At 63.7% G+C, this 50581-nt stretch carries 47 protein-coding genes and 4 pseudogenes; 26 read left to right on the top strand and 25 right to left on the bottom strand.

Annotated elements, in window-relative coordinates:
- Positions 1 to 260 precede the first annotated feature (260 nt).
- From WMN78_RS07060 to WMN78_RS07050, 3 genes are all read left to right on the top strand, one after another.
- Positions 261 to 1424 carry a glycosyltransferase gene (locus WMN78_RS07060; RefSeq protein WP_340532854.1) on the top strand — a complete coding sequence of 388 codons (1164 nt, stop codon included), beginning with the start codon at positions 261 to 263 and terminating at the stop codon, positions 1422 to 1424.
- A 78-nt stretch (positions 1425 to 1502) separates the two neighbouring features.
- Positions 1503 to 1769 carry a type II toxin-antitoxin system prevent-host-death family antitoxin gene (locus tag WMN78_RS07055; protein ID WP_340532853.1) on the top strand — a complete coding sequence of 89 codons (267 nt, stop codon included), beginning with the start codon at positions 1503 to 1505 and terminating at the stop codon, positions 1767 to 1769.
- Complete coding sequence (locus WMN78_RS07050) at positions 1766 to 2164, top strand: type II toxin-antitoxin system VapC family toxin (protein WP_340532852.1); 399 nt, start codon at positions 1766 to 1768, stop codon at positions 2162 to 2164. The genes WMN78_RS07055 and WMN78_RS07050 overlap by 4 nt, the downstream gene beginning before the upstream one ends.
- A 79-nt stretch (positions 2165 to 2243) precedes the next feature.
- On the opposite strand, the gene WMN78_RS07045 is transcribed toward WMN78_RS07050, so the two are convergent.
- The 4 genes from WMN78_RS07045 to WMN78_RS07030 form a co-directional block, all read right to left on the bottom strand.
- On the bottom strand, positions 2244 to 2999 hold the full coding sequence (locus WMN78_RS07045; protein ID WP_340532851.1) for a ZIP family zinc transporter: 756 nt from the start codon (positions 2997 to 2999) through the stop codon (positions 2244 to 2246).
- 388 nt (positions 3000 to 3387) lie between these two features.
- Positions 3388 to 4146, bottom strand: coding sequence for a hypothetical protein (locus tag WMN78_RS07040; RefSeq protein ID WP_340532850.1), 759 nt, complete (start codon positions 4144 to 4146; stop codon positions 3388 to 3390).
- A 2-nt stretch (positions 4147 to 4148) separates the two neighbouring features.
- Positions 4149 to 4412, bottom strand: coding sequence for a hypothetical protein (locus WMN78_RS07035; protein ID WP_340532849.1), 264 nt, complete (start codon positions 4410 to 4412; stop codon positions 4149 to 4151).
- A gap of 205 nt (positions 4413 to 4617) precedes the next feature.
- Entirely contained in the window at positions 4618 to 5112 is a 495-nt protein-coding gene (locus WMN78_RS07030; protein ID WP_340532848.1) for a hypothetical protein, read from the bottom strand.
- Positions 5113 to 5341: 229 nt separating this feature from the next.
- Between WMN78_RS07030 and WMN78_RS07025 the strand changes: the two genes are divergently transcribed.
- On the top strand, positions 5342 to 6022 hold the full coding sequence (locus tag WMN78_RS07025; protein ID WP_340532847.1) for a haloacid dehalogenase type II: 681 nt from the start codon (positions 5342 to 5344) through the stop codon (positions 6020 to 6022).
- A 26-nt stretch (positions 6023 to 6048) separates the two neighbouring features.
- Here WMN78_RS07025 and WMN78_RS07020 read toward each other — a convergent pair whose 3' ends face one another.
- Entirely contained in the window at positions 6049 to 6216 is a 168-nt protein-coding gene (locus WMN78_RS07020; protein ID WP_425341129.1) for a helix-turn-helix domain-containing protein, read from the bottom strand.
- Positions 6217 to 6359: 143 nt separating this feature from the next.
- Here WMN78_RS07020 and WMN78_RS07015 point away from each other — a divergent pair, with 143 nt between their 5' ends.
- Positions 6360 to 7388: a Gfo/Idh/MocA family oxidoreductase gene (locus tag WMN78_RS07015; RefSeq protein WP_340532846.1), complete on the top strand. Its 1029-nt coding sequence runs from the start codon at positions 6360 to 6362 to the stop codon at positions 7386 to 7388.
- Positions 7389 to 7486: 98 nt separating this feature from the next.
- Here WMN78_RS07015 and WMN78_RS07010 read toward each other — a convergent pair whose 3' ends face one another.
- Together WMN78_RS07010 and WMN78_RS07005 are read right to left on the bottom strand one after the other, a co-directional pair.
- Positions 7487 to 9118, bottom strand: a complete 1632-nt coding sequence (locus WMN78_RS07010; RefSeq protein ID WP_340532845.1) for an alkaline phosphatase D family protein — start codon at positions 9116 to 9118, stop codon at positions 7487 to 7489.
- Positions 9119 to 9199: 81 nt separating this feature from the next.
- Positions 9200 to 10291, bottom strand: coding sequence for a hypothetical protein (locus tag WMN78_RS07005; RefSeq protein WP_340532844.1), 1092 nt, complete (start codon positions 10289 to 10291; stop codon positions 9200 to 9202).
- A gap of 131 nt (positions 10292 to 10422) precedes the next feature.
- Here WMN78_RS07005 and WMN78_RS07000 point away from each other — a divergent pair, with 131 nt between their 5' ends.
- The 4 genes from WMN78_RS07000 to WMN78_RS06985 all read left to right on the top strand — a co-directional run bounded on the left by WMN78_RS07000 (position 10423) and on the right by WMN78_RS06985 (position 14275).
- Entirely contained in the window at positions 10423 to 10725 is a 303-nt protein-coding gene (locus tag WMN78_RS07000) for a DUF1905 domain-containing protein (RefSeq protein ID WP_340532843.1), read from the top strand.
- Positions 10726 to 10865: 140 nt separating this feature from the next.
- The gene (locus tag WMN78_RS06995) at positions 10866 to 11213 is read left to right on the top strand and encodes a hypothetical protein (RefSeq protein WP_340532842.1); all 348 of its coding nucleotides are present in this window, start codon (positions 10866 to 10868) and stop codon (positions 11211 to 11213) included.
- A 382-nt stretch (positions 11214 to 11595) separates the two neighbouring features.
- Positions 11596 to 13398 carry an SARP family transcriptional regulator gene (locus tag WMN78_RS06990; protein ID WP_340532841.1) on the top strand — a complete coding sequence of 601 codons (1803 nt, stop codon included), beginning with the start codon at positions 11596 to 11598 and terminating at the stop codon, positions 13396 to 13398.
- A 391-nt stretch (positions 13399 to 13789) separates the two neighbouring features.
- A complete protein-coding gene (locus WMN78_RS06985) occupies positions 13790 to 14275 on the top strand; it encodes a hypothetical protein (protein WP_340532840.1) in 486 nt (161 codons plus the stop codon).
- Positions 14276 to 14359: 84 nt separating this feature from the next.
- Here the strand turns inward: WMN78_RS06985 and WMN78_RS06980 are convergent, their stop codons facing one another.
- The 3 genes from WMN78_RS06980 to WMN78_RS06970 form a co-directional block, all read right to left on the bottom strand.
- The gene (locus WMN78_RS06980) at positions 14360 to 14563 is read right to left on the bottom strand and encodes a cold-shock protein (RefSeq protein ID WP_003806113.1); all 204 of its coding nucleotides are present in this window, start codon (positions 14561 to 14563) and stop codon (positions 14360 to 14362) included.
- Positions 14564 to 14749: 186 nt separating this feature from the next.
- Positions 14750 to 15952, bottom strand: coding sequence for an FHA domain-containing protein (locus WMN78_RS06975; protein WP_340532836.1), 1203 nt, complete (start codon positions 15950 to 15952; stop codon positions 14750 to 14752).
- A gap of 226 nt (positions 15953 to 16178) precedes the next feature.
- Complete coding sequence (locus WMN78_RS06970; RefSeq protein WP_340532835.1) at positions 16179 to 17420, bottom strand: S8 family serine peptidase; 1242 nt, start codon at positions 17418 to 17420, stop codon at positions 16179 to 16181.
- A 292-nt stretch (positions 17421 to 17712) separates the two neighbouring features.
- Here WMN78_RS06970 and WMN78_RS06965 point away from each other — a divergent pair, with 292 nt between their 5' ends.
- A complete protein-coding gene (locus WMN78_RS06965) occupies positions 17713 to 18450 on the top strand; it encodes a polysaccharide deacetylase family protein (RefSeq protein WP_340532834.1) in 738 nt (245 codons plus the stop codon).
- Between the two features lie 17 nt (positions 18451 to 18467).
- Here the strand turns inward: WMN78_RS06965 and WMN78_RS06960 are convergent, their stop codons facing one another.
- Entirely contained in the window at positions 18468 to 19703 is a 1236-nt protein-coding gene (locus WMN78_RS06960; protein ID WP_425341128.1) for a S8 family serine peptidase, read from the bottom strand.
- Positions 19704 to 20066: 363 nt separating this feature from the next.
- On the opposite strand from WMN78_RS06960, the gene WMN78_RS06955 reads away from it, so the two are divergent.
- Positions 20067 to 20471, top strand: coding sequence for a hypothetical protein (locus tag WMN78_RS06955; RefSeq protein WP_340532831.1), 405 nt, complete (start codon positions 20067 to 20069; stop codon positions 20469 to 20471).
- A 68-nt stretch (positions 20472 to 20539) separates the two neighbouring features.
- Here the strand turns inward: WMN78_RS06955 and WMN78_RS06950 are convergent, their stop codons facing one another.
- Both WMN78_RS06950 and WMN78_RS06945 read right to left on the bottom strand, forming a co-directional pair.
- On the bottom strand, positions 20540 to 21388 hold the full coding sequence (locus tag WMN78_RS06950; protein ID WP_340532830.1) for an esterase/lipase family protein: 849 nt from the start codon (positions 21386 to 21388) through the stop codon (positions 20540 to 20542).
- A 326-nt stretch (positions 21389 to 21714) separates the two neighbouring features.
- Positions 21715 to 23115: an alpha/beta fold hydrolase gene (locus tag WMN78_RS06945; RefSeq protein WP_340532829.1), complete on the bottom strand. Its 1401-nt coding sequence runs from the start codon at positions 23113 to 23115 to the stop codon at positions 21715 to 21717.
- Between the two features lie 206 nt (positions 23116 to 23321).
- Here WMN78_RS06945 and WMN78_RS06940 point away from each other — a divergent pair, with 206 nt between their 5' ends.
- From WMN78_RS06940 to WMN78_RS06925, 4 genes and pseudogenes are all read left to right on the top strand, one after another.
- Entirely contained in the window at positions 23322 to 23672 is a 351-nt protein-coding gene (locus WMN78_RS06940) for a metalloregulator ArsR/SmtB family transcription factor (RefSeq protein ID WP_340532828.1), read from the top strand.
- Positions 23669 to 24133 (top strand): annotated as a pseudogene (locus tag WMN78_RS06935) (SRPBCC family protein); the annotation flags it as partial. The gene WMN78_RS06940 and the pseudogene WMN78_RS06935, both read left to right, overlap by 4 nt.
- 48 nt (positions 24134 to 24181) lie before the next feature.
- Entirely contained in the window at positions 24182 to 24583 is a 402-nt protein-coding gene (locus WMN78_RS06930) for a VOC family protein (protein WP_317780791.1), read from the top strand.
- On the top strand, positions 24580 to 25059 hold the full coding sequence (locus WMN78_RS06925; RefSeq protein ID WP_340532827.1) for a DUF664 domain-containing protein: 480 nt from the start codon (positions 24580 to 24582) through the stop codon (positions 25057 to 25059). The genes WMN78_RS06930 and WMN78_RS06925 overlap by 4 nt, the downstream gene beginning before the upstream one ends.
- 100 nt (positions 25060 to 25159) lie before the next feature.
- Here WMN78_RS06925 and WMN78_RS06920 read toward each other — a convergent pair.
- A pseudogene (locus WMN78_RS06920) lies at positions 25160 to 25351 on the bottom strand (ATP-binding protein); the annotation flags it as partial.
- Positions 25352 to 25775: 424 nt separating this feature from the next.
- Between WMN78_RS06920 and WMN78_RS06915 the strand changes: the two are divergent.
- The 3 genes from WMN78_RS06915 (at position 25776) to WMN78_RS06905 (ending at position 27554) form a co-directional block, all read left to right on the top strand.
- On the top strand, positions 25776 to 26339 hold the full coding sequence (locus tag WMN78_RS06915) for a dihydrofolate reductase family protein (protein WP_340532866.1): 564 nt from the start codon (positions 25776 to 25778) through the stop codon (positions 26337 to 26339).
- A 116-nt stretch (positions 26340 to 26455) separates the two neighbouring features.
- Positions 26456 to 26815 carry a hypothetical protein gene (locus WMN78_RS06910; protein WP_340532826.1) on the top strand — a complete coding sequence of 120 codons (360 nt, stop codon included), beginning with the start codon at positions 26456 to 26458 and terminating at the stop codon, positions 26813 to 26815.
- A gap of 481 nt (positions 26816 to 27296) precedes the next feature.
- The gene (locus WMN78_RS06905; RefSeq protein WP_340532825.1) at positions 27297 to 27554 is read left to right on the top strand and encodes a hypothetical protein; all 258 of its coding nucleotides are present in this window, start codon (positions 27297 to 27299) and stop codon (positions 27552 to 27554) included.
- Here WMN78_RS06905 and WMN78_RS06900 read toward each other — a convergent pair.
- From WMN78_RS06900 to WMN78_RS06855, 10 genes are all read right to left on the bottom strand, one after another.
- Positions 27551 to 28225 carry an SDR family oxidoreductase gene (locus WMN78_RS06900; RefSeq protein ID WP_340532824.1) on the bottom strand — a complete coding sequence of 225 codons (675 nt, stop codon included), beginning with the start codon at positions 28223 to 28225 and terminating at the stop codon, positions 27551 to 27553. The genes WMN78_RS06905 and WMN78_RS06900 overlap by 4 nt on opposite strands.
- Complete coding sequence (locus tag WMN78_RS06895; protein WP_340532823.1) at positions 28222 to 29466, bottom strand: sialidase family protein; 1245 nt, start codon at positions 29464 to 29466, stop codon at positions 28222 to 28224. The genes WMN78_RS06900 and WMN78_RS06895 overlap by 4 nt, the downstream gene beginning before the upstream one ends.
- A gap of 4 nt (positions 29467 to 29470) precedes the next feature.
- Entirely contained in the window at positions 29471 to 30262 is a 792-nt protein-coding gene (locus WMN78_RS06890; protein ID WP_340532821.1) for an HpcH/HpaI aldolase family protein, read from the bottom strand.
- Between the two features lie 67 nt (positions 30263 to 30329).
- Positions 30330 to 31319, bottom strand: coding sequence for an aldo/keto reductase (locus WMN78_RS06885; RefSeq protein WP_340532820.1), 990 nt, complete (start codon positions 31317 to 31319; stop codon positions 30330 to 30332).
- Between the two features lie 56 nt (positions 31320 to 31375).
- Complete coding sequence (locus WMN78_RS06880; RefSeq protein ID WP_340532819.1) at positions 31376 to 32209, bottom strand: ATP-binding cassette domain-containing protein; 834 nt, start codon at positions 32207 to 32209, stop codon at positions 31376 to 31378.
- Positions 32206 to 33135 carry an ABC transporter ATP-binding protein gene (locus WMN78_RS06875; RefSeq protein ID WP_340532817.1) on the bottom strand — a complete coding sequence of 310 codons (930 nt, stop codon included), beginning with the start codon at positions 33133 to 33135 and terminating at the stop codon, positions 32206 to 32208. The genes WMN78_RS06880 and WMN78_RS06875 overlap by 4 nt, the downstream gene beginning before the upstream one ends.
- Position 33136: 1 nt before the next feature.
- Positions 33137 to 34084 carry an ABC transporter permease gene (locus tag WMN78_RS06870; protein WP_340532816.1) on the bottom strand — a complete coding sequence of 316 codons (948 nt, stop codon included), beginning with the start codon at positions 34082 to 34084 and terminating at the stop codon, positions 33137 to 33139.
- Positions 34081 to 35016: an ABC transporter permease gene (locus WMN78_RS06865; RefSeq protein WP_340532815.1), complete on the bottom strand. Its 936-nt coding sequence runs from the start codon at positions 35014 to 35016 to the stop codon at positions 34081 to 34083. Before WMN78_RS06865 ends, WMN78_RS06870 begins: the two co-directional genes overlap by 4 nt.
- Before the next feature lie 3 nt (positions 35017 to 35019).
- On the bottom strand, positions 35020 to 35682 hold the full coding sequence (locus WMN78_RS06860; RefSeq protein WP_340532864.1) for an ABC transporter substrate-binding protein: 663 nt from the start codon (positions 35680 to 35682) through the stop codon (positions 35020 to 35022).
- Positions 35661 to 36461, bottom strand: coding sequence for an ABC transporter substrate-binding protein (locus WMN78_RS06855; RefSeq protein WP_340532861.1), 801 nt, complete (start codon positions 36459 to 36461; stop codon positions 35661 to 35663). The genes WMN78_RS06860 and WMN78_RS06855 overlap by 22 nt, the downstream gene beginning before the upstream one ends.
- 119 nt (positions 36462 to 36580) lie before the next feature.
- Here WMN78_RS06855 and pdxA point away from each other — a divergent pair, with 119 nt between their 5' ends.
- Together pdxA and WMN78_RS06845 are read left to right on the top strand one after the other, a co-directional pair.
- Entirely contained in the window at positions 36581 to 38962 is a 2382-nt protein-coding gene (gene pdxA / locus WMN78_RS06850; RefSeq protein ID WP_340532814.1) for a 4-hydroxythreonine-4-phosphate dehydrogenase PdxA, read from the top strand.
- Positions 38963 to 39026: 64 nt separating this feature from the next.
- Positions 39027 to 39803, top strand: a complete 777-nt coding sequence (locus WMN78_RS06845) for a DeoR/GlpR family DNA-binding transcription regulator (protein ID WP_340532813.1) — start codon at positions 39027 to 39029, stop codon at positions 39801 to 39803.
- A gap of 350 nt (positions 39804 to 40153) precedes the next feature.
- Here the strand turns inward: WMN78_RS06845 and WMN78_RS06840 are convergent, their stop codons facing one another.
- On the bottom strand, positions 40154 to 41920 hold the full coding sequence (locus WMN78_RS06840; RefSeq protein WP_340532812.1) for a DUF262 domain-containing HNH endonuclease family protein: 1767 nt from the start codon (positions 41918 to 41920) through the stop codon (positions 40154 to 40156).
- A gap of 968 nt (positions 41921 to 42888) precedes the next feature.
- Between WMN78_RS06840 and WMN78_RS06835 the strand changes: the two genes are divergently transcribed.
- From WMN78_RS06835 to WMN78_RS06815, 6 genes and pseudogenes are all read left to right on the top strand, one after another.
- A complete protein-coding gene (locus WMN78_RS06835; protein WP_340532811.1) occupies positions 42889 to 44325 on the top strand; it encodes a DNA cytosine methyltransferase in 1437 nt (478 codons plus the stop codon).
- 215 nt (positions 44326 to 44540) lie between these two features.
- Positions 44541 to 45902, top strand: a complete 1362-nt coding sequence (locus WMN78_RS06830; RefSeq protein WP_340532810.1) for a hypothetical protein — start codon at positions 44541 to 44543, stop codon at positions 45900 to 45902.
- A gap of 357 nt (positions 45903 to 46259) precedes the next feature.
- Positions 46260 to 46883 (top strand): annotated as a pseudogene (locus WMN78_RS21120) (hypothetical protein); the annotation flags it as partial.
- A gap of 18 nt (positions 46884 to 46901) precedes the next feature.
- Positions 46902 to 47588, top strand: coding sequence for a nuclease domain-containing protein (locus WMN78_RS06825; RefSeq protein WP_340532809.1), 687 nt, complete (start codon positions 46902 to 46904; stop codon positions 47586 to 47588).
- 1271 nt (positions 47589 to 48859) lie between these two features.
- Positions 48860 to 49294, top strand: a complete 435-nt coding sequence (locus tag WMN78_RS06820) for a helicase associated domain-containing protein (RefSeq protein WP_340532808.1) — start codon at positions 48860 to 48862, stop codon at positions 49292 to 49294.
- A 106-nt stretch (positions 49295 to 49400) separates the two neighbouring features.
- Positions 49401 to 50320, top strand: a pseudogene (locus tag WMN78_RS06815) (IS3 family transposase).
- Positions 50321 to 50581 lie beyond the last annotated feature (261 nt).

Raw genomic sequence — 50581 nt, 5'->3', positions numbered from 1 at the left:
CCCCGCCAACTCAGGGAAATCCGGCCGTTGCACGCTCTCCGAGGGGCCAACCAGGCTAAACAGGGCTTCTATGAAGTGGGTCACGCCCCGCCACTCAGCGGAAAACCCTCTGGCCGAGGCCTTCCAGGTGCCACTACTGTTCGGCTCTGTCCCGGCCCGGCCCGGGCGACTAACATCCAGCAGTACCGGTGCGATCACTGCCGGTATTGCTGCTGCCGGACAGTGCAGGACGGCAGCAGGTAAAGCTTGAGGAGGACCCAATGTCGAATTTCCTCTTCGCCACGCTCGACGCGGGCGGCAACCTTCCCCCGGCCCTCGGCATCGGCCGCGAGCTGTTGCGGCGGGGGCACCGGGTCCGTTTCCTCGGGCACGCCCAGCAAGCGAAGGCAGTAGAGGCTTCCGGCGCGGAATTCATCCCCTACCGCCACGCGGCCCCGCTGGAACCGGCAGTGGCCGCACCGGCACACCGACAGTTCGCGGCCATGCTGAACGTGTTCAGCGACGCCGGCATCGGCCGCGACCTCGTGGAGGAGGCACGGCGCGAGGTGCCGGACGTCGCCGTCGTCGATTGCCTGCTCCTGGGCGCGATCGATGCCGCCGCGAAGGCGGGGCTGCCGCAGGTGGTGCTGGTTCACAGTTTCTTCGCCTTCTTCGACGGCCCGTTTCGGCGTGGGCCCATGGGCGCCGTGCTTTCACTCAAGGGACTGCCGCCCCGCCGCGTGGTAGGGCGGGCGGAACGGGTATTGGTCTGCTCGGACCGGCTGCTGGATCCGGCCGGCTCGCGGGACGGCGGCGCTTCCGGGCTGAATCATCGGGGCAGGGTGGTGTGGTCCGGGGCCGTGGTGGATGACGTCGGCTCTGAAGCCGGGCCGCCATCGGCCAACGGGAGTCCGCCACGGGTACTCGCCAGCCTCAGCACCACTGCGTTTCCCGGGCAGCAAGAGGTGTTGCAGAGGATCCTGGACGCTGCGTCCGGACTGTCCGTGGAACTGGTCATGACCACCGGCCCGGCCGTGGATCCGGCGAACCTGTGGGCCCCGGCGAACGCCTCCGTGCACCGCTATGTGGAGCACAGCCAGATCATGCCGGGCTGCAGCGCGGTCATCGGCCACGGCGGTCACGCCACCTCAATGCGTGCACTGGCCCACGGCCTGCCGGTCATGGTCCTGCCGATGCACCCCATGCTGGACCAGCGCATGGTGGGCAAGGCCATCAGCGATGCGGGGGCCGGGGTGCTCCTGAACCGCAAGTCGTCGCCGGAGCAGATCAGCACCGCCCTCACCGCACTGCTGGAGTCGGACAGCCACCGCAAGGCCGCGGCAGTAGTGGGCGCCCGCCTCCGCAAAGCTGCCGGCGCCGAGGCAGGTGCGCAGGTTCTCACCAACCTTGCCGGCCGCATTGGCCCGGACAGCGGCAGCCGGTAAAGGCCCCGGTTCATGCACCCCGCCGGACCCTTCCTGCTCCAGCCACAGATTGCTACGATTGCTACGGAGGAGGCCGCCATGACAACCATCCCGCACCGCGAACTGCGCAACCAGAGCAGCAAGATTCTGGAGCGTGTGAAGAACGGTGAAATTATTGACGTGACCAATAACGGGGAGATCGCGGCCACGCTGATCCCGCCGTCGGTCTCCCCCTTCGAGCGGCTCCTTTTAGCGGGCCAAGTCAAGCCGGCGTCCACCGCCGTCGTCGATTTTCAAGCCCTACCACGCGTAGCTGCGGCAAACAGCACGGCGGAAATCCTGGCGGACCTTCGCGGGGACCGTTGATCATCTACGTTGACACGTCAGCAGTCCTGAAGCTGGTGGTCGAGGAGGAGGAATCTTCCGTGGCCGCAGGGTATTTTTCCAACGCAGCCGGCCGAGGCGACCACCTTGTGGCTTCCATGCTCGTCTACACGGAGCTTCACTGCGCAGCTCACCGGCGCGGACTCCCCAGCGGCCTCGTCAATACCGTATTGGGCGGAATCAACCTGCTTGACGTGGCCCGCACAGACCTCATGTACGCGGCCGCGTTGCCCGGACGGCTGCGTAGCGCAGACGCCATTCATCTGGCGGCGGCCATCCGGCTCCAGGCCGACGTTTTGGTTGCCTACGACGGCGAACTGCTCGCGGCCGCAATGGACGCCGGCCTCAACGTCATATCCCCCGGCAGGACTGCCTAACGCGGAGTAGCCGGAAGGCAGGAGCTGATCGACTGGGACTGGGCGCTGGAGCGGCCCAGGCCGCACGGAGCTGCGAGCCCTAACCGCCCACGTGATGAATGGTGAAGGCGGACAGAAATCCCACGGACGCCACGAGTCCGGTGAGGTTGTGGTGCTCTTCGAAGGCCTCGGGAATCATGGTGTCCGCGAGCATGGCCAGGATGCCGCCGGCAGCTACGGCGGTGATGAACGCCACGGCCTCAGCGGGTGCGTTCTCCAGCGCCGTGTAGCCCAGCAGGGATGCGAGACCGCAGAGCACCGCGATGCCTCCCCAGACGCCGAAGACATATCCGGCGCTTCGGCCCGCCTTTTTCATACCAGCCGTGCTGGACAGGCCTTCCGGGACGTTGGAGATGAAGACGGCGGCCAGCATCGCCGGGCTGACGGTTCCGGCAGTGATCAGCCCCAGGCCGAGGACCACGGATTCCGGAATGCCGTCCAGGAGGGCGCCGACGGCGATCGCCGTGCCGCTGCCCGGGCTGTCCTTCTCCGAGGGCTGCTGGCCTTTGGACCGTTTACGGTGCTTGGCGCCGGAGCGTGCCAGGAGGGCGTTGGCGCTGACATAGACCACGGCACCGGCAAGGAATCCGGCCACCGTGGGCCACAACCCGCCGCCGTCCACTGCTTCGTCCACCAGCTCGAACGCGAGCGCGGAGATCAGGACACCCGCGCCGAAGGCCATGATGGAGGACACCAGCTTCGGAGGGATGGTCCACTTCCACGACAGCCAGGAACCCAGCACCAGCGCCCCGCCCGCCAGGGTTCCCCAGAACATGGCCTGCGCCCACATCGGCATGCGTACCGCCTTCCGCGGCCACGGGGCCCGGCTGCAAAAATAACAGTGCCGGACGCTGAGCCGCCCGGACACCTCCAGCATTGTTGCAGACTCCGGCGGCAATCCAGTTCTCCAGCACGGTACCGACGGAAAAATTACGAACGACGCCGGGCGGCCTGCTTTCGGGCCGGCAGCACGGACCCCTGCCATGGCTCCGTCAGCCCGCCCCGGACGGCACCCATCACCCCTTGAAACCTGCCTCGCCCGGCGTCACCGAACACCCCGGCCTGTACGCCGTGGGGCTGCCATGGCTGACCGGCACGGCTCGTCGATCGTGGCCGGCGTTGGCCGCGACGCCAGGTTCATTGCGGAGCACATCGCCGCCCGCTGATGCGGCAGCAGACGTGGGTTATCCGGCGCAGAGCCCGTCGAAGTCCACCGGTGCGGCCAGTCCGGCCGCGCTGAACCATTCCGTGGCCCATGCCTGGACCGAAGGCAGCGCGAGCTGCTCGGCCACGAGTTCCGGCGGCCCGTCGAACACCGACTTTCCCTCCTCCAGATATTCACCGGTGCTGCTCCCGGCCAGTAGCCCGAAGAGCGCCGGCTGGTCCACGAAGGGGAGCTCCCCGCCGTCGCCGTCGGTCAGCACGCCCCAGCGCGAGGTGAACAGTGAAAAGTCCTCCGGACGGTCGCCGAGGTCGAGCGCGAGCGGGCAGGCGCCGGCGTCGAGCTGTATCCGGCGGTAGTTGGGCTCCGACTCGTCAAGAGCCAGCAGCTGGAGGTCGTCCAGCCAGGAAACCCACACCGTGGTGCACTCCCCCGGCCGCGGATACGGGGCTGCCGCGATGTAGCCGGCCTTGCTCACGTGCGCGGAGTGGCCGACGGCGATGTTGCTGAGCCGTCCGCGGACCAGCGGCAAAACCGGGCTGACAGGTTGGTGGTAGGCCGCGAACTTCCGCCGCAACACGTCTGCGCTGGCATTCGAGCCGATGGAGAGCACCAGGGAGCGGGACTCCAGCGGTGCCGCGTTGGCGTCGGCGAGGGCTTCATCCAGGCCAGCCAGCTCAAGGGGCAGGAAACGCTCGCCGTCCATGACACCCGAGGACTCGGGCGGATCCCACGGATACAGCAGCGGATCGAGCCGTTCGGCGCCGGCGGGCTCCTTCAAGGTCAGTCACCCATGCCCGGATGGACGGGGACAAAGTCGATCTTGTTTCCGGCGCCGGTCTTCTTCGGCGAGCGCGAGAAGCCTTTGGCGTCCAGGTGGTTTTGCGCACGGTATTCGGCCAGGGCGTCGTCGTAGGCCTTGTTGAGCCTGCCGCCGGATAGCTCCTCCGTGGTGCCGTCGGCAAAGGTGACGGCGACCCGGACTTTTTCCGGGAAGTGCCGGCTCATCCGGATAAAGCCGTCGGTGTCCTGCTGCAGATTGATCAAAGTGGGGTCCGCTTTCGTGGGTGCTGTAACTTCCAGTGTCCCGCACTTCCGGGCGGCGCGGGGCGTGGCCGGAGCGAAAAAGCCCGACGGCGGAGCGGTCAGCGCTTGAAAAACCCAAGGCCCGGTTGGGGGAACCGGGCCTTGGGCGTTTCAGGGGCCGGCCCGCCCGGAGCCGGCCGTTCAGTGCCGGCCCCTTTGGCGGGCGTCAGTTCGACATTGAAGTGACGCCGCTGTTGTACCAGCCGGTGTACGGCGACCAGACGCCGTTGCTGCCTTCCTGGAAGCGGACCTTCTGGTAGACCTCCTCGTTGCCGATCTCGCCGTCCACCAGGGTGCGGATGTTGGAAATGGTCACTGTGCCGCTGTACTGGTTCAGGTGGCGGCTGAAGTACGACGTGCCCAGGTGGTCGTCACCGTTGGGCCAGTCGTCCTCCTCCCACCGCTCCTGCGTGATGTTGATGTAGCGGTCGGTGTTGCAATAGACCTGGACCCGGTAGTCCACCAGCTTCACGCCGGCGGAGTTGTGGCCGGCAAAGACGGGCCGGAGCGGGGTGACCGAGCAGGCGTAGTTGGTGCCGGCCGCCTGCGCCGGTGCAGCCAGGGCGAACGGTGCCGCCACCGCCCCGAGCCCGATTGCGGTCAGCAGCGCCACCTTGCGGCGGACGGGGTGGGACTTCTTGGTGTTTGATGCGTTGAACATGGGGGTGCTCCTGAGGGGAAAGATGCGAGTGATGAGGTGCCCTGCCCGGAGATCCCGGGCTTCGGATTGAGCTTCGGATCCGCCGGGATTCCCCGCGCGTTCCGATGTATCCATGGTGGCTCCGGGCACCCCTCCCGCACTTCCGTGCTAGCACGGTTTCTACTCGTCAGTATTCTGCGCGGAGGCGGCAGACTTGGACGGGAACTATGCACCGCAACGAGGAGGATCCATGACCACAGCCATGCCAGTTATTGTCTTTGACGTCAACGAAACCCTGTCTGACATGTCTCCCATGGGGGAACGCTTCCGGCAGGTCGGAGCGCCTTCTGAACTGGCCAAGCTCTGGTTCGCTACGCTGCTGCGCGACGGGTTCGCGCTTACTGCCAGCGGAGACAACAGGCCATTCGCCGCCATCGGCGCCGATGTACTCCGGGAGCTCTTCGCCGGGGTGGAGGTCACCCGCCCCGTGGAAGCAGCCGTCGAACACGTCATGGGCGGCATGTCCGGCCTACGGGTGCATCCTGATGTCCCGGACGGTATCAGGGCACTCGCAGCGGCCGGGTGCCGGCTGATCACACTCAGCAACGGCTCGGCCCGGATCGCCGGGAAGCTGCTCGGCGAGGCGGGAATCCGTGACCAGTTTGAGTTGCTGCTTTCGGTCGAAGATGCTCCCGCGTGGAAGCCTGCCCGGGCATCCTACGAATATGCCGCCGCCGCTTCCGGAGTTGAGCCGGTCAACATGCTGCTGGTCGCAGTCCACCCCTGGGACATCCACGGCGCCGCCCGTGCCGGGCTACGGACAGCGTGGCTGAACCGGGCCGGAGCAAGCTACCCGGCTCACTTTGAGGTTCCTGAATTCTCAGTCACCGCCCTGACCGAACTTCCCGATGCTCTGGCAGCAGCCCGCTGATAACTCGTAATGCAACGTGGCGGTGATCATGCGGTGCTCCGGGCGGTTTCACGCAGGAGGTCACGGTCCTGGATGACAATGCGCCCCCTGCCCTGGCGGATGGCCTTTCTGGACGTAAGCTCACCCATGACCTTGCTGGTGGCCTCCCGGGAGGCGCCCAGGAGGCCGGCGAGCTGCTCGTGCGTCAGATGGATGACCCGCGCCTGGCCGTTCAGTAATCTGCGCTACACAGCAGAAAAGAGCCTGAGACCCTCCCATATTCGCAGAGTTTGTTCTAACATAAGGACAAACTCGCGCAGGTATGAATAAACACCCTCACGGGGACGAAGGAGATCTTGTGAAACTTGGACTTGTTGGATTCGGCTTTGGCGGCCGGATCTTCCACGCACCGTTCATCACGGCCGCGGACGGGGTGGAACTCGCGGGCATCGTCACCCGCTCCCCCGTCCGCCGCGCCGAGGCTGCGGAAGAGTACCCGGACGTCCCGCTCTACGATTCCCTCACCGACCTGCTGGCAGCCGGTGTGGATGCCGTGGTGATCACCACGCCGCCGGAGACGCGCCGCGAGCTCGTCCTGGAAGCCATCAAGGCCGGCGTCCATGTGGTGGCGGACAAGCCCTTTGCCCCGAATGCGGAGGTGGGGCGCGAGCTGGTGAAGGCTGCGGCCGACGCCGGCGTGATCCTCAATGTCTTCCACAACCGCCGGTGGGACACGGACATCCGCACGCTGCGCGCGGTGCTGGAGTCCGGCGCCGTGGGTCAGGTGGCGCGCTTTGAGTCCCGCTTCGACCTTGACCAGCCCGACACCCTCGAAGCCGGCCCGGCGGGCGGACTGCTGCGCGACCTCGGCAGCCACCTGGTGGACCAGGCGCTGTGGCTCTTTGGGCCGGCCGCCAGCGTCTACGCCGCTCTCGACTGGGTGGACCTGGACGCCGGCCGCACCGACTCCGGCTTCTTTGTGACGATTGCGCACCGGAGCGGGGTAAAGTCCCACGTCTCCGCCACCAAGAGCAACCGGCTGGTCGCGCGGGAACTGCGGCTGCTTGGCTCCGAGGGAAGCTACGTCTCGCAGCAGGCCGACGTGCAAGCCAACGCGGCCATATCGGGCCGGCGCCCGGCGGACGACCCCGCGGGCTGGGGCTACGAGGAAGAATCCCGCTGGGGAGCGCTCACGACGGCGGCAGGCGCCACCCGCGTGCCGTCCGAGCAGGGCGCGTATCACCGCTACTACGAGCAGTTCGCGCTGGCCGTTGCCGGTAAGGGACCCGAGCCGGTCCCCGGCGCCGAGGCTGTCCACACGCTCGAGGTGTTGGACGCTGCCCGGCTCAGCGACGCGGAATCACGGTCCGTGGACCTCGAGGGCTGACCTGCCTTCGAACGGAAGAACTCCCGACGGCGGGAGGCCGGCAGCGCTTGCCGGCCTCCCGCCGTCGTACTCTCCTGGTTGTGCTTCCCGATGCCGGGTCAGCGCGCCGGCTGAAGCTCCTTGGTCCAGAGCACGGTGCCGTTGGCGTTGCGGAGGCTGACGGTGAAGACGTCGTCCTCGTTCAGGTCCACGTGGCCGAAGAACTGGTTTTCTCCGGTGCGCGGGGACTGGTTGGGGTAGGCGCCGGTCTTGTAGAACGCCCGCTCGGGGCCGAAGGTGCCGTCCAGTTCGCCGGGGCCGAAGCTGCCGGCATTGATGGGGCCGGCCACGAATTCCCAGAAGGGGTCGAAGTCGGTGAAGCCGGCGCGCTCGGGCGAGTAGTGGTGGGCGGCGCAGTAGTGGACGTCGGCCGTGAGCCACACCACGTTTTTAACCCGGTTGCGCTTCAACGCCGAGAGCACCCCGGCGATCTCCAGTTCCTTGCCCAAGGGGGCGCCGGCGTCGCGGTTGGCGAGGGATTCCTGATTGACCGGGCCGTCGGGGACGATCAGTCCCAGCGGGAGGTCGGCGGAGATGACCTTCCAGGTGGCCTTGGACTTGCTGACTTCCTTGATGAGCCACTCGGCCTGTTCCTGGCCCAGGATGTGGGTGAGGCGCGTTTCCTTGCCGTCGGTGTTGGCGTCCTTGAAGGTGCGCATGTCCAGGCAGAAGACGTCCAGCTGGGGGCCCCGGGAGATCTTGCGGTAGATGCGGGCGGGTTCGAAGCCGGTGCTGCCGTCGCCAATCCGGGTGTTGAGGCCGGAGACGGGCTGGTATTCCTGCCAGGCCTGGCGGCCGCGGGCGGCGAGCACGTCAATGCGGCGTTCGGTGTAGCGGGCGTCGGTGATGAGCTCCCCGGCGTACCAGTTGTTGTGGGTTTCGTGGTCGTCCCACTGGGCAATCACCGGCACCTCGGCGTACATGGCGCGGACGTTGCGGTCCATGAGGTTGTAGCGGTGCCGGCCGCGGAACTCGTTGAGGGTCTCGGCCACCTTGGACACTTCCTCCGTGACCAGGTTGCGCCAGATCTGCCCGTCGGGCTCGGTGACCTGCGCGGCGATGGGGCCGTCGGCGTAGATGGTGTCGCCGGAGTGGATGAAGAAGTCCGGTTTGGTGGCGTGCATGGCCGCGTAGCCGCGCATGCCGCCGATCTCCTCGTTGATGCCCCAGCCCTGGCCGGCGGTATCGCCCGTCCAGACGAAGCTCTGCTTGCGCGGCGCGCGGCCGCTGCTGATGAGCCCGGTTCCGGGCGCGGTGCTGAAGGAGCCCTGCGCGGTTTCGCCGGCGTTGCCGTCGGCGTCCTCGAAGTGCAGGGTGAGCGCGAAGCGGGTGCCGGCCGGGAGGTGCTCGGCGTTAATCCGGGAGGTGAAGTCTGTTGCTTCGCTGGCGGCGCTCCCCCGCAGGACCCGCTGGAAGGCCTTGCCGCCGCGGAGCGGGGCGCCCTCTTCATCGACGGCGAGCAGGCTGGCCACCAGCCGGCCAGGGCCCGACGCGCGGGACCACAGCACGCCGGAATCGGCGGTGACATCGCCGGTGGCGATGCCGGACGGGAGGGTCAGGCGGTTGCGGACCAGCGCGACACCGGCAGGGCTGGTTGCGTGCGCGGCACCGGTTGCGGCGGGTACGACGGCGGCAGCTCCGGCGGCGGCAAGGGCACTTTTGAGGACATTTCGGCGGGTGAAAGCAGTCATACTGCTTATCGTTGCCGTGGCGGGTGAACCGTTGGTGGCGGGGGTGTTACGCCAGAGCGTCCGCCCCAAGAGTTTCTACCCTCAGCCCTCTGGCGGGGGGAGCGGCGCCATCCAAAGAGCTAAGAGAACGACCACAACCATAATGGTGCATGCGACCGCCAACACCCACACCGGCGCATGCTTTTTGTGCATAGCCCAGGCGGCAATTGCGAGGGAAGTAGGCAGCAGGGCTGTGTAAGGCCACAGTCCCGCAGACCACTCCTTGAGTTCTTCCAGGTTATTGGCACCGTATAGGGAGAAGATCAAACCGGGAACGCCAACTGCGATCGACACTGCGGCTACGATCCAGTTCAGCTTGGCTTGCGCATCTGCTTCCGAGGCGGATGAAATGCTCGACGCCGCGGTCAATAATGACCGCACGTACTGGGATTCCTCCCGTAATTGCTCCTCAAGAGACTGACAATGACGGGTTGCTGCGTCATGGTGTTCTGTCCACTCCGGGAAGACGAAATCAGAGGCCTCAACCTGCCGAAGGATTTGTGGATCGCGATGTCTGCGGTAAGCGTGATAGACATCCGATTCGGGAATCCAGAGCCATAGCCCTTCTCTGACCGAGCGCCGAGCCTGTTCAGTGCACTTTCCGATAATAATGCTGAGCAAGGTCAAACTTGTCACGATTCCCGAAGTCGACCCTCGCGGAGGATCGATTAGCTCTCGCTCCAAGTCGTAACGAAGTTCCCTGAGTTTGCTCAGCGCATCTAAGGAATCCTCGGCCAATCGTTTTGAGACTTTTGCCGCGCATTCTTCGTTTTCAGCGGATAAAGATGCGCTATCTGTGAAATCCGTAATCCTGGCCTTAAGCTGAGACTTCAAGAGGGCCAGTTGTGAATCATCAGGCTTGCACTCCCTCAAAGTGCCCTTGGCGTTTGATTCCGCTTCCTCGTCCAACCACACGCGCAGGTCAGTGACCTTGCCCTCTTGGACGAAAATAGCCGTACTTCCAGCAAACACATGCCGTGAGGAACCGCCTTCGATAATGGCCAACAGCGGTAAAACACGGAGAGTACCATCCGCCATGTCGAGCAACTCCCTTTGGAGGTCCTTACTCGCGGGTCGCCTATCCCTAGAGATGGCTATTTTCGGTTCCTCATCCAAGAGATCTGCATTTCCCATGCGCTCATTCAATCAATGAACGCAGCAAAGTCCCGGCACCTTCCGATTGGCAGCGTGGTCCAAGTTTTTCGTCTCGACGGTGGATCGGCTAGGAGCGTCTGTCGAAACCCGGCAGGTGCCATACTCAAAGCGTGACGTCGTATTCGTTCCGTGGCGGGCTGTGGCACTATCCGGAGGAAGCCGGGTGGCATTTCATCACGTTGCCGCAGGACCTGGCGGACGAGATCCGCGACGAGGCCGCGCCCTTCCGTAAGGGATTCGGTTCGGTGAAGGTCACGGCCTCGATCGCCGGGAACAGCTGGTCCACGTCGATCTTCCCGGACAGCAAGAGCGATTCGTACCTGCTTCCGGTCAAGAAGGCCATCAGATCCGCGGCCGGCATCCGCGACGGCGATGACGTGGACGTGGATCTTAGCTTGGAGCTTGAGGGCTGATTTGGCTGCCGGACACCGTCATACGGAACACTTACCCAAGTCTCTATGCCGCGTCTTTCCGCAGGACTATCATGCAGGTGCACGGCGGCCGTTGGACCCGCGCCGCAACATTCTGAAGCAACTGCGTGGAAGGAACTGTCATGGAATGCATCACCTGGTTCGCGCCGATTTTGCCGGGAAAACTCGACGAGTGGAAGTCGCTCATCGAGGAGATTGAAGGCCCCCGCAAGGAGGACCACCGGCGTTCCCGCGAGCGGATGGGCCTGACACGGGAAGTTGTCAGCCTCATGCAGACCCCGCAGGGCGACTTTGCCTGCCTGTTCCACGAAGCCGAGGATCTGGCCAAGTCCTTCCAGGCGGCCGCGAACTCAGACGATCCGCACGATCAATGGTTCGGGGAGAAAATCCAGGCAATTCACGGAATCACTTCCGAGATGCTGACCGGCCCCCTCCCGGCGTCCCTTGCTTTCGATTTCAAGGCTGGCTGAGCCACGGCGAACGTCGTTAGCAGCGCACGACGGCGGGATGCCGGCAGCGATTGCCGGCCTCCCGCCGTCGTACTTTCGCGGTGGCTAAGCTGTCGGACCCAGCTAGATCCGCGGCGATGCGTATGGCGCGCTGGGAAGGTTGCCTGCCGTCCACGGCGCAGTGGAACGAATGTCGGGCAGGTGGCCCCGGCCGTCGGTCAGAACGGCATGGACGGTAACGCTGAGAACCCAGAGTCCAAATAGCAGGAAGCCGAGCAGTTCCATGGTGTTGCACCTCGAGTGAGTGTGTGCGGATAGGGTGATTTCAGTGTGTCCGGCAGGCGTGTGAGCAAGCGTGTGAACCCCGGAGACGCCGTCCAGTCCTCGGCGTACCATGAGCCGTATGGCCGAGAAATGGATTCGGCTCCTCGGTCCGCCACGGATCGAGTCCCCCGGCGTGACTCCCCCGCAGCCCAGAGGCCGCAAGGCCTGGGCCGTGCTGGCCTACCTCGCCCTGCAGGCGGACGGCCTCGGCCGCTCCCGCACGGCGGCGCTGCTGTTTCCCGATGCTGAGGATCCCCTCGGCGCCCTGCGCTGGAACCTGTCCGAGCTGCGCCGGACGCTCGACGGCGTGGCGGTGGCCGGCGATCCCCTGCGGCTGACGCTTCAGCCACCGTGGCGCTGCGATGCGCTGCAGGTGGTCGACTCGGCCGGAATCCCCGGCATCGACCCGCGACGCTTCACCGGCCAGTTACTGGAAGGGCTCTCGTTCGCCGATTCCCCCGTCTTCGATTCGTGGCTGGCGGACCAGCGCTACCGTCTGGACAACGTCGTCCAGTCCTTGCTGTACGAGGCTGCGTTGGCCGCCCTGGCTTCAGGCGCTCCTGGCGAGGCTGCGGAGCTGGCGGCGCTGGCGCTGCAAAGGGATCCCTTCCACGCGGACTGCAATGCCGTCCTGGTCAAAGCGTTGGTGGCTCTGGGCGAGCACCGCCGGGCACGCGAGCATGTCACTAAATGCGGCAACCTCTACCGCGATGAGCTTGGGTTGCCGCTGCCCGCGGAAGTACGGCGGGCGCTATCCGATGCGGCTCCGGAACCGGACCCCGGACTGCCGGCCACCGTAGCCACTGCGCGGTCCTATCTCGACGCCGGCGGTGCCTCACTCTGGGCGGGCGCCGTGGACCGAGGACTCGATCAGCTGCGGCTCGCGGTGGTGCTGGCCCAGCGCACCGCGGATTCCCATTTGATCGCCGAGTCGCTCGTGACGCTGTCCGGTGCGCTGATTCACCAGGCGGGCGGCCGCGGCGCCGAGGTGGCGGACTTCCTGCACCGCGCGCTGCAGGCGGAAGGGCCCGACGGCGCCTCCCGGACTGCCGCCGCGGCCTATCGGGAGCTGGGCTATTTGTCCGTTCAGCGCGGTGTCCCGGACCGTGCGGCCGGGTGGCTGGACCGTGCGATGCGGGCTGCCGAGGGATTCCCTGACGAACAGGCCCGGATTCTGGCGATCCAGGGGATGCTGGCGTCGGATACGGCGAGGTACGGGGACGCCGTCACTGCGCTGACCGAATCCGGACGGCTGGCCCTCGTGGTCGGCAACCGCCGGCAGCAGGCGTTCAGCGAGGCGCTGCTTGGCCGGGTGCACCTGCTCCGCGGGGACTTGGACAAGGCAGCCGCCTGCCTCGACCGGGCGTTGGTTTGGATTGCGGAGGAGCACTGGACGGCGTTCGAGCCGTTCGTCGACGGGGTCCGTGGCGAGACCTACCTGGCCGCCGGAAGGCTGGAGGAGGCCGCAGCCATGATCGACCGGTCCTGGGTGATGGCCGATCTGGCCGGCGACCACTGCTACATGGCGTTGGCGGCGGGTGCTGAGGCGCGACTGTTCCTGGCTCACGGCGATCTCGCAGCGGCCGAGCATTGGATAAACCGGGGGCTGGAACCCAAGCCGTGGTACCTCTGGTACTCGGCCCGGTTGCTTGATACCGCAGCGGAGGTGGCCATCGCAATGGGCTCACCGCGGGCAAGCAAGTTCGTGGAGCGGCTAGCCGAACTGGCCAGCCGCAGCGGAATGCGGGAGTTCGTGGTGCGGGCTCAGTCCCACCGGGCGGTGCTCGGCGATGAGGCCGCGGCGCAGACGGTGCCCTGGCTGGCGAAGGAGATCGACAATCCTGCGCTGGACGCGTTCCTTGCCGCACGGGGACAGCTTTAGGCTCCCTCGGCTGCGGACGGCGCCAGAATATCGATTTTGCTATTTCGTCACACAATTATGTTGTTAAAGAAGTGAACAAATGAGCGCCGATTTCGTCGTGAGCAATTAGTCGCGACTCTGAAAAAAGTTCTATTCTAAAATCGCTGAAATAACTTCCACTGCCGTCCCAGAAGGCACTACTATCCTGCACCTAAGCATCTTTCAAAGACGTTGATGCTGAGAGTTGACACTTACTTTCGGGTAAGTCGAGTGGGTGAATGTTCCTGGGGTGACTCATTCGCGTCGTTCTCCATAGAGAATGCGCACTGATTGAATGTCTGGCCGTCATAGTGTGCGCAGCAAGTGACTCGAATGAAATGCGCACTGCTCAACTCAATGGAGGGAATTCCCCATGAAGAAATTGCTTGTTCTGATAACTACTATGCTGGGGCTGATCATAGGCGCCAGTCCCGTCGCAGCCGCACCGGCACAGCCTCCGGGCAAACCGGGAGAACTCTTCACGGTCACATTCAACGGCGTTTGCACCTTCCCCGTGGAGGCAACTGTTTCTGGGAAGTTCAAGGACGTTTTGCTCGACAACAAGACCATCTCTGTCGCACCTGGGCAAAAGGTGACACTTTCGGCCAATGGCAAGACCCTCGATTACGTCATCACCGGTGTTCGCCGAGAGGTGCAGCTGGCGAACGGAGACTACCTCTCGACCGTGACCGGTCAGAATCTACTTTTCAACTACATAGGAGCTTCCCAAAAGGCGGGATTCTGGTTCGTCGTAGGAACCTTCCATTACACCCTCACCGAACCTAACGGCGCCGAGGTAGAGCCATTCAATGCGGACGGTCCCGGTCAGGTGACAGACGTCTGCTACCTACTTAAGTAGCTCAAAAGCGAAACAAAAAGCAGGACCTGCCAAACGGCAGGTCCTGCTTTTATGAAACCTAAACGGTCCCGGGTATCTAAGAAATTAGATAGCCTGGATGTTTACGGCCTGGGGACCCTTGGGGCCCTGCTCGGTTTCGAAGGAGACCTTCTGGTTCTCTTCGAGGGAGCGGAAACCGGAGGAGTTGATCGCAGAGTAGTGTGCGAAAACGTCCTGTGAGGAGTCATCGGGGGAAATGAAGCCGAAGCCCTTTTCAGCGTTAAACCATTTGACGGTACCAGTAGCCATTATTTATGTCCTTCGTGAAGGTGGAGGAACTGTCCCGACTTTCGGGTCCTCCGGTGTGGGGTGTTCAAAACCGCTACTTCAGAAGAACGAGGACTTTCGACCCCGCGTACTGCCTGAACTACCAAATACAAACACAACAACGGTCTCTACTGTACACGGTTTTTCAGAGCGGCTTTACCACTGGCATCAGCGGGATGTCCGGGACCGTGATGGACCGCGGTCCGTCGAACCCCTGGATGAACACCGTGACGAAGCTGAGGGACACTGTGCGCCTGCGTCAGGCAGCTGGCTTTCGAAGTTGATGGTCCCCTTGCGCTGGCCCCCGGGCGGTATTTCGGGCTGCCAGCTGCTGCGGAAGGAATCGGCGTCGAAAGTCGTGCCGTCCGGGCCGGTGAGGATGGCGTTGTGGAAGAGCGGCAGTGACATGGAATTGCTGGTCCCGTTACGCACATGGATCTCCACCCGGGTGAAATGGGCGGTGCTCTGCACGCCGAGCACGGTTACCGTGACGCCCTGCGCTTCCGTCACCACCTGTTGCGCCAGCCTTTGGGTGCCTTCTTCGTTGCCTGAGAAGTATCCGACGGCGTAACTCGCCCCGGCGGCCAGCAGCCACCCGCCACCGCCAAGCAGGAGCAGGGTCACCAGCACCGTGGCGATAACTGGACGGGAACGCGAACGCGGTGCAACCTCAGCCGGCCCGGACGGATGCGCGTTCCCAATCTCATAGGATCCCCCACGGGCATCCGGGTAGCCGGGTCTCAGCGGTCGTGCGGGCCTTGCCGGCTGCACCCGCATTGACGGCCGGTACTGCGGTTTCGCCCGCTGGGGTGGCGGCTGTGCCTTGTCTTTGAGGTAATCCAGAGCCTCACCGCCCAGTGCAACAACAAGGCCCATGGCCGGGGTGACGAACCATGTCCACGTCGGTGTCAGCTCGGTCAGGAACGAGGTCAGGCTATTGCCGATCAGTCCAACCACATTGATCGCGGCCGCGAAGAGCAGCGCCGCCCCGAGACCCTTCTTCCGGGCAGCGGCCGGGGCGGGCCGGCGGCCCTCCGGCCCGCCGGCCGCTTCGGGAGGTGAGCCGCCGCCGTCGTACGTCCCTTCAACAAATCGGAGCAGCACCTGTCCTATCTGGACCTCATCACCGTCGGCGAGCTCAGTGGGCGAGGTGATCACGTGGCCGTTGACCCAGGTGCCGTTGCGCGACTGTTGATCGGTAAGGATCGTCCGGCCGTCCAGGGAAGTCAGTTCGGCGTGACGGCGGCTGACTCCGGACACCGGCAGGCGCAGCCGTGATCCTTCCCCGCTGCCGATGGTGGTTGTGCCGTGCGGAATGCGGATCCGGCTTCCCGCCGCCTCGCCGTTGACGACCACAAACTCGTCTCGCAACCCCGATGCATCCACGACTTCCCCGACCAGCCAGGAGGGCGCCGGCCCCCGAAAGGAAAAACACCGCCGCCGGCGCTAGCGGACGGCAATACAGTAAGTCTCCTCGTGGCGGGTGGGGCTGACAAGGACGGGAACGTCGTTCACGACGGCGATTGACGACGTCGGGTGGCGGGGACCTTCGGCACTTCCCTGGCCGCGGGATCGCGTGCAGGGCGTGGGGCCCCCTCTACCTGACGGCGTTGTTTGCGTTCACGCGTCCATGCGCCCAGTTGGTGCCCGTGCCAAGGATCTTGTCGGCACTTGATTCCACCTTGGTGCGGACGGATGCGTTGGTAGAACCACTCTGCGAGCTCCAGACGAGAGCGGCAGTGGCGGCAACGATGGGTGAGGACATTGAAGTTCCGTTGCCCACGTCGTACCCGAAAGAGCGCTTGTTCTGCGTCCCGAGGACAAACGTGTGGTTCGGGAACGTCGAGTAGACATTGACTCCGGGTGCTGCGATGTCCACCCAGCTGGCTCCATAGGTTGAGAACGATGCTTTGGCGTCGGTGTTGTCGGTAGCGGCGACGGCAATGACGTTGGGGTATGCGCCCGGGTAGATTTTGGTCTGGTTACCGCCGTTGCCTGCTGCGGCGACGAGCACCACGCCCTGACTCCAGGCGTTATTGACCGCAGTTTCGAGGGTCCGCGACGCCCGCACACCGATGCTCATATTGATAACCTTCGCGCCGTTACTGACAGCCCAGTTGATACCGTTCGCGAGGCCCGAGCTGGATCCAACCCCGCTGTCGTTGAGGACCTTGCCGGCCAGGATCGTGCAACCCCGGCACACCCCGGTCACACCAATCATGTTGTCGGCGGTGGCGGCAACGATGCCCGCGACGTGGGTGCCGTGGCCGTAATTGTCTTCGTTGGTGCTCGCGCCGCTGAAGTTGGCGCGTGCAACAACCTTGGGGTTGATGTCGGGGTTGTCGCTGGCGACACCCGAGTCGAGCACAGCAACTTTGATGCCGCTACCGGTCGTGACGGTCCAGGCTTCGACGGCGTCAACATCAGCGTCTGCTGTACCCCCGGCAACAGGCAAGGTGCCGGCCGTGTTGGTGTATGACTGACCGTTGTTTTGCAGCGCGTACTGGCGGGGGAAATACTCGTCAGCCGTAGCAGCGGAAACGGGCTCGTCCGGCTCGGCGTACTCAACCGCCGGGTTCCGGCTCAAGGCTTCGGTGAGTTGAAGTTCTTTGCCGGCGGGTACCTTGATGAGTTGAGCGCCGGTGCTGCCGATACCGCGGCCCTCGCTGAGGCCATGCTGGCGTAAGACGCCAGCCGCCGCGACAGCGTCGCGGAACTTAACCATGATTTGCCCCGCGATATGTGTTGACTCCGCGGCGGCGTTGCCCGGGGCCGCTGCGGCAATGCCGCCCAGGCTCATGATTACCGCTGCCAAACCGGCTACAAGGATCTTTTTCATTCAGTTATCTTGCGGCAAAGTTCACCTGGTAGATAGTGGCTTTCGGCAATTCACACCTCAGCTGGCAGGCCGGATCGGCGGGGCCGGAAGCCATGCCAAGTGCGTGGCTACAAGCTGGTGAGTTCGTGTTTGGTCATGACTCTTGTCACTTCAGAACACTCCGTGTGCCACTCAGATCACCACGAAGCCGAGCCAAGCAAATAGCTGTTTACAGCGCCTTAGTGCAGCCGTAAGGTGCTCCCCTATGCAGGGTTGAAGACAACCTTAAAAACGGAAGAAGAGCACCATGAAAATGAGCAAGATTTCCGCAGTGGCTCTGGCCGCCGCAAGCTTGGTCGTGGGCCTGCTGGCCGGCGGCCCCACGTCGGCGGCCCAGGCCGCCGACGAGCCGCTGATCGGCCTGACGTTCGATGACGGGCCCTCGCCCCAGCGCACTGCGTTCGTCCTCGACGTCCTCAAGCAGAAGGGCGTCAAGGCGACGTTCTTCCTCCAGGGCTCCCACGCACAGCAGTACCCCGACCTCGTCCGCCGGATCAAGGCCGAGGGGCACGTGATCGGCAACCACTCGTGGAACCACGCCAACTTCCCCGACCTGAACCAGACGAGGCAGAGGCAGGAGGTTGACCGCACCAACGCCGCGATCAAGACCATCACCGGCACGGCGCCCAAGCTGATGCGCTTCCCGTTCGGCAACAGCACTTCCTATTCGCTGAACTACATCAAGTCCATCGGCATGACCGGCGGGATTCTTTGGCGCTGGCACATCGGCCAACCAGGCGACTTCGAGTGCCCAGGCGCGGCCGGCGTTCAGAAGTATGTCATGGACGAGGCAGCGCCCGGCGCGATCATCCTCCTCCACGACGGTAATGACGTACTGTCCTGTCCCGCGTCGCAGTGGAACTACCTGGCCAAAACCATCGATGCACTGCGGGCCAAGGGCTACGAGTTCGGCGTAGTCGCCCCCGCGGCCAACCCCGACCCGCTCAACGAGGGCTCGCCAGCCGTCGTGGTCCCGCCCGCCGGGGGCTAGCCGCCAGCAGCGAAGAACTAAGGGAGGCAATCTACCGCGGCGCAGGCGTTCACGCGGCCGTGGGCCCAGTTGGTGCCCGTGCCAAGGATCGGGTCGGCGGTTGATTCGACCTTTGCCCGGACGGTTGCGTTAGTAGGGGAAGTCTGCGAGCTCCAGACAAGAGCGGCAGTGGCAGCAACGATTGGTGAAGCCATTGAGGTGCCGCTGGCAACGTCATAGCCCGTGGACCGGCCGTTCTGCGTACCGAGTACGAAGGGGTGGATCGGGAAGGTGGAATAGACATTGACACCCGGCGCCGCGACATCCACCCACTTGCCATAGGTTGAGAAAGATGCTTTGGCGTCGGTGTTGTCTGTCGCAGCCACGGAGATAACGTTGGGATAGGCGCCCGGGTAGATCTTGGCCTGGGTACCGGTATTGCCAGCTGCGGCAACTATCACTACACCTTGATTCCATGCGTTATTCACGGCGGTCTCCAGGGTCCGTGATGAAACGCGCAGTCCCAGGCTCATGTTGATCACCTTGGCACCGTTGGTCACCGCCCAGTCGATGCCTTTGGCAATGGCCGAGCTGGAACCGGACCCGTTGTCGTTGAGCACTTTGGCATCCAGGATGGTGCAGTCCGGGCACACACCGGCGACACCGGTGGTGTTGTGGACGGCGGCAACGATGCCGGCGACGTGGGTGCCGTGGCCGTATTTGTCGTAGTCCTCAGGGTTGACGATTTTCGTGTCACTGAAGTTGGTCCGTGCAACGACCCTCAGCGAGATGTCCTCGTGGTCGATTGCCACACCTGAATCGATGATGGCAACCCTGGTGCCGCCTCCTTTGGTGGCGGTCCATGCTTCGACGGCGTCCACATCAGCGTCCGCTTCGCCCTTGGCCACAGACAGCGTGTTGAGCGTGTTGGTGAATGGTTGACCCTCATTTTGTAGGGCGTACTGGCGGCCGAAGTAAGGGTCATCCGTAGTTGCGGTAACGACCTCGTCTGGCTCTGCGTACTCAACTGCCGGGTTCCGGCTCAACGCTTCGATGAGGTTCAGTTCTTTGCCAGCCGGCACTTTGATGAGTTGAGCGCCGGTGCTGCCGATTCCGGCGCCCTCCTTGAGCCCATGCTGGCGAAGCACACCGGCTGCCGCGCCATTGTCGCGGAATTTAACCATGATTTGTCCCGCGATATGTGATGACTCTGAGGCCGCGGCACTCGGGACCGCATTGCTTGGGACCGCTGCGGCAATTCCACTGAGGCCCATGACTACTGCTGCGAAACTGGCTGCCAGGATCTTTTTCATTCAGTTATCTTGCGGCAGAATTCACCCGCTGAATAGTGCCTTTTGGCAATTCGCAATCCCCGGTTTCCGGCCGTCGATGTGCATAGGCGAGGACCCTGGCCGGCAGCTCCAAATGCGAGCCGGCACGACTCTGATCTGTTGCGCGTCATGAACTGTCAGACCCCCTGCATAGGGTGAGCTACACAACGGCATCCGCCGGAGCACCGTTCGCATTCATGACGAATGCTTGCAGCAAATGGGGCAATCACGATGGCATTGAAAGTCAATCCGCCGCCGAGCTGGCGGGCCGCAAGCAAGTTACACAACGCCGCACTCTAAAAGACGATGATTTTCCTCATCCCTTTAGCGGGGATCCTGCTGTGGATCGCATTATTTGTCGTGGCCTTGCTCCTGCTCGGCATTATCTGGAGCGTGCTCGGTCTCCTAGTCGGCCTTGAGAAAGTTTGGCACTGGCTCGTCAGTCTGAAAAAGGCTGCCAGTTCCAAGCGCAAAGCGCCCCGCGGGGCCTCCAGGCGGAACGCGGCCCGCGGGCCCTCCGGGCCGAAGCCGCCGCTGAAACCCGCCGGCAGCTCCAAGCGCAGCAATCCCCCCGGTCCCGAGCAGGCCGCGGCCGAGACCCGCGTAGCATCTGACATCTGGCCCAGGTGGACTCCGTCGCGCAGGCGGGACGTGGACCAGGAGCTGGCCCTCTGGCAGGAGCAGTTCGACGCCCTGATCTCCCCCAAGTAGTCACTAACGACGGCGGGCGGCCGGCTTTGCTGCCGGCCGCCGTCGTGAGTCAGTGGTTCAGCCGACTGCTAGACGCAGGCGGGTTGATATGCCGGGTCTGCGGGCCCCGAAGGATTGCCCAGTGCATGGGCCACGATCTGGTGCACCACCGGGTCGTTCGGCGTCTGGTCGTGTTCGAAGGGATCAGCCGGGCACTTGTCCTGGATGGTGATGTTCGTGACCTGCCGGGCCGGGCCGTTAAGGAACTGGCTGTTGTAAGGAATGACCACTTCGTCGTAGACCGTCGAGATGACGGTGTAGGACGGCCCCGCAACGGTGTCGCCGATGGAGTTGAGCTTCTGCATGAATGCCGAGCCCGCCTGCTGGTCGGCGCAGGCTGCACAGCCCAGGCCGGTGTAGTCCGGATCCGCGACAAAGCCCGGCGGCGGGACGATGACGCCTTCGGTGCCGTGGTTGGAGGGTGCGATGCCAATGAGCTTGTTGACATTCTTGGCACCGCCGAGGAAGCCCATGTAGTAGCGGGGCATCATTCCGCCCTGGCTGTGGCCCACAAGATCCACCTTCTTGGCACCGGTGGCAGCACGTACCGCATCAACGAAGGGGGCGAGTTCCTGCGCGGAGTCGGCGACCGGGGCGGTGGCATAGACGCCGTTCGTCTCGCCGTAGTTGAGGGCGAAGACGCAGTATCCGGCGCTCTTGAGGTACGGCGACAGGGTGGACCAGTTCTTCGCCATGCTCTCGAACGTTCCAGGCACCAGGATGACTGGATACGGATGCTCGGCGGTTGGTTTGCAGGACCAGTCGTTGGCTCCCGGCGGGGACACCTCGATCACGCCGGCCTGGGCCGGTGCCGTGCTGAGGGACAAGGCCAGGGCGGCGGCCGCGGTGATGGACATGGCTCGGGTGAGCAGCGACATAAAAACCTCTTTGTTCGTGTGTCAGCGGCCGGTCGGCTGTGACGGGCGTCGCAACTTCCCCCATGCCCGGCCAGGCTTCCCATGCTAGGCAGCCCGGCCGCCGCTGCGGATCCGTTCTGCACAAACGTGCGCGCGCAAAGCCGTCCCCGCGGACGTGCCGCTTCCCGGTGTTGCCGCCGCCCCCCCGCACCGTTGTTACTGGTCAGTACGCTTCAGCGTTCATGACGGGGCTGCCCGACGGCGTGCACGGACTGCCGGCCGCGGGTGCACAAACGTGCAAATGGGGTTTACTCCCCGGTGCGGCAGAACCCGGAGCACGGGATCCGCTAGGCGAAGAACCGCAAGGCTTTCTGGGCGATCAGACCGGGCACGTGGTCCACGAGGAAGTGCCCCTCGCCGGGGAGGATCTCGGTGGTGATATTGCCGCCGCGGCCCGGGTAGTGCCCCATGCCCTGCAGCGTCCCGGACGGTTCGGCTGCCCCCACGATGACGAGGGTGCGCACCGGCAGGTCGCGTTTGGCGTAGGCGCCGGCGATGATGGCCATGAACGCCGGAACGAGCATGGTCCGGTAGAGCGCAGAGCCCGCCGCCGCCCTCCTGGGCTGGGCCATTGCCGCGCGGTACAGCTGGATATCCGCCTCGCTGACCCCGCCCTCAGGATCGAACGCCGTGAAGAGGTGCCGCATCAGTTTCCGGTTGCCGGCGAGGCGCGGGCCGATTCCCGGAGCCGCGATGGCAAAGACATGCCACAGTTTGGGGAAGACGCGCAGCAGCCCGGCGTTCGGTTTGATGTGGACGTCGGGCGCACCCGTGACCACCAGCGCCTCCACGAGCTCGGGCCGGTCCATGGCGAGGAGCTGGGCCACCACGGCGCCCCAGTCGTGCGTGAGGAACCGCGCCCGCCGGATGTTCAATTCACCCATGAGCCCCGCGATGTCCTGCACCAGGGTCCGGGCGTTATAACCGTCACCGGGCGCGTCCGTCCAGCCGAAGCCGCGCTGGTCCACGGCGATCACCCGGTAGTGCCTGGCCAGGCGCGGGATGGCGCCGTGCCACTCCCACCAGTGCTGCGGGAACCCATGGAGTAGGATGAGCGGCTCCCCGCTGCCGGCCTCGGCGATGTGCATCCGCAGCCCGCGCACATCGATCCACCGGTGGGACACACCGGGCAGTTCCGGCATGGGCAATCCGGCGGCAGGGCCGGCCGTCCCCGCGGCGGGTTCAAAACCGTCCGCGGCGGTGGCAGTCTCCACATACTCTTTGATGTCTTCCATCGTCTTCCGCCTTGCGGGCCCGAGCACCATCTTGGCCAGCGGCTCGAAGATCCGCTGGCCGCCGGTGAGCTGCACTTCCAGCCGGAACCTCAGCAGCGTCTCCCCGGCACCGGCGGGCGCCACCGAAAGCCGGAACACCACGTGCGTGCCCGGACTGTCGTTGTGCATCACCACCAGCCGGTCCTGATCGAAAACAACACACCGGTAGTCGGTCTCGTGGCGCCAGACGCCCAGGTCCAGGCGCTCCATAACGGCCTTGCTGCCCACACCCATTGGACCACCCGTCACGGGACGGATGGCAACTATCCCGTCCTCCCACTGGGGCTGCGTTTCGAAGAGGTGCGTTCCCACCACGTCGAACACCACGGACGGCGGTCGGCCGATGATAATGGATCCGTCGAAAATGGCCATGACCAGCACTCCTCCCTCAAAGCCGCGCCCGGGCAGCTTCACTTGCCATCATCTTGCGCCCGCACACCGCCGGATGGATAGGTTCGTCAGGAGTTTTGAGTAGGTCCAAGGGGGCATCGAGGACCATCAGTTGTTGCCTTGTTTGCCGCTCATCCTCATCCCCATCCATGCGGCGATGAGAATATTGACAGCATCAGCGACCTCCCGGTCTTGTATTTACGTTGATGCGTAATTAGGCTGGGGCGCAAATGGATGAACTGAGTAGGATTTTTCTTGCGCTGGCGGATCCCACCCGCCGTGCTCTGCTGGCGCAACTGCAGCGGGGTGAGGCAACGGTGACAGAACTAGCCGCTCCGCACTCGATTAGCGTTCCCTCGGTATCGCGCCACCTGAAAGTGCTCGAGCAGGCCGGGCTGATCACTAAGTCCAAATCGGCCCAGTGGAGGAACTGCCGGCTTCAACCTGCGCCGCTACAAAAGGTTGAGGAATGGATGCGCCCGTACCGCGATTTCCTGAGCACGCGGCTGGATCGCCTTGACGCACAGCTCGCCATAAACCCCGACCGCCCCGATGCTTTCACTGAACTGGAGGATAGATGATGACCGACTTGCCGACACAAGATCGAAGCTTCACCCTTACCCGAACTTTGGCTGCATCGCGGCATGCCGTGTTCACAGCTTGGACTGACCCTGAGCATTTGGCTTGGTTCTATAACCCCGACATGCCCACACCCACCACACCCATCGAGGTCGACCTCCGGGTTGGGGGAACGTGGAAACAGCAGATGATCGTCGACGAGAACCTTAGCTATCCCACCGGTGGGATCTACCTGGAGATTGTTCCCGACGAACGACTCGTCTTCCGCTGGGGAGCGGTTGGAGGCTGGCCCGAACTCGACGGCGAGAGCGAACTGACTGCCCCTGTTGTCACGGTGCAGCTGACCGACCTGGGCACGGTAACGGAGCTCGTCCTCACAGTTCAGTTTTCTGAGCATCTGGACATCGAAGAGGTGCAAAAGCTCATTCTGGGAGGTGCCCGGGAGGGCTGGGGTGCCACCATCGACCGGGTCAAGGACAGCACCGCCCTGACGCCCAAGACTAATGGGCGCATGGCGGGGCCCCAGATCTATGTCTTCTTCCCGGGAACGGCGCGGGAAGCCTTGAACTTTTACGCGGATGTTTTCGGCGGTGAACTGTCCCTGCACACGTACGAGGACTTCGGCAGGAGCGACGGCCCACCAGAAGCCGTAGCTCATGGAGTGCTCAACGGCGTCGTTGCTCTGGCAGGTTCGGACGCAGCCGAAGGCCAAACAACGGTCCGGCTCGAAGGCATCATGCTCTCGCTGCTGGGAACCGCCGAACCGACGGTCCTCCACGAGTGGTTCGACAAACTCTCCGTTGACGGGTCAGTGCTTGATCCACTCTCGCCAAAGCCGTGGGGCGCCTCTGATGGCCAGGTCATTGATCGTCATGGACTTCACTGGCTTGTCGGATATGAGCCCGCAACTTGAGCGACGCCCAATTGCTTGCTCAGCTGGCGAGTGAGAGAAGACATGTTCTTCGAACAGTCGACGGCCTCGAGAACGATCAGATGCGTCGAACCTTGGACCCTTCGGGCTGGACAATGACGCAGCTGCTCAACCACCTGGCCTTCGACGACGAGATGTTCTGGATATCGGCTGTCCTCGGTGGTGATGACAGGGCAATTACCGAACTTCACAACGGTTGGACGTCCGAACCCATGACCGGAGCCGCGGCCATCAACATCTACAAGCGTGAAATCACTCGAAGTGATGAGGTCCTTGCGAAGATCGATTTGGATGCCCCTCCCCGCTGGTGGCCTCCAACCAGCGTGTTCGACGCACAACCGATGTCCAATGGGCGTGAGGTCCTGTTTCGCGTGCTCACCGAGACTTCCGTCCACGCGGGCCACCTCGACATCGTCCGAGAGCTAATCGATGGGCATCAGAATCTCGTAGTGGAATAGTCCCGACCTCTGGACGCTTCAGACCGCAGCCCATTTGAAGAACTCCGACGTGTCGTCGCGTTCTTGACGACTTAGCTAGCCGCGGGCTGGGCCACCGTGTGGCAAGCCGGTAGGAGTCGGTGCCGGTTTCGATGATGGTTCCTTGGAAGGTCAGCCGGTCCACAATCGCAGCGCACAAACGTGGGTCGGTAAATGTTTTGGTCCAGCCGGAGAAGGATTCGTTGGTGGCGATGGCCTCGGATGCCTTTTCTTCACGTTCGGTGAGCACCTGGAAGAGAAGTTCGGCGCCGCGCGGGCGGGCATCCGGCGCGGTGGCGGTTCCGCGGACGCCAACGCCTGTCTGACCGTTCTGCGCGAGACGCGGTGCTCCTGGCAAGAGACCGGATCGATAAACCCCTGATCCTGGCATCCCCGGCGTATCCTCGCGAAAAGCTCCACTCTCGATTCCATCACTGCCTTCCACCGTTGGAAAAACATCCTGATGGAATCAACCGTGGAGTGGGCTCAACTGAAACTGCGATTCATCAACCGGCGAGCCGCGAAGTGGGCCCAAACCAAACTGCAAACCCGGTCCCCACTCAAACTGCCATAATCACGGCGACTCTTGCACGACGGAAGTCATTGGGGCAGGATGCTGCTGATCATGTGCGGACGACAGAGGTTCCCGCGCCGTGCTGGTCTATGAGCTGGAGACCGACGGACGGAAGGCTGGCGCCATGCGGAAGCTGATCTACGGCATGAACCTGACCCTGGACGGCTACATCGCCGCGGCCGGCGATGACATCGGCTGGAGCGGGCCGAGCGACGAACTCTTCCAGTGGTGGCTCGACCAGGAGCGGGCAAGCAGCCTGTCGCTGTACGGGCGCAAGCTGTGGGAGACAATGAGCTCCTACTGGCCGACCGGCGACCAGCAGCCCAACGCCACCCAGGCGGAGATCGAATTCGCGCGGAACTGGCGGGACACACCGAAGGTGGTGTTCTCCTCGACGATCGACAAGGTCGACTGGAACACCCGCCTGGTCACCGGCGACACGATCGCCGAGATCACCCGGCTCAAGGCCGAGGACGGCGGCCCGATGAGCGTCGGTGGCGCAACGCTCGCCGGGGCGGCCATGCGGGCCGGACTAATCGACGAGTACGCACTGGCCACCCATCCGGTCCTGGTGGGCGGCGGCACGCCGTTCTTCACTGCGCTGGACGGTTGGGTGAACCTGAAGCTGGTGGAGACGCGGACGTTTCCCGGCGGCGTGGTCCTGACCAGGTACGAGACGAGGCGCTAAGCGCGATTCCTCTGCGCACCCTGCCCCATTTGAGCGTGCCGAAGCTAAAATTGACCATGTTGCTCCTTATCGCCCTAGCCTTCGGTTTAGCACTGTGGGTCGCCTTCCTTTTGGCTATGTTGGTTCTGTCCGGCATTGTCTGGGCCGTGTGCAACCTGTGCCTGGGGATTGCGTACCTCGTCGAGCTGCCCGGCCGGAAGAAGAGGAAGGCCGCCGGCACCACGGGCGCCCCAGCCAAGGTCCAGCGCCGGGCCCCTGCCCTTGCTCCGGCCCGGGCAGCACAACCGGCGCGAGAGCGTCCGCAGCCCCCGTCCCAGAACCGGGGGCAGCGCCCGGCACAGGCCCTGGCCGCATCGGAGATCTGGCCAAAATGGACGCCAGCCCGCCGGCGATCCGTGGACGAGGAGCTGGCCCTCTGGCAGGAGCAGTTCGACGCCCTGAGATCCCATAGGCAGGCGCCGCTGCGAATCGACTGACTTTGTCACGGGCGCAAGGATTCCTCCACCAGGCCGACAGGAACGGATAGAACGACGACGGCGGGACTACGTTATGCCCGATTCTTCCGTCAGCGTCAACGAAAGGCAGCCGCTACATGTAGCGCACGCACTTGTAAGCGGCACGTTGCGGACGTGAACAACGAGCGGACACGAGTGCGAGAGCGTCAGGGGAAAAGGCCCCGGATGTGAGAGAGGGTCCGGGGAAAAGCCCTCTACGTCAGGCTGGTTGTGAGTCAGTCAGTGATTGAAGGGAGCAGGAGCAGCCATGACTGTTGGTCCGCGAGGTATTAGCCGTGATGAGATCCGGGAACTGGTGCATCAGTATTACGTGCAGCCGTAAGGGACGAGGAAGGAATGGCTTGCCTCCCAACCAGTGACTGAATGGACGTTCCGGCGGTGGCGGAAGATGATTCAGGAGGGTGACCTCGACCGGAATCTCATTCCACGAGAGCATGGGAATATGGCCCGCACAAATGGCGAGTGGTCCGCGTTTGAGAAAGCGCGCGCCAAGGAGATCGCCCAACATGAGTCCGAAGTCGAACAGCTCAAGGGCCGGATCCGTGAACTTGAAGGCACGAACACCGCTCTGGGAAAAGCTATCGGGCTCTTGCACGAGTTGAACGTGCCAGAGCCCGATACGGACCAGACGAACGATCCGAAAGGTTCATCGAAGCCGAAAACCGGCAAGGGGCAGGAAGTGAGAGAGCGTCGGGGTTAGAGCGAGGCTCCTCCGCAGATGACGTAGTTCTGGCCGGTGATCGACTTCCCGTGCGGCCCCAGCAGGAAGGCAGCCAGCGCGGCCACATCCTCCGGGTCCACCAGGGCGCCCAGGGCCGGCATGCGCACCGGGGTGGCTGCCCGGCCGGGGTCGTTCAGCATTGGGGTGTCGGTCGGGCCCGGGGAGAGGACGTTGACGGTGATCCCCCGCGGCGCGAGTTCCTGCGCCCACGTCCGGCCCAGCCCCATCAACGCAGCTTTGGTGGCGGCATACTGGCTCTTGCCCGGCGACCCCGTGGAGGTGCGGCTGCCCAGCAGCAGCACCCTCCCGCCGTCGGGCATGGACGGCACCAGGGTGTTGGCCAGCACACTGGCCGCCGCCACGTGGACCGTAAACATCCCCGCCAAAGCCGAAGGGTCCAGCTCCCCCAAGGGAGCGGTCCGCTGGAATCCGGCGGCGTGGACCAGGGCGTCGGCCGGCCCCACGGCCTCGACCACGCTTCCCAACGATTCCGGCTCAGAGAGGTCAGCCCGCAGCCATTGAAACCCCTCCCCCAAAGAAGACTCGCTGCGGCTCAGGCCGGTCACCCGCCACCCCTCGGCGAGCAGGCGCTCGGCTATCGCCTTGCCGATTCCCGAGCTCGAGCCGGTGACAACTGCGTGCTTCGTCATTCGTCCCCGCCAGGAGTGGTGGTTCCTTCGTACGCCCACTGCGGGTCAACGCGGACAAACTTGATGGCCTGCCGGAAGTACGTGTACGCGATGTTCAGGGAACCGTCCGGGCCCTGGTGGATGGACGGGTAGGAGTATTCGCGGTTGAGCCCGTCGCGGGAGTTGTTGGAGAGGCAGTACCCGTCCCCCACGTCCAGGTTGCGCCGGATCGGCCACGAGCGCCCGGAATCCTCGGAGATCGCCAGCGTCATGGGGGACCGCGGCGTTCCCCAGAAGGCGCGCCGCTCATCCCCGCCCAACGAAGCAGCGCCGGGAACCGGCTCAGCCAGCTGTCCCTGTTCCTCGGCCAGGCCGTCGTCGTCGATTTCGTCGTAGAGGGACAGCCGGCGCTCGGTGTTCTCCTCCGCCCGGCTGTGGTTGTACAACAGGGCCAGGCGGCCGTCCGCGAGCGCGGTGAACTGGATGGAGGAGTTGTTGTTGGGCAGCTCGGTGGGGACCGGCGCGCTCCAGGTGGAGCCGTCGTCGGTGGAGCGGGATTCGTAGATCGAGTCCGCCCAGCGGCTCCGGAACAGGGCCAGCAGGGTTCCGTCGGCCACCGGCTGGATGTTCATGTGGACGCAGCCCAGGCTGCCCGGCAGCACGTGCTCGGTCCAGGTGGCGCCGGCGTCGTCGGAGATCATCACGGCGCTGTCGTCGCTGTTGCCCACCCACTTCTCCCCCGGCGTGGTGATGCACCGGAAGATCGGCACGATCAGGCGGCCGGACGGCAGCACCACCGGGAGCTGGCGGACGAACACGCCGCCGGTTTCGTTCGCGGGGAACAGCGTTTCCACCTCGCCCCAGGTGCGGCCGCCGTCCGTTGACGTACGACGGCGGACCTCGGCGGTGTCCTGGTTGCCCGCCTTCTGCGCGGTGTACAGCAGCCACAGGGCCCCATTAGGCGCGGTGAAAAGGATGGGGTTCTGCTCGGAGCGGGTGGAATCGTCGGAGAGCTGTGCCGGTTCGGACCACTGGCTGCTGCCGGGCTCCAGGGTGGAGAACCAGATGGAGATGTCCGGCACGCCTTCCTGGGTGCCGCCGAACCAGACGCAGCCCAGCCGGCCGTCGGGCAGGGTGAGGAGGTTGGCGGCGTGGCTCTGCACAGTGGGCGCCGGGAGGTAGGCGAAGTCCGCGCCGTCCGCCCGCTTCACGGTCCCGTCCGGAGTGATGGTGCTGTACGCGTCGGTGGTGGTGTTCTGCATGGGGTCAGCTCTCCTTGGTGCCGGCAGCGGAGCGGGCGGCGTCGAGGTGGGACTTGGCGATCTGTTCCAGGTGCGTCAGGTCCGAGGCGATGGTGGTGAAGGTGTAGCCCTGGCTCAGCCGCTGGGCGGCCACCTCCCCCGCCGGGGTGTGGATGCCGGCGGCGATGCCCGCGGAGGCGGCGGCCTCGGCGATGGTCTCCAGCGCGGCGTTGAATTCGGTGTCGACGGCCGGATCGCCCGGGAAGGCCCCGCCCACGGCGATGGCCAGGTCCGACGGGCCCACGTAGATGCCGTCCAGGCCCGGGGTGGCGCAGATTTCCTTCACGTTGGCCAGGCCGTCCGGCGTCTCGATCATGGCGAACACCAGGGTGGCCGCGTTGGCGTCGGCAGGCTTCGGGCCAATCCGCAGGGCGGAGCGCATGGGCCCGTACGAGCGGCCGCCCATCGGCGGGTACTTGGCGGCGGCCACCGCGGCGGCGGCGTCCTCTGCCGTGTTCACCAGCGGAACGATGACGCCCACGGCGCCGGCGTCCAGCGCCTTGCCGATGGCGGTCAGGTTGTTGTCTTCCACCCGGACCATGCCGACGGCGGTGTGCCCGGCGTCGATGGCCATCAGCCCGTTCAGGACGCCCGAGTAGCCGAGCAGTCCGTGCTGGGCGTCCAGGGCCACATAGTCATAGCCCAGCCGGCCGATGCGTTCGGTGGCCACGGGCGCGTCCAGCACGGCCCAGTAGCCCACGGCCTGTTCCCGGGCGCGGATCTTGCGGGCGAATTCGAGGGCCAGTTCGGATGTCATGGGGATCTTCTACCTTCAGGTCGGGGGTTCGTAGGTGCGGCCGGGGCCGGGTGTTTCGAGGAGTGAGTCAGCGGTTGTAGGCGGGCATCGGGCCCCGCAGCGAGGTTCCCACGGCGTCGCAGGCTTCCACGACGTCGGCCGGCAGCGGCCCGTTGGCGACGGCGGCAATGTTGGACTGCAGCTGTTCCACCTTGGAACCGCCCAGCAGCATGGAACCCACGCCGTCCCGGTAGGCCAGCCACCGCAGCGAGAGCTCGGCCAAGGTAATGCCGGCACCGTTGGCGATGCCGGAGAGTTCCTCGATGGCGACGAACAGCTGCCGGTCCCAGTAGCGCTGGGTGTACATGGCGGCCAGCTTGGAGTCGCCGTAGCGGCCCTCGGTGGGCTTGGCGTCGAAGCTGTGCTTGCCGGTGAGCAGGCCGCCGCCAAGCGGGTTGTAGACCATGGTGTGGACGTTGTGCGTGGCGGCGAATTCGAGGTATTCCTCCTCCACCCGGCGCGCCACCAGGTTGTAGAGCTGCTGCGCGACGACGAGCCGCGGCGCCCCGACTTCACGCGCCGTGTGGATGACGTCGGCAATCTGCCAGGCGGCGAAGTTGGAAACGCCCAGGGCGCCGATCTTGCCCTCGGCAAACAGCTCGGCCACGGCGGCGAGGGTCTCGCGCAGGGGCGTGGCGCGGTCCGGCTGGTGCAGGTAGAACAGGTCGATGCTGTCCACGCCGAGCCGGCGAAGGCTCCCCTCAACACTGGCACGAAGACCCGCCGGCGACAGGGGCGAATTGGAGCCGTGGTCCGCGTGCGGCATGCCCGCCTTGGAGGCAAGGATGACCTCGTCCCGGCGCCCCTTCAAAAGACGCGCAAGCATCTCCTCGGTAACACCCCCCACATAGGCGTTGGCGGTATCGATAGTGGTGATGCCGGCGTCGAGCGCTTCCTCCACCATCCGCCCCGCGGTGGCCTCATCGACAGTGTCGCCGAACGTCATGGTTCCCAGGACCAGCCGGGAGATGGGAAGTTTCAGGCCGTCCACCTGGGCGCCTTCGGGCTGCTTGCTCATGCGTTGATTCCTCGTGGTTGCGTTGGTCAGAAAGTTCAGAAGGCTCAGGCCTGGGCTCAGTTCGATTGCCCGGCGAGCGCCAGGGAGCGGACCAGGTGCCGCGGCTTCAGGCCCGTCATGGTGGAGGGGTCCAGCGCGGCGCGGCGGAGTTTGCGGGTGTAGTCCTCCTTGGGGGCGGTCAGGACGGACGCGGTGGAGCCGTGTTCCACCAGCTTGCCGCGCTGCATCACCATGACGCTATCGCTGATCTCCTGCACTACGCCAAGGTTGTGCGAGATGAACACGTAGGTGATGCCGGTTTCGTCCTGGATGGACTTCAGCAGCCGCAGCACCTGTGCCTGCACGGACACGTCCAGCGCGCTGGTGGCTTCGTCGCAGACCAGCAGTTCGGGCTTGGACGCGAGCGCCCTGGCGATGCCGATCCGCTGGCGCTGGCCGCCGGAAAACTCGGACGGGTGCTTGTCCAGGGACGCGACGGGCAGGCCCACCTGGTCGATCAGCTTGGCGGCTGCCTTGTGCCGCTCTGCCTTGGACCTAACACCCTGCAGCTTCAGCGGCTCGGCCACGATCTCCTGCGCCGTCATGTGCGGGTCCAACGAACCGTACGGGTCCTGGAACACCATCTGGAACTTGGACCGCATGGGCCGCAGCTTGGCTTCGCTCATGGAAGCGATGTCCGTGCCGTCCAGCTCGATCCGTCCGCTGGTGGGGGTGACCAGCCGCATCAGCGCCTTGGCGATGGTGGATTTTCCGCAGCCGGATTCACCCACGACGGCGATCGTCTTGCCTTTGTCCACGGAGAAGGACACGTCGTCAACGGCCCGGAAGGTGCCGCCGGGTACGTGGTAGTCCACCACGAGGTTTTCGACGGCGAGGAACGGCTTGGTCATGGCTTTGCTCCAGTTGTGGTCAGGGGTGTGGCGGCGGGGGTTTCGTCCCACGGGCCCAGGACGGGCACGGCGGCCAGCAGGGCCCGGGTGTACTCGGTGGCGGGCTGATCCACGATCTGCTGGACGTCGCCGGACTCCACGAACCGGCCGTCCTTCATCACGTGGATGCGGTCCGAGATCAGCCGGGCCACGCCGAGGTCGTGCGTGATCATCAGGATGCCGATGCCGCGCTGCTCCTGCAGTTCCAGGAGCAGGTCCAGGATGCCTCCCTGCACGGTGACGTCCAGGGCCGACGTCGGCTCGTCCGCCACCAGCAGCTGCGGCTCGCTGGCGAGCGCAATGGCGATGAGAACGCGCTGCAGCATGCCGCCGGAGAGCTGGTGCGGGTACTTCTTCAGCTGCTTCTCCGGGGTAGGGATGTGCACCTGTTCCAGCAGGCGGACGGCCCGGGCCTGCAGGGCACCCTTGTCCTTGGCGGAGGCGGCTCCGGCGATCCGGATGGCCTCGAAGAGCTGGCTGCCGATCGAGTGCACCGGGCTGAGCGCCGTCATGGGGTCCTGCGGGATCAGCGCCAGGGTCTTGCCGCGCACCTTGTCGATCGCCCTGGGATCGGCGGTGACATCGACGCCGTCGATCAGCACGGTGCCGGACAGCACCGCCAGGTCCTCGGGCAGCAGGCGGAGGATGCCCATCGCCGTCGTCGATTTACCGGAACCGGACTCACCGATGATGGTGACCGTCTCGCCCCGGTGGATGCTGAAGCTGACGGAGTCCACGGCGCGGATGATGCCGGCGTCGGTGATCAGTTCCACCTGGAAGTCGCGGACCTCCAGGAGCGGCTGCTCCTGGAAGGCGGGCTGCCCGGCGGGCTTGGGCTGCGCCCGGTGGCCGGAATCGGGAGCCGTAGCGGGAGTTTGTGCAGTCATGTCAGGCACCCTTCTTCTTGCGGCGGGGACGGTCGCGGAGGCCGTCGCCCAGCAGGTTGACGCCCACCACCATGAGCACTATCACCAGGCCGGGCAGGGTGACCATCCACCAGGAGGTGGTGATGTAGTCCTGGCCGTCGGAGATGATGCGGCCCCAGGTGGCGAAGGGGCGCTGCGGGCCGGCACCCAGGAAGCTGAGCGCGGACTCGAGCAGCACGGCCTGGGCCAGCAGGAGCAGCACCACCAGGGTGGCCTGCTTGATCACGTTGGGGATGATGTGCTGGATCAGGATCTGAATCCGGTGCAGGCCCAGGATCCGGGCGGCGGAGACGTAGGGCTTTTCGCGTTCCACCAGCACCATGGAGCGGGTGAGGCGGGCAACTTCGGGCCACTGGGCGATGGCGATCACGAAGGTGATCACCGGGATGGAGGGGCCGAACAGGGCCACCACTAGCAGCAGCATCATGAGCAGCGGCAGGGACATCTGCGCTTCGAGGAGGCGGGAGACGATGGTGTCCACCCAGCCGCCGAAGTAGCCGGCGGCCGCGCCGAGGATGATGCCGATGGCGCCGGAGACCAGCACGGCCAGCAGGCCGATGGTCAGCGAGACCTGGCCGCCGTGCAGCACGCGGGAGAGGAGGTCGCGGCCCAGCTGGTCGGTGCCGAACAGGTGCCCGTCCGTGAACGGCGGCAGGCGCCGGGCGGAGAGGTCCTGGAAGTTGGCGTCCGGCAGCGGGAGCACCTGGGCCAGGATGATCGGGATGATCACCAGCAGGGTGCAGACCGTGCCCACGATGAGCTTCCACTTCGCGGCATTACGACGGCGGGTGGCGCCGGCGGCGGCGATGTCCGCCTTGGTGACGGCGCTGGGGCTCGGCTGCCGTGACGGCTGCGCTGCGTTTCCGGCGCCGCCGGAGGAACCAGCGGGGGTTGCGGTGTCGAGGCTCATGCTGTTGCCGCCTTTCCAAGACGAACGCGGGGATCAAGGAGCGGGTAGGCGAGGTCGATCAGCAGCTGGACGCCCACGGCCAGCAGTGCGGTGAGCAGGACCGTTGCCTGGATGAGGGGGTAGTCGCGGGTTTCGAGGGCACGGACAATCAGGGAGCCGACGCCGGGCCAGGCGAACACCACTTCCACCACCACCACGCCGTTGAGCATGGCGGCGAACCGGGTGCCGAGTGCGGTGAACACGGGGATGGCCGAGTTGCCCATGGCGTAGCGCCAGGTCAGCACCGAGCTGCGGACGCCGCGGGAGCGGGCCACGGTGAGGTACGGGGCGGCGAAGTTGGCGGTCATTTCGCGCCGGACCATCCGCGAGATCAGCGCGATCTGCAGGATGGCGATGGTGACGGTGGGCAGCACCAGCCCGCCCCAGGTGGCGAAGCCGGAGGCCGGAAAGATCGGGATCAGGACGGCGAAGCCGGTGAGGAGCATGATGCCGGTCCAGAAGTCGGGCATGGACTGCCCGGCGATGGTCAGCACGTTGACGCCGAGTTCCTTGCCGGTGTCCGGGCGGCGGGACATCCACACACCCAGCGGGATGGCCACGACGGCGGTGAGCAGGATGGCCGCGGTGGCCAGGGTCAGCGTGTAGGGCATCCGCTCCGCCACCACCTGCATGGCGGGGGCCTGGAAGGAGTAGGACTGGCCCAGGTTGCCGGTGAACAGCTGCTGCAGGAAGATCCAGTACTGCTCCAGCACCGGCTTGTTGAGGCCGAACTGTTCCCGGACGGCGTCGAGCTGTTCGGTGGTGGCCAGCGGTCCGGCGTAGGAGACGGCGGGATCGCCGGGGGCCATGCGGATGAGGACAAAGACGGTGGAGACCGTGAGGAACACGGTCAGCAGGCCCTGTCCCAGGCGCTTCAGGATGTAGTTCGTCATGGCTTAGGCCTCCAGCCGTGCATCAACGAGCGGGTAGGAGTTGGTGGGTGCCAGGTTGATCCCGGACACCCGCTCGCGGTGGGCGAGGACGGATTTGGGTACGAACGCCCAGGCGCAGGGCCAGGTGTCCCAGATGGCCTGCTGGGCCACGGCCAGGAGTTCCTGTCGGCGGGCCGGGTCCACCTCGGAGGAGGCGGCCTGGATCTTGGCCTGCACGTCCGGGATGACGTAGCCCTGGTAGGTGTCACGGGTCTTTTCCTTTTCCGGGGTGCCGGCGTACATGCCCTGCATCATGGTGATGGCCAGGCCGGTGGGGCTGCTGAAGCCGTTGCCCAGCAGGTCCCAGTCGCCCTGCTTGCCCTGGCGCCAGGCCAGGATGTTGCCGCCGGGTTCGAACTGCTGCAGCTCGGTCTTTACGCCGATGGCGCCGAACATCTCCACCAGGGCCTCCATCACGGAGGTGTCGGACGCGAATTCGCCGGTTTCCCAGATGATCTTCAGCGTGAGGTCCTTGACGCCGAGTTCCGCGAGCCGGGCCTTGGCCTTCGCCGGATCGTAGGTGTAGGTGCCGGTCTTGTGGTAGCCGGTGAGGCTGGACGGCGTGACGCCTTCGGCCGCGCTGACGGAGTCCACCAGCACGTCCTTCACCAGCGCCTCGCCGTCGATCGCCCAGCTGAGGGCTTCGCGGACGCGGACGTCGGCCAGCGGGCCTGCGGTGCGGGGCCCCAGTAGTTCGGGTTGCGCTGCAGGCTATAGGTGCCGGCGCCGCGGTTGAACTTGGTGACCACGTACGGGCCGGTGCCCAGGCCCTCCTGCAGTTCCTCCGGCTTGTTCTGCGCGGCGGGGGTGATCAGGATCATGCTCATCAGCGAGTCCAGGATGGGGACGGGCTTCTTGGACACCATCTTGAAGGTGCGGTCATCCACCGGCACCACCGCGGGGAACTCGGGGAAGAAGCCGGCCACGAACGAGCCCTGCACCTGCTGGTACATCTTCAGCGCACTGGCCACGTCCTCGATCTTCACGGGGCTGCCGTCCGAGTAGCGGATGCCGTCGCGGAGCCGGACGGTCCACTCGGTGGGGCCGGTCATCTCGAAGCGGTCCGCGAGGACCAGGACGGGCTTGGTTTCGGGGCCGATGGCGGTGAGGCCCTGGCGGACGGAGCGCTGCACGGTGACGGCGGCGTCGAACTGGTTGAGCTTGTTGTCCAGGCTGACCAAGGACCGGTTGAGGGCCAGGGTCAGGGTGCTGGGGCCCGGCAGTCCGGTGGGGCCGGCGCAGCCGGCGAGGCTTCCTGTGCCCAGCAGAAACCCGGCCGCGGCGCCGAACTGCAGCAGCCTGCGGCGGGAAATCTCACTTCCTTGAGGAAGAACGGTCATCGTTGACCTCTCGGTTTGTACGGGGACGGCGGCCTGCCGGTTGGCTGCGCCGAATGTTGTCTCCATCACTTTGCCACTCCTGCGCAATTTGCGCAACCCTGCTAGCGCGATTCGCGCAACCGTGTCAGAATGAATGCATCCCGCACCTGGCGGGACCCAATCATTAGTGCGTGGAGAGGAGCAATGTGGCTTCCGTATTTGTGCAGGCCGACGATTTCTCCGGCGCCGCCGAGGTTGGCTACTGCTTTGTGCAGCACGGGCTGTCCGCGCAGGTCCTGCTCGGAACGGGCACTGCTGAGGGAACGCACGACGGCGGCGCCTCCTCGCCGGGGCACGTCACCGACGTGGTGGTCACCGATACGCACTCGCGCGGACTTGCTGAGGCTGCTGCCGGAGCGCTGGTGGCTGCGGCTTTCTCCGGTCCTGTAGCTGCCGGCGCGCAGGTGGCCTTCAAGAAGATCGACTCGCTGTGGCGCGGCAACGTGCGTGCCGAAATTGCCGCGCTGACCGGCCTGGGCTACCACGCCGTGGTGGCCGGGGCACTCCCCCAGCTACAGCGCTCCGTCCTCGACGGCAAGCCGCTGGTGGCCGGTACTCCCCTGGCGGAGACGGAGCTGTGGCAGGCCGAACTGTCCTCTCCGCCGGCCAACATTCCGTCGCTCCTCCGTCCGGAGGATCCGGCCTCGGTGCAGACCCTGGACCTGGCCGATGTGCGGTCCGGCTCGCTTCGCGCGACGCTGGCCGGGCTGCTGGATTCCGCACAGCCGGCGCTGGTGGTGGCTGACGGCGAGACCGTGCAGGACCTGGAGCACGTGGTGGACGCCCTGCTGGAGATCGGCTTCAACGCGGGCGGCCGGCAGGTGGTCCTCGTGGGTACGGGCGGAACCGCGGACGCTCTCGCGCAGCGCCTGGCCGCGAAACTTGCGCGGAATGCGCAAAGCGGAGCGCAGGCTGACGCAGCCGCCGCGGAACCGCAGCGAGGCACCAGGCCGGTGCTCGCCGTCGTCGGCTCCGCCTCCGGAACTGCGCAGGCGCAGCTGGCGCAGCTGGAAGCGCACGGCTTCACCGTGATCCGGCTGCACCCGCTGTACGCGGGCGCCACCGGTGCGTACCAACCTCAGCTCGAGGAAGCCCGGCAGCTACTCAGGGTCGGCAGCAACGTGGCCGTCACCCTGGCCGCCGGCACAGTGAACCCGGCGAAAGCCGCCGGCATCGTTCAGGCGCTATCCGCCTTCGCCGCCGAGGCAGCAAAGGGATCGAAAGCAGACCTGATCCTCACCGGCGGCGAGACGGCCCGGGAAGTCCTGGACGCCGTCGGCCTCCACCGGTTGGTGCCGCTTGCGGCCGCGCAGCACGGGGCGGTGCTCAGCAGCGCCGAGGACGGAACGCTGGTGGGCACCAAGCCCGGCAGCTTCGGCGATGACCTGGCCCTCCTACAGCTTTACGACGAAATCCAGGAGCGCCGCGGCACGTCCGCGCCGGCTCCCGCCACCACCCTTCCCAGCACGACTTCCGATAGATCTGGAGCAGACATGACAACCGCAACGAGCAAGACAGAGCAGAACGCCCTCCCCTACGTGGCCGTCACCATGGGCGATGGCGCCGGGGTGGGGCCGGAGGTGGTGGTGGCTGCCGTGCTGGATCCGCAGAGCAACGCCGAGTGCCGGCCCGTGGTGATCGGCGACGCGCTGCGCCTGCGCCAGGCCGCGGAGGTCCTGGGCATCGAGGCGGACATCGTGACGATCGAGAACGTGGAGGACGCGGTGTTCACGCCGGGCCGGGTGAACGTGATCGACCTGGCGCTGCTGCCGGAGGACCTGCCGTGGGGGAAGCTCTCCCCCGTGGCCGGCCATGCCGCGTACGAATACATCCGGGTGGCAAGCGAGCTGGCGATGGCCGGGCGGGTGCAGGCCATCTGCACGGCGCCGCTGAACAAGGAGGCGCTGCACGCTGCCGGGCACATCTTCCCCGGGCACACCGAGCTGCTGGCGCAGCTGACGGGCACGGAGGAAGTGTCCATGATGCTGTCCACGCCCAAGATCCGGGTGATCCACGTGACCACGCACATCGGGCTGATGGACGCCATCCGCAAGATCAACCCGGACCTGGTGGAGCGCACCATCCGCCGCGGGCACGAGGCGCTGGTCCGGGCGGGCATCCCGAACCCGAAGATCGGCGTGTGCGCCATCAACCCGCACGCGGGCGAGAACGGGCTGTTCGGCCAGGGCGAGGAAGCGGAGAAGATCGAGCCTGGGGTGAAGGCCGCGCAGGCTGCCGGGATCGATGTGACGGGCCCGCTGCCGGCGGACACGCTGTTCTTCCTGGCCGGCCGGGGCGATTACGACCTGGTGGTGGCGATGTATCACGACCAGGGGCATGGGCCCGTGAAGGTGCTGGGCATCGAGGCCGGCGTGAACATCACGGTGGGCCTGCCGGTGATCCGGACGTCCGTGGACCATGGGACCGCCTTTGACATTGCGGGCAAGGCGATCGCGGATCCGCGCAGCATGGTGGAGGCGCTGCACCAGGCGGCGGAGATGGCCACCCGGCCCAGCGTGGCCGTGTAGCAGCACTGTTTTGTTGGGGGCCGGAACTAGCATGGTAACCACGCCCACGCGAAGGAGACCGGGAATGCTGAGCGCAAATGCCAGGCGCGAGGAGATCTACCACCTTGCCGTGACCACCGGCCTGGCCTCCGTGGAGGAACTTTCGGCCCGGTTCGAGGTGACGGCGTCCACCATCCGTCGGGACCTGGCGCTACTGAACGGGCAGGGCCGGCTGGCCCGCACCTACGGCGGGGCCATGGCCCTGGGCGCGCACCCGGAGGCGTCGCTGCGGCAGCGCACGGGCGAGGCGTTTGATCAGAAGCACGCCATCGCCCGCTGGGCGGCGTCCGTGATCCGGCCCGGGGAGAACATCCTGCTCGACGCCGGCTCCACCGTGGGTGCCCTGGCCCACGAACTGCGCGGCTTCGAAAAGCTGTCCGTGACGACGCCGGGCATCAACACCATGCAGGAGCTGGCCGATTCGGAGGGCATCGAGGTGGACTGCCTGGGCGGCCGGCTGCGGAGCCTGAGCCAGAGCTTCGTGGGGCCCCTGGCTGAGGCGGCCCTGGAGCGGATGAGCTTTGACCGGGTGTTCCTGGGCGCCGACGCCGTCACTGCGGAGGACGGCATCTGCGAGGCCGACCACGCCCAGACCCGCCTCAAGGAGCTCATGGCCCGGCGGGGGCGGGAGGTGTACGTGCTGGCGGACTCGTCCAAGCTAGGGCTGCGGCCGTTCCATGCCTGGGCACGGCTCGCGCTGCCCTGGACGCTGGTGACGGACGACGGCGCCGACCCGAGTCAGGTGCAGATGTTTATAGAGGCGGGGGTTGAGGTTGAGGTGGCGGAGGTTGGTTTGAAATAGACCCGCCATTCGTTCCGCCATTTGAGGTCATCAACAGCGCCGCACTAAGCCAATGGACTTGGCACGATTGCGTCCAAGCTTTCCGAATCGTGCACATCCGGGGAGGCCGAACTGCGTTAAAACGGCCGTCAAGAGGCTCGCCACCGCGCGAGCCGTTGGTAAGTTATGCATTCGGGGAGGCCGGATCCATACACTTGCGGAAACATAGTTGACTTCGGCGTTTCAGAGCGCTTGAACTCGGTGCAGAGTCCTGCAGACGCTTACGGCAGCTGATACATATGCTTCCAGAACGGGCAGCTCAACTACTCGCTATTCTCTGCTAAGACAACTCAACCCCGGGGTTGGTCATTTCAAACCTTGTCGGAGACGTATTCCGGCCATCGTTCAATGGCCCAGTCAGCGAGAACCAGGCTCCGCGCCTTCACCTCCGCGGGCGTCCACTCTGGGTACTTGTTGGCGAAGTCGCGAACAGACTTGAAGACTGAATCGGAGGAATATCGCGAACGCTTTAGCGCGTAGGGTTCGTTGCCTACGGACGAGTTCATACTCGGCGAAAGCGGAAGAAGGTTTCCAAGGACATTGTGCAGTTCGGCATGTTGCTCTTTGGAGAATGGCCAGGAAGTCGTCGGCTTTTGCGGCAAGACGTGTTCCAGATGTGCCACAGTGTTGTGCTTGTCGCCGCCTAGCGAACGGTCATACTCGCGCACGACGTACTTGGATATCGCACTCCCGTAAAGAGGGCGGGTAGCCACAGCGATGCGAACGTCCTCGTTGGAAGGCCATGCAACAGTCCTATATCCCCGGATCTTCTGGATAACCTTCGATGCATTGACCTCAGCGCCGCAGTCCTTCCAAAGGCCCTTAAACACAGCATGAAGACCAGTAGGCTCGATCCCGCATATTGCCCGTCGGGTAAGGAAAGCATCGATAACGTTCAGTATTTCAAGGCCGGAGCCCTCATTCATCGACCCGGCACTGATGGCAGCCGAGAGTTTCATAATAAAGGGGTAAACGGAGCTGGGAGCCCCGGCGGCGTGAAAACGACTCAGCCGTTCCGCCACGACCGCATTGTGGCCTGCCCGGTTCCCACCGGCAGCCAGATCCATAAAATGGGATTGGTAAGTCGCGAGCTCTTGGATGACTTCCCCTGGTTCCTTCCCCTGCCAAGAATCCCTGAGGGCCTTATAAACTTGTGATTTGGTAAGTTTGGAGTTCTGGATTAGTCCATAGGGGAAGAAGTACTCATCAAAGTAGTTCTTGTCTTCGACCCAGAACCCGCGATAAAAGGGAAGCCACTCCTCCTCATTGATCCTGTTAACTTCAGACGGATCGCTGTCTGCCGCACGTGCGAAGATGTCGTTTCTAATCAGATCTCCCGCAGTCATTGGCTGCTGTCGAGAGTTGAGGCTGTCGAAGATCTTCGGTCCATTTGTGGGGTCCTGCACTTCTATTTGAACGACGGTGAGGTGCTCAAGCATGGCACCATAGACCGCGCTTACTCGCTCGGCCCCGCCCTCCTTAAACTGCGCCTTGAAGAACCGCTTGGCAGAAGCATAGTTGTTCTTAATCGCCTTGCCCTTGTTGCTGTCCTGTGCGTCAGCAGTAGCTAGACGACGGAATGTGAAACCGATGAGTTGCCTGGCAAATTGCTTGGTATCGAGAATCTCCTGTACGACCATATTGAGGCGCGATCGATCCTCATGACTTGTATGGAGCCGCAGGTTCGACCCACCGCCCGTACTAAGCCCATCTACCAGGAAATTGAGGAAGAGGGCCTTGGCCTCTTCGATCTGATCGTTGTCTATCAGAGTTCTTACTGCCGCCAGGATATAAAGGTAGATGGTTGTGAGTCGCTGCTGACCATCGATAACCTCTATGATGTGCGACTGGGCAGCATTGGCTCGGGCACGTTGGTGAGTGATGATTGCACCGAGAAAATGAACGTCCGTTTCCCCGCCAACGAGTTTTAGTACGTCCGCCTCAAGCTGGGTGGTCCGTTCGCGGTTCCATTTATAGGACCGCTGGAAATAAGGGATGTTGTAAATGTTCCGCCCTGTGAAGAGTCCAGACGCACGCACCTCGTCGGTACTCAGCGTGAGCTTCGGTTCAGCAGGCATACAGATCCCCTTCATAGTCGCTGCCTTACTATAACTGAACCCAATTCGATCACATTACCTCCCGGCAAAGGGGTAGTAACGTCGAGAACTACAAGGGCTCTGCGGCCCTGGCAGCCCCCTTAGATCTGCTGGGCTTACAAATGGATCAGGGGGACGGGCACCGGCAGAGTGGCCCGAATTTCCCTCACCCATCGAGACTGGCCCGGCGCGGCCTAGCCCACCCCCGGCAGCAGGCTAACCTCGAACGGCGCAAAGGACCCATTATCGATACTCTTCGTTTTCGTATCAACGTGAAAGTTTCGAGCTCCAGGTGATGCCCTTCGCATCAATGCGGATGCACGAAGACTCATAAGCGCGGTCAACGGGCATCTACGCTGTATTGAGCCGTTTTTCGATCGCCATGCCCCGGAGCTGTCGAAGCAGTCGTAACCTCAATTGATGTGTCTGTTCGGTCGCTTGATTCCAGATGAGTATGGAGCCCGAGACCTGCCGGCCAACGATAAGCAGTCCTTGGCTTAATTTCGAATGCAGCGAGCGGAAAACCTGAATCGTGATGAAGACCGCCGGGACGCGGAACTGCCGAAGTACGGTCGGCTGATGCAGCAGAGCACGAACGACGCAGGCAGCATGAAATCCGGCGTCGACACCCTCACCTACGGTTGCTTAGCGCCAATCCGGAGGGTTCAGATGAAGGATCCGGGGCGATCTTCACTTCAGAGGAACGATGAGTGCTATGGCAACGAGCCGGAAAGGCAGTACGAAAACTGCCGCCGCGACCTGGACGGTCTGGATGACTTGGACGGTGGCCACATCGTGTGGCACGTCGCAGGGGCGCCAACATCACTTGTTAACGCGCGAGCTGCGTGTATCACGTGCAATCGGTCCCGGCCTGCGACGGACGCCACGTCTTACCTCTTCCGGGAGCGCCCAGTCGTAGATTGTCAGAGCCGTAGGGCAAGATTGAGGGCATGGATTTACTTGCCCAACCAGCCGCTGACACCGTACATGACAAGATCAAGCGCCTCCTGTGCGGAGGAACGCCACGCATGCTTGACTTGTTTAGTGGGTGTGGTGGTTTGACAACTGGGTTCACACGAGCGGGTTTCACCTCGGTCGGCGGTGTCGAGTTTGATGCACATGCAGCAGCCTCCTATGCACGCAACTTTCATTCTGGCGACAAGGAATCCCACTATGGGCAAGCTCGCGACATCCGGGAGCTTGACCTCGAAGAGCTGTTGGGAACCCCCAAGAGCAGGATCGGAACCGCCGTGGATGTCGTCATCGGTGGCCCTCCGTGTCCCAGCTTTACGCGTGTCGGCAGAGCAAAGCTTCGGGAAGTAATGGATCACCCAGAAGCGTTCAAGCTCGATGCGCGCACTACCCTCTTCTTAGATGCGATGCGCGTGATTGAGCAGACGAAGCCGATAGCGGTCATGTTGGAGAACGTCCCGGATGTGTTGAATCAGGGCGGACGTTCAGTCGGTGACGAAATGGCTGAATATCTCAGCGGTATCGGTTATCAGGTCTCATACACCTTGCTCAATGCCGCGAATTATGGCGTGCCGCAAACGCGAGACCGCTTCTTCCTTATGGCCTTTGCAGCTGAGCTCGGGGCACGTCCTGTGTTTCCGGAGCCGACTCACTGGCTAGAGATACCAAAAGGTTACAAGAGTTCACGGGACGTTGCGTTGCGGTTGCTCGGCGACCTAAGTTCACATCCTTTTTATCGCCCGCCCTCGGAAGCAACTCCAGATTTGACTCCGGCTGTCACTGCCCAACAAGCGTTAGGCGACCTACCTAGGTTGGTCGAGCGACTTTCTAGAGGAGCCCGACGGTTCGATACGCCCCTTCCTACCCCAGCTCCAAAACAGATGGGTGCTTTCGCTTCCACAGTCCGTACGTGGTCTGGTTTCGAAAACACTGGAAGCGTCTCGGACCATGTCACGAGAACTCTTAGCGAACGTGACCTTCGCTTATTTGCTGCCATGAAGCCGGGCGACCAGTACCCGGAGGCCCACGCGCTAGCCACTTCCTTCTGGGAAAAGGCAGGGGGGGATCCCGCGCGGTTGCGGGAGTTCGTACCGCCATACGATCCATCAAAGTTCCCCAATAAGTGGCGGAAAATGGAACCGGACGCACCGGCACGAACACTTATGGCGCATTTAGGCAAGGACACATATTCCCATATTCACTACGATTCCAGTCAGGCGCGCACTATTACAGTGAGAGAGGCTGCTCGGCTTCAGAGCTTCCCAGACGGCTTTCAGTTCTGCGGAACGATGAATCCGGCCTTCCGTCAGATCGGGAATGCAGTTCCTCCCCTCCTCGCGTATCAGTTAGGAAAAGCAATGAGAAGCGGAATCGCAAGTGCTATGTCCCTGGACGTGGAGGCAACAGCCTCTTGAGTTCATGGGAGGAGTTCAATCGACGTTTGAATCAGCGTTATCCCGGAATCACAGTACAAACTCCGCCGAGTGTTGGCTCAGCCAACAGTGCAAGGTTCTTGGCGAATGCTTTCAAAGCCGGAATCGCGAATCTGCAGGGACGCCGTCGGCTCATGAATGCCCTCGAGGAAGGACGCCCCTGGGCTTGGGTGTCTAAAATTATCCCCTTAGGGCCCATGGATTCGGAGCTGTACGTATGCCTCATTTTCAGCGGTGACAATCTACGCAAGCTGGAAGAGCGCCTGTCGGAACTTGACCATCGGGCCGACGCCGGGCTCGGCACTGGGACAAATAATACAAGATTCTTGCTTCACTCGTCAGGTTTCTACGCTACGACCGCATCCGAAACTGACCGTATAAATCCTCAGTCGGATGCTGACGCGTTTGGTACGCCGGTGCCAGTGGATGAGATCGTCTATGCGGATGTCGCGGCGAATGGCAAATTAACGCCCCAGGAAGTCGATATTGTGCAACGGCTCAGGAGGGACTACGTGGAGCCCGAGAAGATTGTGCGGCTCGAGGCCGACGGAGTGGTAGAAAGTTTTGTCAGACCGCCTGAAAAGATCGCTATCAACGAGCTCCTTGATCGAGTGGAGGAACTCGGTGGACACTACACTCGAGAAACTCTAGAAAGCTTCCACCTCAATCTAATACACAATCCGCAAAAGCACTTTGTGATTCTGCGAGGCATTTCAGGAACTGGTAAATCCCGGCTTACCAAGTGCTATGCCTATTCCATCCTCGGCCTGGAAGGGCTGGACGTTGCAAGCGACAGATTTGTCATCGTGCCCGTGGAACCTCAGTGGACTGATCCAAGTTTCTTGACCGGCCACGAGGACGTATTGGCACCCGGCGGGTACCGACGTACGGCATTCTTGGACTCCCTCTTGTTGGCAAACTCTGACCCTCTTAAACCTGTTTTTGTACTTTTGGACGAAATGAACCGTGCACAAGTCGAACATTACTTTGCCAATTTTTTGAGTGCCATGGAGATCGAAGGGGCAATCCGATTTCACGCTGCTGATTCGATTGAGGTTCCAGACGTACCGCAAAGCATCCCATGGCCGCGAAATCTCTACTTGGTGGGCACTATAAATGACGATGAAAGTGTCTTGCCATTTAGTTCTATGGTGCTGGATCGAGCTAACTCGCAAGACTTAAGCGACGTAAACGTCAGGGCCTACGGGAAGTGGCTGCGAGAACGAGAGCCAGAGCTTGCCACGACTCTGTCTGATGAGTTACTGGAGGAACTCGCTACAATTAATGAACTTCTGTCCCCGCACCAACTTCATTTCGGAAATCGAACTGTCCGGGAGCTTGCCCTGTATGTACACCGCGCTAGGTCTATGCGAGCTTCCATCGATCCCGTGGACAGGCAAATCGATCAAAAGATTCTGCCTAAGCTCAGAGGGGGCGCGGAATGCACGGCTATGCTTAACAGCCTTGCCGGGCTGTTAAGCGCTAGGCCGCTTGCTCTTCGACGGGTTAGTCTTATGAAATCCGACCTTGACGAATCCGACTTCTTCAAGTATCGGTAATTCCAATTGGGGTGGACACTCAAACTGAAGGGCGACCGGTCGCCCAATGCTCCCGTAATTCTGGAGGCTTGGCCGAATGAAGTGAACTCTTCGGCTGTCGGCATTGTTGAGAATTCAACCTATTGGTGGAACCTATGCGGTGACGTCGGTTCACCCTTTGAAATACGTCTTACTGTCAACGGTGCGTCACTCACAAGAGATGTAGTGGGTCCGAACGATATTTGGTTCCGCTGGGACATAGGATTTAATGCAGGATTTGCAGACTTAGAGCTCACGGGGCTCAGGGGTAGTTCTCTTGCTGTGCGAATTGTGGTCGACCCCGCCAAAAACAAGCTCGTGCGGAAGGACTTCCGCCTTATGCTTGGGGACATTATCGCTGACACTCGGACGTTGGCATCGACATGTGGATTGCATGAGGGCCTCTCCCGTGGCAGGTACGACCTGCCAATCGCCACGCTCGAGTACATCCTCGAGTCATCGGCCATTATTCAAACGCTTGTCAGAGAGCTTGATGCGCGACACCACAAGCGCTTAGGCCGTACTTCAGTGAATGTACCCCTTCGTAATGCAAGGGGAGTTTCGAGTGCCCAATGGAACCGAAGCCGCAGATCAAGCAGGCCGGTGGCGGGCGACGTCCTCGCGAGGCTGCCCCAACGCGTTCAGCAGTTGGTCCAGAGAAGCGGTGGAGAGATTCCGGGTCAAATCGCGCAATCGAAGAGTTTTACGGATTCTAATCGCCGGGAACATGCTGAGATTTTAGGGTTTCTTCAACGACTCATAGCTGAGTTACGGCGGGCTATCCGGGGTCTGAACACCGGACAAGTTAGGGAAGATGAATTAGTTCTCCAACAACGCTGCCGCAGGGTTGCAAGACGATTCACGGAGCTATTGGGCCTGCCGATCTTCAACTCGATTTCGCCCGAGCATTCACGGTGGCAGCATTCCCATCTTTACCAACGAGTGGAGCCCTATAGGGCGCTGTACCGGATATACAGAGACGTGAGCTCTGGCATTTCCGGCGTCGACGGCGATTTTACTCATGTTCCACTCCGTGAAACTTTCCGCCTTTACGAAACTTGGGTCTCCCTTCGGCTGGCACGTGCAGCGGGTCTGTTAGACCCTGGCCTGGATGCTGCAGCAATGTTTGCCGACGCGGAGGATCCAAACCGCCTAACCGTATCGCTACGATCCACTAGTGTGCAGTTCAACGGTCATGTGCTCAAGTTCAAACACGTCTTTAATGAGGTCTGGCTTTCGCCAGATGGAGTGGGTTCATACTCGCGCCAGATGATCCCTGACGTTGTCCTTGAGGTTCTCGCCTCTGATACAGGTAGCCGCCGCATGGTTGTTCTCGACGCAAAGTACAGGGTCGAAGCTCAGCTCAACGATGCCATCTCCTCCATCCATATGTACAAGGACTCTTTGATCCATGAGGACCGGGCCCAAGGAGGAACTGAGGATAGGCACGTCGTCGGCAGCGGCTTGGTAGTCGTGCCGAGCCTGCCCGGCCGCATGACTGTAGAGAGAGATTGGCGTAGCGAGAAAATGCCGATCGTGGTCTTTAGGGAGGGCTACCAAAAACGTTTTAAGCTGGGCGCCATGTTGTTGAGCCCTGGAACTGACATAAGTTCAATTGCAGCGACCTTGCAGGGCTTGATCCAGTCCAACGGAGGATTGATCCCGTAACTTGGGTGACTCCAGGTCACCCTGTCCGGGAGTACCGCCTGCCGGATTTATGGGTTAGTGCTCCAGAAGCTCTGGCGGCGACGGAGGGATCGAGTTGAAGACGGTCGGGTCGATCGTGTCCGGCGAGGTCCTGTACTCCGCGGCAGAACCGCAGTGAACGGCCAATCTAGCCAGCTAATCTGGCGGGGTCTGAGGCCGGCCAGTGACGGAGCGCCGACGGGCCAGTCGGAGTGCTCATGTCGCCCCAAGACGGGGCTGAACTAGGAACGTTGGATGGGAATAGTTTTTTTCGCCTCGGCGCTCACCCGGCTACACATAGCACTTCACATCGGGCTAATCCGTTTGCACACCTAGCTGGCCGGCGAATTGCCCAAGTTTTGGCGAGCCCCGTTGCAGGGACACGAACGAGGCCCCGTTTTGGCACACGGAACTGCCCCGGCTTTTGTGACTCAGGGTCTTAGGCCGCTCAGAGCGCGGTCCGGTTGATTGTTTCTTATTCGATGAGCGTGACTTTCCCTGCCTTCTCCGAGAGGTCCGGTGCGGCGGATCGGCACTGGAAGTCCGGGGCCGGAACCGGCGGCTGGCGTGCCTGGAACCGGAGTGTCAGCGGCGATCATTCCGTGAGCCGACGAGAGGACCCGAGGCCAGGCCGTCAGAGTTCATGGGCCCGTCCAAGTTTCATCCGAACGCAAATCTCCCAGCGTTCTGCGAAGAGCCCATCGGCCGCAGCCTCCGTCACGCCGGTGAATCCTTTCAGAGCCCCTAGGACGTCCTTCGGGCTCGCCATCAGGTAGGGTACCCGAAGCCTCCGGCGGTGGTAGCGGAAGGATGCCTACTTGGTTCCCCGCCCGGCCCCTGCCTTGGCTGCTGGGCCTGCAGAACGTGGCGGCCGCCTGCAGCGAAGCGGACGCCCGCATGTGTCCCCGGCGAAGACCTGTGTGCCATGGCCTATGGCGAAGGGCGCTCCCCCTAGTCCTAGAGCAGACAGCTAGTCATTTGCGTTAGTGAGTGCCTAGGTTGTCGCGTACGGTGGATGGCATCATGGGACGGTGGGGAACAAAAGACGGGGCGCTGCCCCTAATCCGGAGTGGGTGCTGATGTACCGAAAGGGTCTTGGTAGGCGGAAGATTTCTGAGCTTACCGGAGTCCCGCCAGCGACAGTGGGTTATCACCTCGGCATCGCGCGGGCCCTTCAGCCTGGGCTGGAGGCTGAGCACCGGGCGGCTTCCCGCGGTTACCCCACAAAGCCCACAGCTCAGGGACGCGAACGCATGCAGCAGCTGCTTGCCATCGTGCAGGAGACGGGACGGTATCCGTCCAGGACCGCACCAGATGCAGCGGAGCGGACACTGGCGGCTTGGCTGCAGCGACGACGCGGGGATGCGCGTGCTGGGAGGCTGGCGCCAGCGTTCCGTGACGGATTGGCGGTGTTGCCGGGGTGGCAAGGTGCGTCCCGTTTCCTGGCTGATGAGGCGAGGTGGCAGGACCGTTTGGGAGCATTGGCCGCGTACCGGGCCACCGGAGAGGACTGGCCGCGGCACAAGGGCACCCTCACCGCTGAAGAGCATGAGCTGGGGGTCTGGCTGCACACCCAGCGTTACAAGCTGCGTCGCGGCGAGCTCGATCCAGCCAAAGAGCGGGCGCTGGATGCCAAAGCACCGGGCTGGCGGGCGGGCAGGCAGCGTGGCCGGAAATCAAGGTTGTAGCCTGCCCCCTAGTGGCTTGATGAGGATAAGTGCTTCATGGGGGACTGCCCCCGGTTTTGTTGACTCCTTGACCTAACGAGCTTGTGCTCGTGGAAGGATGTTGACCATGCCCACGGCTTATGGGGCGGAGTTCCGCCAGAATGTTATTGATGTAGCCCGCAAGGGCGAGCGCCCCTGGCGCAGATCGCGAAGGATTTCGGGCTCTCGGTCACGACGCTGAAGCGCTGGATCGCCATCGCCGAACGTAAAGACTCCGGGGCCGGCCCGGCAGAGCGACGGAGTCGGCCGAGATGCGGGAGCTGAAGAAGCGCAACCGCTTGTTGGAGCAGGAGAACGAGATTCTGCGCCGGGCTGCCGCCTATTTGGCCAGGGACATCAACCCAAAATGATCTACGGAAGCCGGGGCCACCGGTCCATGACGACCTGGTGGAGCGGGACTTCACCGCCACTGCCCCGAACGAGCTGTGGCTGACGGACATCACCGGGCAGTTTCACTGGCCACCAGCGGGCACATCAACTGGCCGCCCGTGGGCAGAAACTACTGGCCATTGACAACCGAGCACCCCACTGCCGAGGGGAAGCTCTATCTCAGCGCGGTGAAGGACGTCTATTCCGGAAGGATCGTCGGATACTCGATGGACGCGCGGATGAAGTCCTCGCTGGCCGTCGCAGCGCTGGAGAACGCAGTCCGGGCACGCCGCCCGGCAGCGACCGTGGTGCACTCGGATCGCGGGTCCCAGTTCCTGTTCCCGTCGCTTCGTCGCATCACTGCGGCACCACGGGCTCACAGGATCGATGGGCAGGGTCGGTGCGTGTGCAGACAACGCCGCGATGGAATCGTTCTTCTCGCTGCTGCAAAAGAATGTCCTGGACCGTCAGCGGTGGCTCACCAGGCAGGACCTCCGGCTGGCTATCACGAGCTGGATCGAGCGGACCTATCACCGCCGGCGACGGCAAAGACGGCTGGGAAAACTCACGCCAATCGAATATGAAACAATCAACCGGACCGCGCTCACAGCGGCCTAAGACCCCGAGTCAACAAAAGACGGGGCAGTCCCCTTTGATCTTCCGTACCATTACCGGTACTCCTTCCACCATGTGTCCGTCACATGGTGGACGGAGCTTTTCAGGTGGTGCTCAACCACACCAACGGTGGTGCTCAACTACGCCAGTCGCGCTACCGGGCGATGGCGCTCACCCGCACTGTCGGTGACGGTCGAAAACTGAGCCGTTGTGACGGCGTGGCGTCTAGTGGTCGTTGCAACACCTGAGCTTTTAGGAGTTGCA

Source organism: Arthrobacter oryzae (assembly GCF_037911235.1).
Classification (GTDB): domain Bacteria; phylum Actinomycetota; class Actinomycetes; order Actinomycetales; family Micrococcaceae; genus Arthrobacter; species Arthrobacter oryzae_E.
The sequence above is the reverse complement of the archived record's forward strand: the minus strand, read 5'-3'. Positions and strand labels throughout refer to the sequence as shown.

Coding starts and splice junctions, on each gene's coding strand:
- WMN78_RS06905 (WP_340532825.1), top strand. CDS start 27,297: ATGGCCCGCACAAATGGCGAGTGGTCCGCGTTTGAGAAAGCGCGCGCC.
- WMN78_RS06965 (WP_340532834.1), top strand. CDS start 17,713: ATGAGCAAGATTTCCGCAGTGGCTCTGGCCGCCGCAAGCTTGGTCGTG.
- WMN78_RS06985 (WP_340532840.1), top strand. CDS start 13,790: ATGAAGAAATTGCTTGTTCTGATAACTACTATGCTGGGGCTGATCATA.
- WMN78_RS06820 (WP_340532808.1), top strand. CDS start 48,860: ATGCAGCAGCTGCTTGCCATCGTGCAGGAGACGGGACGGTATCCGTCC.
- WMN78_RS06855 (WP_340532861.1), bottom strand. CDS start 36,461: ATGGAGACAACATTCGGCGCAGCCAACCGGCAGGCCGCCGTCCCCGTA.
- WMN78_RS06880 (WP_340532819.1), bottom strand. CDS start 32,209: ATGACCAAGCCGTTCCTCGCCGTCGAAAACCTCGTGGTGGACTACCAC.
- WMN78_RS06845 (WP_340532813.1), top strand. CDS start 39,027: ATGCTGAGCGCAAATGCCAGGCGCGAGGAGATCTACCACCTTGCCGTG.
- WMN78_RS06950 (WP_340532830.1), bottom strand. CDS start 21,388: ATGTCGCTGCTCACCCGAGCCATGTCCATCACCGCGGCCGCCGCCCTG.
- WMN78_RS06940 (WP_340532828.1), top strand. CDS start 23,322: ATGGATGAACTGAGTAGGATTTTTCTTGCGCTGGCGGATCCCACCCGC.
- WMN78_RS07010 (WP_340532845.1), bottom strand. CDS start 9,118: ATGACTGCTTTCACCCGCCGAAATGTCCTCAAAAGTGCCCTTGCCGCC.
- WMN78_RS07025 (WP_340532847.1), top strand. CDS start 5,342: ATGACCACAGCCATGCCAGTTATTGTCTTTGACGTCAACGAAACCCTG.
- WMN78_RS07030 (WP_340532848.1), bottom strand. CDS start 5,112: ATGTTCAACGCATCAAACACCAAGAAGTCCCACCCCGTCCGCCGCAAG.
- WMN78_RS06900 (WP_340532824.1), bottom strand. CDS start 28,225: ATGACGAAGCACGCAGTTGTCACCGGCTCGAGCTCGGGAATCGGCAAG.
- WMN78_RS07045 (WP_340532851.1), bottom strand. CDS start 2,999: ATGCCGATGTGGGCGCAGGCCATGTTCTGGGGAACCCTGGCGGGCGGG.
- WMN78_RS07055 (WP_340532853.1), top strand. CDS start 1,503: ATGACAACCATCCCGCACCGCGAACTGCGCAACCAGAGCAGCAAGATT.
- WMN78_RS07060 (WP_340532854.1), top strand. CDS start 261: ATGTCGAATTTCCTCTTCGCCACGCTCGACGCGGGCGGCAACCTTCCC.
- WMN78_RS06915 (WP_340532866.1), top strand. CDS start 25,776: ATGCGGAAGCTGATCTACGGCATGAACCTGACCCTGGACGGCTACATC.
- WMN78_RS06875 (WP_340532817.1), bottom strand. CDS start 33,135: ATGACTGCACAAACTCCCGCTACGGCTCCCGATTCCGGCCACCGGGCG.
- WMN78_RS06970 (WP_340532835.1), bottom strand. CDS start 17,420: ATGAAAAAGATCCTTGTAGCCGGTTTGGCAGCGGTAATCATGAGCCTG.
- WMN78_RS06930 (WP_317780791.1), top strand. CDS start 24,182: ATGGCGGGGCCCCAGATCTATGTCTTCTTCCCGGGAACGGCGCGGGAA.
- WMN78_RS06835 (WP_340532811.1), top strand. CDS start 42,889: ATGGATTTACTTGCCCAACCAGCCGCTGACACCGTACATGACAAGATC.
- WMN78_RS06980 (WP_003806113.1), bottom strand. CDS start 14,563: ATGGCTACTGGTACCGTCAAATGGTTTAACGCTGAAAAGGGCTTCGGC.
- WMN78_RS06890 (WP_340532821.1), bottom strand. CDS start 30,262: ATGACATCCGAACTGGCCCTCGAATTCGCCCGCAAGATCCGCGCCCGG.
- WMN78_RS07005 (WP_340532844.1), bottom strand. CDS start 10,291: ATGGGAAATGCAGATCTCTTGGATGAGGAACCGAAAATAGCCATCTCT.
- WMN78_RS06990 (WP_340532841.1), top strand. CDS start 11,596: ATGGCCGAGAAATGGATTCGGCTCCTCGGTCCGCCACGGATCGAGTCC.
- WMN78_RS06870 (WP_340532816.1), bottom strand. CDS start 34,084: ATGAGCCTCGACACCGCAACCCCCGCTGGTTCCTCCGGCGGCGCCGGA.
- WMN78_RS06830 (WP_340532810.1), top strand. CDS start 44,541: ATGGATTCGGAGCTGTACGTATGCCTCATTTTCAGCGGTGACAATCTA.
- WMN78_RS06910 (WP_340532826.1), top strand. CDS start 26,456: ATGTTGGTTCTGTCCGGCATTGTCTGGGCCGTGTGCAACCTGTGCCTG.
- WMN78_RS06895 (WP_340532823.1), bottom strand. CDS start 29,466: ATGCAGAACACCACCACCGACGCGTACAGCACCATCACTCCGGACGGG.
- WMN78_RS06885 (WP_340532820.1), bottom strand. CDS start 31,319: ATGAGCAAGCAGCCCGAAGGCGCCCAGGTGGACGGCCTGAAACTTCCC.
- WMN78_RS06960 (WP_425341128.1), bottom strand. CDS start 19,703: ATGGGCCTCAGTGGAATTGCCGCAGCGGTCCCAAGCAATGCGGTCCCG.
- WMN78_RS06995 (WP_340532842.1), top strand. CDS start 10,866: ATGGAATGCATCACCTGGTTCGCGCCGATTTTGCCGGGAAAACTCGAC.
- WMN78_RS06840 (WP_340532812.1), bottom strand. CDS start 41,920: ATGCCTGCTGAACCGAAGCTCACGCTGAGTACCGACGAGGTGCGTGCG.
- WMN78_RS06955 (WP_340532831.1), top strand. CDS start 20,067: ATGATTTTCCTCATCCCTTTAGCGGGGATCCTGCTGTGGATCGCATTA.
- WMN78_RS06865 (WP_340532815.1), bottom strand. CDS start 35,016: ATGACGAACTACATCCTGAAGCGCCTGGGACAGGGCCTGCTGACCGTG.